This window comes from Prevotella sp. SGI.167 (assembly GCF_050313615.1).
Lineage (GTDB): Bacteria > Bacteroidota > Bacteroidia > Bacteroidales > Bacteroidaceae > Prevotella.
In genome coordinates this window covers 1-57,671 of sequence record NZ_JBNPLT010000018.1, presented here as the reverse complement: position 1 = coordinate 57,671, position 57,671 = coordinate 1, and the positions used below count along the sequence as shown (strand labels likewise).

The window sequence follows — 57,671 nt, the reverse complement described above, 5'->3', positions numbered from 1 at the left end:
TACAAGATTGCTGGTGAGTTGCTCCCTTGCGTGTTCAACGTATCAGCTCGTACATTGGCTTCTCACTCACTTTGTATCTTCGGTGACCACCAGGACGTAATGGCTTGCCGCCAGACAGGCTTCGCTATGTTCTGCTCAGGTTCCGTTCAGGAGGTTATGGACCTCTCTGCAGTTCCTCACTTGGCTACATTGGAGACAAAGGTTCCTTTCGTTAACTTCTTCGACGGTTTCCGTACTTCTCACGAGTACCACAAGATCGAGGAGATGGATATGGAAGACATCCGTCCATTGGTTAAGGAAGAGTTCATCGAGGACTTCCGTAACCGTGCTTTGACTCCTGAGCGTCCTGTTACTCGCGGTACCGCTGAGAACCCAGAGACATTCTTCACTCACCGTGAGGCTTGCAACCCTTACTACGATGCAATCCCTGAGGTTGTAGAGAAGTACTGCCAGGAGATGACTAAGATCACTGGTCGTGAGTATCACCTCTTCAACTACTACGGTGCTGAGGATGCAGAGAACATCATCATCCTGATGGGTTCTGCTACAGAGCCAGCTCGCGAGGCTATCGACTACTTGAACAAGCAGGGCAAGAAGGTTGGTATGGTTGCAGTTCACCTCTTCCGTCCATTCTCTGTTGACTTCTTGAAGAAGACTATCCCAGCAACCGTTAAGCGTATCGCTGTTCTCGACCGTACTAAGGAGCCAGGTGCAGAGGGTGAGCCATTGTACCTCGACGTTAAGTCAGCTCTCTACGATGACGAGCGCAAGCCATTGATCGTTGGCGGTCGCTACGGTCTCGGTTCTTCTGATACAACTCCAGCTAAGATTGTTGCTGTATTCAAGAACCTCGAGTTGCCACAGCCAAAGAACCACTTCACTGTAGGTATCGTTGATGACGTTACATTCACTTCTCTCCCAGAAGAGGAGGAGATTCCAATGGGTGGCGACGACTTGTTCGAGGCTAAGTTCTATGGTTTGGGTGCTGACGGTACTGTTGGTGCGAACAAGAACTCAGTTCAGATTATCGGTAACAATACCAACAAGTATTGCCAGGCATACTTCTCTTACGACTCTAAGAAGTCTGGTGGTTTCACCTGCTCTCACTTGCGTTTCGGCGACAGCCCTATCCACAGTGCTTATCAGGTAAATACTCCTAACTTCGTAGCTTGCCACGTACAGGCTTACCTCCACATGTACGATGTAACACGTGGTTTGCGTAAGAACGGTTTCTTCCTGTTGAACACTATCTTCGATGGTGAGGAGTTGGTTAACTTCATCCCTAACAAGGTAAAGCGTTACTTCGCTCAGAACAACATCACTGTTTACTATATCAACGCAACTAAGATTGCTCAGGAGATTGGTCTCGGTAACCGTACCAACACCATCCTCCAGTCTGCATTCTTCCGTATCACAGAGGTTATTCCTTTGGATCTCGCTGTAGAGCAGATGAAGGCATTCATCGTTAAGTCTTACTCTAAGAAGGGTCAGGACGTTGTTGACAAGAACTTCGGCGCTGTCGACCGTGGTGGTGAGTACAAGCAGTTGACAGTAGATCCAGCTTGGGCTAACCTCGCAGACGATGAGGCTAAGGAGGATAACGCTCCAGCATTCGTTAAGGAGCTCGTTCGTCCTATCAACGGCCAGGCAGGTGACCTCTTGAAGGTTTCTGACTTCGTTAAGCACAACACAGTTGACGGTACATGGCAGAACGGTACTGCAGCATTCGAGAAGCGTGGTGTTGAGGCATTCGTACCAGTATGGAACGTAGAGAACTGTATCCAGTGTAACAAGTGTTCATTCGTTTGTCCTCACGCAGCTATCCGTCCATTCGTATTGACCGACGAGGAGCTCGCAGGCATCGAGGGTCTCGCAACTCAGGATGTTAAGGCACCTAAGGCTTTGGCTGGAATGCACTTCCGCATCGAGGCTTCAGTACTCGACTGTCTTGGTTGTGGTAACTGTGCTGACGTCTGCCCAGGTAAGAAGGGTGAGAAGGCGTTGACAATGGTTCCATTCAACGTAGACGCAGAGGATATGGTCAAGGAAGCAGCTAACTGGGAGTACCTCGTACACAAGGTAGCTTCTAAGCAGGATCTCGTAGACATCAAGCAGAGCCCTAAGAACTCTCAGTTCGCTCAGCCATTGTTCGAGTTCTCTGGTGCTTGCTCTGGTTGTGGTGAGACTCCATACGTTAAGTTGATTTCTCAGCTCTTCGGTGACCGTCAGATGATTGCTAACGCTACTGGTTGTTCTTCTATCTACTCAGCTTCTATCCCATCTACTCCATATACAAAGAACGCTAAGGGTCAGGGTCCTGCATTCGACAACTCATTGTTCGAGGACTTCTGCGAGTTCGGTCTCGGTATGGTAATGGGTAACAAGAAGATGAAGGAGCGCATCGCTCACTTGCTCGAGGAGGCTAAGGCTCAGGAGCATGTTCCTGCTGAGTTCGTAGCAGCTGCTGACAAGTGGGTTGCTAACATGAACGATTCTGAGGGTTCTAAGGAGGCTGCTGCAGAGTTGAAGCCTCTCATCGCTGCCGGCGCTGAGAAGGGTTGCCCTATCTGCAAGGAGCTCAAGACTTTGGATCACTACCTCGTTAAGCGTTCACAGTGGATCATCGGTGGTGATGGTGCTTCTTATGATATCGGTTACGGTGGTCTCGACCACGTATTGGCTTCTGGTGAGGATGTTAACATCTTGGTACTCGATACTGAGGTTTACTCTAACACTGGTGGTCAGTCTTCTAAGTCAACACCTCTCGGTGCTATCGCACAGTTCGCTGCTCAGGGTAAGCGTATCCGTAAGAAGGATCTCGGTTTGATGCAGACTACATACGGTTACATCTACGTAGCTCAGGTAGCTATGGGTGCTGACAATGCTCAGACATTGAAGGCTATCCGCGAGGCTGAGGCTTATCCAGGCCCATCACTCATCATCGCTTACGCACCATGTATCAACCACGGTTTGAAGCGTAAGGGCGGTATGGGTCGTTCACAGCACGAGGAAGAGTTGGCTGTTGAGTGCGGTTACTGGCACTTGTGGCGTTACAACCCACTGTTGGCTGATGAGGGTAAGAATCCATTCACACTCGACTCTAAGGCTCCAAACTGGGAGAACTTCCGCGACTTCTTGCTCGGTGAGGTTCGTTACCTCTCTGTACAGAAGGCATTCCCTAAGGAGGCTGATGAGCTCTTCTCTCAGGCAGAGAAGATGGCTAAGCTCCGTTACCAGACTTACGTTCGTAAGAGCCAGGAGGACTGGAGCGAGCAGATCTAGTATTATCAAAAAAAACTTTAAGTTCTAAACATACGGGCCTTGGTTGCATTTTTGCAACCAAGGCTTTTTTAATAATATTATGCACAATCGAAGCAATATAACCACCCTATCCTAAAAAATGAAATAAATAGTTGCTTATTTCATAAAAATAATGTATCTTTGCAAGAAAAATAGAAACGACAATGGAAAATAATAAAATAAATGTAGAAGAAATCATCAAGAATGATCTTTATCAATATCTTACTAGTAAAGACCTTGTAGACCAGCATCTGCCAGAAGCTCCTGACTTGGAACAACTCTGGGCAAAGGTTGGAGAAAGCTATCTTCCTGATGCACTGCGGGAGTTTAACAAATATCCTACCGTCAGCCTGGGCTGGATCATGTTCGTAGGAATGGCTCTGGCGAAGTATTGGGATGAAGATTGGGAACTCTACGGCAAGGTAGAAGACCACTACAAATATCTCAGAGACCGTATCGACTTCGACCACATGGACGACTATATCTGCGAGAAAGTACTCCTTCTAGATGAAACCAGACACAAGGAACTTTCTGCGATAGTAGCCGAATGCGCAGCACGCACCTTCCACCTGCTGATTCATCAGAATCTCCAGCCAGGGACCGAGGAAGCATTCAGAGGCTTTATTGCTGCCCTTCACCAAATGTATCTCATTGGTATTGCCATGGAGCTGAAGGACCTGGGTTATCACATGACCCAACTGGCATAATCCTAATCAAAGGAGAATCATAAACACTGATAATAAATTGAGAATGAAGAAATATATCATCCTGGCACTTTTGCTAGCTTTTTCTGCAAATACAATACACGCCCAATCATCGTCTATGACTGATGATCAGGTGATGAAATATGTTGTAAAGGAACATGAGCGCGGAACATCCAATGCCCAAATCGTAACCAAGCTGATGCAGCAAGGCGTTGACATTTCGCAAATCCGACGCGTTCGCAATAAGTATGAACGACAGATGAAACAAGGCGGTATTGCCGGAGCCTCTGAAGAGATTGCCGGCAAGGACGCAACACGCCTTCGTACGAACAACGGAAAAAGGAGAGAAGATTACAATAATGTCAACAAAAAGGCAGAAAACTACAGCAATTATCGCATAAAGGCAAAAGAGGATGAAAATTTCAAGCGTTCTTACGATGAAAATGATGCGGAATTCATGGATTTTCAGAATGAGATGGATTTCATCATCCCTGATTCTACCCTGATGCTCAAGCGCCTTCTTGCTGAAAAGGAAAAGAACCGCAAGAAGGTTTTCGGTCGTGACATCTTCAACAACAAGGAATTGAGTTTCGAACCGAATATGAACATCGCTACCCCACAGAACTATCGTCTGGGACCAGGTGATGCAGTCATCATTGACATCTATGGAGCTTCACAGAAAACCATTCAGAGCACCGTTTCTCCTGATGGAGAAGTAACTATCGAGGGTTATGGACCAGTAAACGTAAGTGGTCTTACCGTAGCCCAGGCTAATGCCCGACTCCGCAACACTCTGGGAAGCCGCTACCGTTCAAGCCGGGTGAAACTGACAGTTGGGCAAACCAAGACCATCATGGTTAACGTGATGGGCGAGGTAAAGGCACCGGGAACCTACACCCTCTCAGCCTTTGCCACCGTGTTCCATGCACTCTATATGGCAGGAGGAACAAACGACCTGGGAACCTTGCGCAACATCAAGGTTTATCGTAACAACCGCCTTGTAACGGTTGTAGACATCTATGATTACATCCTCAATGGCAAGCTTACGGGCAATGTAAGACTGGCAGATAATGACGTCATCGTCGTTGGTCCATACGATTGTCTCGTAACCATTACGGGTAAGGTAAAGCGCCCGATGATTTATGAGATGAAGAAGAATGAGAGCGTCAACTCCCTTCTAAAATATTCCGGAGGCTTTGCTGGAGATGCTTACAGAAAATCTGTCCGCGTGAACCGCAAGACCGGAAGGGAAAAATCCGTATATAACGTAGAAGAGTTTGATTTTGCCAACTTCCGCATTGATGATGGCGACTCAGTAAGCGTAGATTCCATTCTGCCTCGTTATGCCAACACCGTAGAGGTAAAGGGTGCCGTGTTCCGCCCTGGAATGTACAACCTTGGAGAACAGGTAAACAGCGTCCGTTCACTGATAGAGCATGCAGAAGGACTCACAGAAGATGCATTCACCAACAGAGCCATAATGCATCGCATGAAGGCAGACCGCAACCTGGAAGTAATCAGCGTGGATTTAGCCGGAATCATGGCAGGCAACACTCCGGACATTCCATTGAAGGAAAACGATGTACTCTTCATCCCTACCCGACAGGACAAGACCACAGAGCGCACCCTGACCATACGTGGCGAAGTGCAGTATCCTGGTGTCTACAAATATGCTGAGAATGAAACAGTTGAAGACTTCGTACTCCAGGCTGGAGGCTTGACTGACAAGGCTTCAACGGTTAACGTGATGGTAAGCAGACGAGTAAGCGATGCTAAGGCAACAGCGCCCGACAGCATCATTGCGCAGACCTATATTCTGTCTTTGAAGGACGGTTTTGTCATTGACGGAACTCCGGGCTTCAAGCTGATGCCTTTTGACGAGGTAAGCATTCGCAAGAGTCCTGCCTATGCAGAACAGCAGAACGTAAAGATTGAGGGTGAGGTGATGTTTGGTGGCACTTATACTTTGAGCCGTCGCAATGTGCGCCTCAGTGATCTCTTCCATAGAGCTGGTGGCGCAACCGAGCAAGCCTATATCAAGGGTGCCCGCCTGATGCGTAAGGCAAACGAAGCCGAAAAAGCTCGTATGGAAGCCGTCCTGAAAATGCAACGTGAACAGCAGCAGAAAAATCTTCTGCAACTGGCTGCCAGCAGCAACAATGCTAGCGCCATCACGCAGACAGCAAAGGAAGCCAAGGACGCGGATCTTCTGAAGTTCAATGTGCCGGAAGAATATCCTGTTGGTATTGATTTGGAAGAAGCGTTGAACAAGCCTGGCTCAGATGCAGACATCATCCTCAGGGAAGGTGACCGTCTGGTTGTGCCTCAATATAACGGTACGGTCAAGATCAACGGCGCTGTGATGTACGCCAATACGGTTGCCTACGAGAAGGGCAAGAGCGTATCCAAGTACATTGCCGAAGCTGGTGGCTATGCATCAGACGCCTACAAGAGCAAATCCTACATCATCTACATGAACGGCAAGGTAGCCAAGGTGGGACATGGTACCAAGGTTCAGCCAGGCTGCGAGATAGTAGTACCTGCCAAGATGAAGCGCAAGATGAGCGTTGCAGAAACCATGAGTCTGGGTACAAGCATGAGTAGCATTGCAGCCATGATTGCGACGATAGCTAATCTGAGCAAGTAATGACGATTAACATAAACGAAAAATGGAAGCAAAAAAGATAGATTATAAAAAGGTATTTCAAGAAATAAAGCTGAGACGTAAGCTATATGCAATAATCATACCCATCGTATTTGTATTGTCATGTCTCTATATCGTTTGCGTACCTAGGGTCTATGCTGCTGAAGCAGTAGTAGTACCAGAAGTGGAAAGTGCCGGTTCCGGTAGCGGTTCTGCCTTGAGTTCGCTGGCCTCTACTTTTGGACTGGATCTGTCGTCCATGCAGTCCACAGACGCTATCACTCCGCTGCTCTATCCGGAACTGATGGATGATAATGGTTTCGTATCAAAATTGTTTCATATCAAGGTCACGAATAAGGATCATTCCATCTCCACCGATTACTATACTTACTTGAAGAAACACCAGGAAGTAGCCTGGTGGACTGCATGTATGGGTTGGATTAAGGGGAAACTGACTTCAAAGAAACAGGACTTGGCAACGGATGGCAAATTCAATCCTTATAATTTGTCAAAAGACGATTCAAATATCGTAGAACAAATCAAGGAGAGCATCAAATTTACAACAGACAAGAAAACTGGTGCCATCACCATTAGTGCCAAAGCACAGGATCCATATATCTGTAAGATTCTGGTAGATTCTGTAAGACAACATCTCCAGGTATTTATAACCAATTATCGAACCAATAAGGCGAGAAATGATGTGAAGTATTACCAGAAACTTACAGCAGAAGCCAAAGCTGCATACGAAAAATCCCGCCAGCTCTACGGAAGCTATTCGGATGCAAACATGGACGTTATTTTGGAAAGTATTCATGCAAAACAGAATGACCTGGAGAATGACATGCAGCTAAAGTACAATAGTTATTCCTCTCTCAGCACACAATTGCAACTGGCAAAAGCCAAGGTTCAGGAACGTACACCTGCCTTTTCCTTGATAAAAGGTGCTGTTGTGCCTCTCAGACCTGAATCACCAAAGCGCATGATATTCGTTCTGATGATGACTTTCCTTGCTTTTGCAGGAACAACCATTTATGTGTTAAGGGATATAGTTTTAGATTAAAAAGCTTATGAACACCAATAGTAAAGTTGACAACACACAATCCACCAAACGCATTGCAAGCAACACCATCGTGTTGTTTGCAAGAATGGTGGTATTGATGTTTGTCAACTTATATACTGTAAGGTTGATCATCAAAGCTTTAGGGCTTGTAGACTATGGATTGTTCAATACGATAGCGGGCGTAATCACTACTTCCGCTTTCATCTCCGGAGTACTGACACTTTCCATCCAGCGCTTCTACTCCGTAGCTTTAGGCAAGCAAGATAAGGGAGAGTTGAAAAAAGTATATTCTGCGAGTATAAACATTGAATTAATCTTATGCATCATCATTATAACCATTTTTGAGACTGTAGGTTTATGGTTTGTCAATACTCAGCTTAACATACCTGCAGATAGAATGGAGGCTGTACTATGGGTTTATCAATTTTCTTTGATTACCTTTCTGTGTTCTTTCATACAAATACCATTCCTCTCTCTCATCTTTGCATACGAAAAGATAGGAGTATATGCACTGGTTTCAACCTTGGAAAGTCTTGGAAAGCTGGTATTAACCTATGTAACCATCCTAATAGGTATGGACCATTTGTGCTTCTATAGCGGCTCGTTACTCTTCGTTGCACTTTTTGTCTTAACCACCTATGTCGTCCTAAGCCATTTACTCTTTAAAGATTTAAAATACACGAAAATAAAGGACAAGAGTATCTATAAAAACTTATTGTCTTTTTCCGGCTGGACAATATTGGGTTCAATAGCCAACACAAGCATGTTTCAAGGAGGTATTATTCTGATAAATATTTTCTTTGGTCCAATCATCAATGCAGCTTTTGGCGTTGCACTCCAGATAAACAATGCTGTTACCGCCTTGGTCAATAGTATGATTGTTCCATTCCGTCCTGCCATGCAAAAAAAATACGCAGAAGGCAATCTGGAATATGTCTGCCAACTGTTTACGATGTCCAATAAATTCATTTATTATGTATTGACAGCGGTATCCATCCCACTGTTCATCAAAATGAAATGGATTCTGACCTGCTGGCTTGGCTTTGCCAATGATATAACGGTTCTGTTCTGTCAATTGATGCTAGTCTATCTCATAGTAATATCCATGCATAATCCTATCACTATCATCATTCATGCAACGGGAAAAATCCGCAACTATCATCTGCTGACAGAAAGTTTCACAGGATTAAGCCTTCCTATAACATGGGTATTCTACAAGATGGGGCTACCATCCGAATCATTATTAATATCTATGTTAATGGTATGCATACTTGCACATATCGTAAGGATTTATTGTATCCGGAAAGTATTCGAATATTTTTCACTTAGACAATATATGTGGGGATTTCTAATCCCTGCACTCATAGTTTCAATAGTAAGCTTCGCAATATTTGCTTTCCTGAATGGATTCATTTCCAATCAGTGGATCAACTTAGCCAGTGTACTCTTGGGAGCTCCCTTATGCATGGCTATACTAGGTTATATGTGGGGCTTATCTTCAAATGAACGGCAACTTATCAAAAAGTTTTTAACATCAACAGTATTCAAACATGTCAGAAATCATATCTAATAATATATTATGCATATCCTACCTATTCGTTTGGGTATTGACGTTTATCTGGTACCACTATAAAAATATGGTATTAGACACAGGAAGCGTCATTATGTTTATGTATATAGTATATGCTTTCTTTTCGGTTTTAACTATCAATGATCCGCTTTTTTCAGAGGCATACAAGCCTTTGAAGATTTTTCCTTATATATATCTATATACAATGTTGATGATAGCATTATCTCCTATTATCATATATCATAGTCATCCAGCTAAAACTATCGAAAATCCCCATACCAGAGTATTAGTAATAATAGGTTGGATTATCGTCATCTCTGCAATCATGATGATTCCGGGAATCATAGCTCAGGCGAATAAAGGAATTATAAATTTATTTGTCGATGACTCTGCTGCTAAAGAAGTGTATACTGACCAGGTAGAAGAAATAGGAAATTCCGGTAAAGCCATCCGTAATCTGCCTGCAGTAATCTACAATTCGCTATCGGATATTACAGTATTTCTGTTATTCTATTTCTTGTCTTTAAAAGATTTTAAACATAAGCTGGTGATTTATGGCTTGGCATTTACCACAATCTTAGGCGTTATCATACCAATAACGCACGGACAGCGTAGCGGTGTTGTTTCTTGTACACTAACTGTTGTTGTTGGCTATTTTCTGTTTAAGCCCTATCTATCTAGAAGAATCAACAAAGCTGTAAAGAAGATTGGCATCATTTCCATAATACTCATTTCGCTACCAATCCTTGCTATAACCATGAGTAGATTCGGAAAAGAGCAAGCTGGTGTTGGCGGTTTCATCAATTGGTATGTGGGACAAGGAAGCTTATATTTCAACAATAATGGGTTAGATGCAGGTGGCATCCGATATGGCGATAGAACCATCAATCTGTTCAAGCGTATCATAGATCCAGACACGCCTAAAAATTTTGTTGAACGCAGAGACAAATACCATAATTTAGAATTGGACGACTATTTTTTCTACACTTTTGTTGGTGATTTCACAATAGATTTTGGTCCTATAATAGCTTTTATCTTATTTGTCTGCGTTTTCTACATGCTGTGTAGAAAAACAAGGACGCATGATCCAACTATTAAATTATATCAATTGCTATTGATATACTTTACTGCATGCATTAGTATTCAAGGAGGAATGACACTATTTTCGTATGCAGATACTGGCAATTTACGAATCATAACCCTCTTAGGGCTATATGCATACTTGAGATATCACGAAATACTGCTAATAAAATATCCGAAGGAATGACAATAAAACTGGAAAATAGATAAATGCAGAAAATAATGACTGTAGTTGATGGCTATGTCATTTATTTTATATATCTTTGCAATATGGTTGCCCAAGGGCAAGATTATGTTCAACACAATAAGAATCGACTAGAAGATAAAAACAGAAATAAAGATGGAAGCAAGAATCATAGCAAATTATTTGCCACAATTTCACCCTATTCCCGAGAATGATAAGTTCTGGGGAAAGGGGTTTACTGAATGGACAAATGTAGCCAAGGCAAAACCATTCTTCAAGGGACATTATCAGCCTAGAATACCTGCAGATCTTGGCTTTTATGATTTAAGACTGCCAGAAATAAGAGAACAGCAGGCACAATTGGCGCGTGAAGCAGGGGTTGAAGGCTTCTGCTATTGGCATTATTGGTTTGGAAACGGCAAGCAATTGCTGGAAAGACCATTTCAGGAAGTAGTTGCTTCTGGCAAACCGGATTTCCCGTTCTGCCTCTGCTGGGCTAATCATGATTGGTCAAACAAATCATGGAAGAAGGACAGTAAGTTGGATGCTATGATTGCGAAGCAGGAATATTTGGGTGAGAAGGATCATACGGAACATTTCTATTCTCTCCTGCCGGCATTCAAAGACCACAGATACATTACGGTAGATGGCAAAATCTTATTCGTAATATATGACCCATATAGATTCCAAGGTATAGAAGAGTTCATACAATTGTGGCGTAAACTGGCTATGAATAATGGGTTGAAAGATTTCTATTTCGTCGCTATGTGTAACAATACAACTACTATACAGCGAACGGAAGATGGAACACTTAAGAGAGTATTGCCCAATCTGAAAAGCAGTAAAGAGGTTTATGAAAATCTCCTGAAACTCGGATTTGACGGGCTGAACTCGTACGGAAAGTCAAGAGCAGAAATGCTAAGTCAAGGAAAATGGAGAAGAATCATAAGTCTTTATCTACACCAGAAATTCCCTTGGCTCCCTGTACAGAAGTATAACTATCCCAAAGTGGTAAAGTACTTTTTCTCTCCAGAAGACCGATGGGAGAATATTTACCCAACCATTCTTCCACAATGGGACAGAACAGCCAGAGTAGGAAGAAAAGAGGGAGTTTACTATAACTCAACACCAGAAAATTTCAAGAAACATCTTAAAGATGCTTTGAAAATTGTTGAAGGAAGACCTCTTGAACACAAAATACTTTTCCTCCGTTCATGGAATGAATGGGGAGAAGGCAATTACGTAGAACCAGACTTGAAATATGGTCATGGATTTCTTGATGCCATAAAAGAATGTATATTGAAATGAAGCAAAAACTCTGTTTTATAACAAACATCGGGCCACATTATCGATTGCCTATATTCCAGAAGATTTCAGAAACATTCTCCTGCGATTTCTATCTAGGTGACCACATCAACACCAAGATTAAGGCTTTTGATTATAACAAGTTGAAAGGCTATAAAGAAACCCTGCACAATCGTTTCTTTCATAACTTTTATTGGCAAAGTGGCTCTATACAATTAGTCAATAGAGACTATACTCACTATATCCTTGATGGCGAACCATATTGTTTATCATCGTGGATAATATTGTTGTGGGCTTTAATAAGGCATAAGGAAACTATAGCATGGACACATGGCTTTTATGGAAATGAATCCTTTGTTAAGAACATTATCAAAAAAACTTACTATAAATTATTCACGAAGTTAATGGTTTACAGTGAATATTCCATAAACGTCATGAAATCCAAAGGTTTCAATCCGGAGAATATGTATTGCATTGCCAATTCCCTGGACTCTGCACATTTATTGGATATCAGGAAAAGACTTTGCAAATCTGATGTATACTCTAAGCATTTTCACAACAATTACCCAGTTGTGATTTATTGCGGAAGAATACAGAAGAGAAAGCAATTGAACCAGATAATAGATAGTGCAAAAATGCTCTACGAGGAAAACTGCCCTATCAATATTATATTTGTAGGAAAAGATGTAGACGGAGTAGACATTCCAAGCTATGCTAAAGAAAAGGGAATAGAACAAAGCGTATGGATGTATGGTCCTTGTTATGAAGACTCTACCCTAGCTGAACTGTTCTACAATGCTTCCGTATGCGTTTCACCTGGTAATATTGGCTTAACTGCCATCCATGCTCTCTCATTTGGTTGCCCGATTATTACTCATGACAACTTTGCAGAACAAATGCCTGAGTTTGAAGCCATAAAGCCATCAAAGACCGGATACTTTTACCTGCAGGGAGATGTAGCTGATTTGAAAGATAAAATCAGAAAAGTTATATCAGCTGAAGAAAAGACCTGGGAAGAAACCCGAAAAGAAGCATTCAAGGAAATAGACAGAAAATGGAATGTTGATTATCAAATTAATGTACTCAAAAAAGTTTTAGAAAATGAATAATCTGAAAATGTATTTTCGAACACAAGCAAGAAATTGCTTTCTTCATATCATGGGACTCTTCAAAGAGCCTCAGCCAGGAATTCATATTCTTAACGGACACCGTATAGCAAAGGAGAACGAACCATCTACATTCAGAAAAATGCTGGAAGAGCTTTCTCAAAAGGTTGAGTTCATTAGATTTGAAGATGCTGTCGAGAAGATTCATCATCATGAAATGCCTTCAAAGCCACTTGTTGCATTCAGCTTTGATGATGGTTTTCTGGAAGACTACGAGATATTTGCCCCTATATTAGAGGAATATGGTACGAATGCAGCTTTCTTCATCAATCCGAATTATGCTGAAGGTTCACAGGAATATATCAATCATTTTAATGATTGCATCGTGATGACTCCAAACAAGAAACCTATGAGATGGGAGCAGATTATTGACCTGCACAAACGTGGACATATTGTTGGTGCTCATACGATGGATCATTACATGATCAATAGTACAGATAAAAAAGAACTAGAGTACCAGATTGTAGAGTGTAAAAAGATAATAGAAGACAAATTGGGATGCACCTGCAAATATTTTGCCTTCCCATACGGTAAGCTCTCACAGGCAAACAATCTATCTATTGATATTGCCTGTAAAACATACCAGTATGTGTTTGCACAGTCTGTTTATAAAAAATATTTTTCATTCAACGGAAAAGTAATCAACAGACGTCACTTTGAACCTTTCTGGCCAATCAGACACATGTACTATTTCCTGGGATGTAATAAGAAGTATGAAGAATAAAAAAATGTTTGAATGAAACTACTGCAGATTAACATAACAGCCAATTGGGGTTCGCACGGAAAAATTGCCGAAGGAATCGGCCAACTTGCCATAAAGGAAGGATGGGAAAGCTATATCGCCTATGGGCGCTGGAGTAATCCCAGCCAATCTCATCTCTATCAGATTGGCTGCATGATGGATGAAAGAATACATGGAATCGCTTCACGTATTCTGGACAATCATGGACTGATGTCAAAACATCCAACCCGACGATTAATCAGCTATATAGAAGAAATCAACCCCGATATTATCCACCTGCATAATATACACGGATACTATCTGAACTATCCACTATTGATGGAGTTTCTTGCCAAATATAACAAACCAGTGGTATGGACGCTACATGACTGTTGGGCTTTTACCGGACACTGTGCCCACTACATGTTTGTAAAATGCAATAAATGGCAAACACATTGTGAGAAATGTCCTCAGAAAAAAGCTTATCCCAGCTCGTTATTGCTTGATAATGCCTACCGTAATTTTGAACTGAAAAAGAAATACTTCAATTCCATTCCCAATCTGACAATCGTTCCTGTCAGTAAATGGCTGGAAGGTGAAGTCAGGAAATCTTTTCTTTGTAATATTCCTCTCCAACAAATATATAACGGCATTGATTTGGAGACTTTCAAGCCTAGCCTTGAAATAGACATTAGAACAAAATATCAGCTTGCCAAGAATACAAAAATCATTTTGGGAGTGGCTTCTAATTGGTACAGAAAAGGATTAGATGACTTCATTTCCTTGAGCAAGATCTTGCCTGAGGGATATAAGATAATCCTGGTTGGAATCAACGAAAAAGATGCACAAAACCTACCGGATGAAATCACAGCTATAAGAAGAACAGAAAACATCAATGAGATGAGATGTCTCTATTCGCAGGCTAATGTTTTCTTCAACCCAACCATCGAAGACAACTTCCCGACTACCAATATAGAATCATTGGCATGCGGCACTCCAATTGTTACCTATAAGACTGGTGGTTGTGAAGAAGCCATTTCTGCAGAAACGGGCTATGCTGTGGAACCAAAGAATTTAGAAGAGGCAAAAGGCTATATTCTGGAAATATGTGAGAAAGATAAAAAAGCCTACCAGCTTTCCTGCAGACAAAGAGCAATGAAACTTTTTGATAAAAATGAAAGACTCATAGAATATATAAACCTTTACAAACAACTGATATAGGTTCATTGAGTTTAGAGCATTCACTTAGAATACTCTAAACTCAAAAATCTTATACAGGAATTTCAGAGAGACAAGAAATGAATTGGTATAAATGCCATTATCGCGGCAAGCTTTAACATCTTCGCGGATAAGCGTGAGGCGATTTCTGAAATAACGATTGCTGGCTCCCCCCGTTCGCATGGTTACAAAATCCTTAGATATGTAGCGACTTGAAATGCCATATTTTCTGAATAAGCGAACCATCATCTCATAATCAGCTCCAATCTTGTAATCCAAACTATATAACCCCGCCTTGTCGAAAACCTCACGTTTGCAATAAAAGGAAGGATGAGCGGGCATGAAACCGAAACGTAGCCAAAATGGAGAAAATAATCTTGAAGAATAATACCTCACACATTTGCCTAAATCAGCATCATGAACAAAATGAATATCACCATAAACTGCATCAACAGAATAATTCATGAAATTATCAGCTACTGTCTGCAATACATTTTCATCCGTATAGAAATCATCAGAATTCAAAATTCCCACAACATCACCGGTTGCCATTCTGATTCCTTTATTCATCGCATCATAAATTCCCTTGTCTCTTTCTGAAATCCACTTCAATCTACCCTTGAAAGCGACTTGATATTCCTTCAGAATATCAATAGAATTATCTGTAGAACCTCCATCGACAACAATATATTCAAAATCTGGATATGTTTGACGAAGTACAGATTCTACAGTATGCCTGATTGTCTTACCTCTATTATAAGAAGCTGTAATTATACTAATTTTCATTTCATCTCTTTAATTATTATTTGAATAGATTCATCTCACTAAGCAAAAGTGCAAGACTATCTTTCTGCAAATTTACATCTTTTGTATGAAACTGCCAAACTTTTATGATTATTTTATGCCTGCAGATAAAAAAATTGGTTGTTGATGCAATAAATAACTACATTTAAGGTTATTAATAAAAAAGAGAAAAATTAAAATACTAAATAATGACACAAATATTGTTACCCATTATAGGGTCTTTCCTGCTCAGCGCTTGCTGCGGATTCCTGTTTATCCCTGCATTATTGCGTTTCTGCAAGCAAAAGAATCTATACGATTTGCCCAACCTTAGAAAGGTGCACCATACAATGATTCCGCGACTTGGAGGTATTGCATTCATACCCAGCATGATCATTGCAGCAGTCATCGTCATGTATACTATGACTTCCAACACAATGAATGGCAAAATCCAAATCAGCCTATGGAGCATGGGCTTTCTACTCAGCTTACTCCTGGTTTATGCTGCAGGAATAGTGGATGACATCATAGGGCTGAATGCCAATATCAAGTTTTTCATCCAGATTGTTGCAGCTTCCATATTACCGCTGTGTGGACTATGCATCAATAATCTGTATGGTCTTCTGGGAATATACGAAGTGCCTGCATGTATAGGAATACCGCTAACCGTATTTGTCATCGTCTTTATTGACAATGCAATAAACCTGATTGATGGCATTGACGGTTTGGCAGCCAGCTTGTCATTGATAGCATTATGCGGCTTTGTATATTGCTTCATGCAGTATAGTCTTACAGCTTACGAAGTAATGATTTCAGGATTAATAGGTGTATTGGTTACTTACCTCTACTTCAATGTTTGGGGAGATCCGGCAAAGGGCACGAAAATATTCATGGGTGATTCAGGCAGTCTTACCCTGGGTTTTATCCTGGCTTTCCTGTTCGTAAAATCAATAGCCGTAAGCCCTAACTTAATGCCTGTTTCCATGGAAAGAGTTTTCCTGGCTTACAGTCTACTGATAGTCCCAACATTTGATGTCGTGAGAGTAGTATTACATCGTATACGCAAGAAGAAACCGATTTTCAGTCCTGATAGAAGCCATATACATCATAAACTGATGCAACTGGGCATGAGCCAGCATCTTGCGCTGATAAGTATTATCCTACTAGCCTTGCTTTATATCATCATCAATCTGTTGATGTATAACTGGGGCTGTAATTTGACCATTACAATGGTTGCAGATATAGTAATCTATGTCCTACTCCATTTGCTCATTAATAAAGGTATCAGGAACAAAGCTATCATTTCATGAAAGAAAAAGAAAAGACATACATAGATAAGAGTAGTTTTATCGAACGGTTTGTAAAGCGTTCGATAGACTTCTTCTTGTCTGGAGGATGTTTAATAATCTTCTCTCCTCTTTTCGCTATTATTGCCTTAGCTATCAGACGGGAGGATGGATTACCTGTCATTTATAGCCAGGAACGAATCGGGCGGTACGGAAAGCCCTTTCATATATATAAATTCCGCTCAATGAAAATAGATGCAGAAAAAGACGGACCCAACCTATTGGAAACTAGCGGAGACCCCAGACTGACAAAGGTGGGAAGATTCTTGAGAACACATCATTTGGACGAACTACCTCAGCTCTGGAATGTCCTGAAGGGAGATATGGCTTTTATCGGTCCGCGTCCGGAACGTAAGTATTACATAGACCAAATCATTGAGCAAGATCCTAGATATAAATACTTGTATCAGATAAGACCGGGAGTAACTTCCTATGCAACCCTATACAATGGATATACTGATACAATGGAAAAGATGTTGAGGCGATTAGAGCTAGACCTTTACTATCTGGAGCATCGCTCATGGTGGTTTGATACAAAAATTCTGGTTAAGACCTTTATCAACATCATTTTCGGCAAAAAGTTCTAGTTTTAAAAGGAAACTAGAACTTTTTAAAATTCAATCTTAATTCTTTCGTACGAAGAATCATCTTATCGCCATTCATTTTCTCTTTATAATATGACTCAACCAGGTGGTTAATTCCACACTGGCGAAGTGTATCATTGATTTCTGTCAGGGGAATATCTCCACCATTCTCTACATCCTGATGCCAATTATTCTTATAGGGGGATGAAAGAATGAGACTATCAGAAGTCTGACGGAATCGGAAATAAAATCTCCCTCCTTCGTAATTATTCACTGACAGCAGCTTGTATTGTACTCCCCAGAAAACCCGTTGCTTGCTATAGTCGCTTCTGCCACCAGTGGCAAGCGTATCAATACTCTCCAAATGCCAGAATCCATCAAGACTGCCATTGCCACTACTCTCTATTTCACAGGAGTTCAACAATACACTGCCCAGCACTAGCATCAGCAGAACAAAAACAGATGCAATATTCTTATTCATATTTTTATTCATCTTTGGTTAAACGAATCATTTTAGCAATCCCTTCTTGGAAATGGTAAATTGGAATCCAGCATTATGTCCCAACATCTGATTACTTCCAAAATCCATTGCATAACCAGCCTTGACACTCCAGCCATGATTAAAATCATACTGCGACTCTAACAGAAAACTCATATTGTGATGCTCCTTCGTAAAAGGCTCGTCATAAGTACCCCAGCCTTTCTGATACGTAGCCATAGCCCGATATCCCAGTCGTTTTGTAGGCTGTCCGTCAAATCCTAAATGGTAAGCTATGAAACGGTTATTCTGCACCATTATTTTCCCATCTGTATTATAAATAGGTGAACGGAAAAGAGGGTTTCCGATTACTTGCCCCCAATGCTGCCAGCCGGTATAAATATTGTGATTATAATAATCGTCCATTCCGGCTACATGATCAGGAATATTCAACGTATGGTCGTGATTATACGGACCGCTTTGATACTTGGTGTAGATATATTCGAATACAACATTTCTCAACCATCTGGAGGTCTTTAAGTTCAACTCCATTCCCCAGAGCATATCCTTCAGTGCATAACGGAAGAAACGGGACTTCTTCTTCTGATTCCATTCATCACCTTCACCATATCCGTTATAGTCCAGCAGGAACATCTGGCTATGATCCTCAAAAAAATGGTCTAAATATGCATGAAGCGCCCAACTATCTGCCTGATAATTCACACGCATCAGCCAGGAACCCATCTGATTACCTGCAGCATTCGTATATTCACCATCCGTCGCATCAGAACCACCTGGAACAAAAGCGTGCCAAAAGCCTTTCAAACCTTTCTCGGTAGGCATCTGCACCATTTGTTCATCATACATCTGATAGGGATTTCCTCCAAACTCAGCGCCCATTTCCAAACCTAGTTCTACGCTCCAAGGACTGTTCTTCCTCTGATTTTCTATCTTAAGATAACCCGCCTTGCTATGAAAAAGGACATGATCGGCATATTTTGATTGACGTGAAGTGAATTCGTGCTGCCAACGGTCATCAGTCATCATTCCATAAGCAATATGACCTTTCAGCTGCAACCAACCATTCAGAATAGGTAGCGTTATGTATTCAGGCAAAGCCAAACGAACTTGAGGTATTGGACGAGCATTAATACCCAACGTCTGACTACCGCTTGACAAAGTCTGATTCTTGAGTTCCATAGGATATTCCTTAGATCCTATGGTCATAGTTCCATGAAGCCAGCGAACCTCAGCAAAAGCCTGCTGTACAATAAAACTGCTGGTATAATTTTCTGGTACAGCAATATCCAAGCCATAGCCAACTGCCCAACGACGAGCTGAATCTGATTCCAAAGGACGAACCAGACTACCGCGTAAATAACCATTGCAGTCATCTAATGAACTGAGACCATGCTTATTGGCATTAAGCCATAAAGGCGTTTTTCCCTTGGAAAAAGAACCCTGCATTTCGGCTTTCCATTCAATATTGCTGCAAAGATTTATCTTACTTTTCCCCTCTCCTTCGTAATCTGCATTCTGCGCATGTACAATAGGAGATAGAAAGGATAAAACCGCAAGAAAAGGTTTAATATTCTTCATTTTTGATTACTATTTATATAATAAACGATTTCTATCCACATTTATTATATCTGTTTAATGAACGATTTCTTTTTTCTTTTATTATATCAGTTTATCAGACAGTAGAAGTCGTTGGAAAAGACAGTAGAAGTTGTTGGAAAAGATAGTATATGTTTTCAGAAAAGTAAGCTTCTTAGGCCGCACAACAGCTGTTGTGCGCTTGCATAACAACTGATGTGCGCTCGTAAATCAGCTGGTATGCGTCCGTCGCACAACTGTTATGCAGCAACAGAAATCATACCAGACTTTCCTAAAAAAATCGCCTTACCGATTATTCGGCAAGGCGATTATAATTTCATATCATCCTATGTGATTACTTGCTCTCTTCCTCAGCCTTCTTGGTCTCAGGTGCATTAGGACCATAGTAACCATAGTAAGCCTGGTAACGGGTGTAACCCCAGTTAGCCTGTGCCTTCTCTGGATCGAGTTCCTTAGCCTTATCAAGAATCTTGATTGCCTCCTGGAAAACTACCTTACGGCCCTGAACAGCCTGGATGTCACCAGCCTTGCTGTTGTAGCAAGCACCAAGATATGTCATCACTACAACATTGTCTGGCTTTGCTTCGAGAGCCTGCTTGAGGCACTTGATTGCATTGTCAGCATCGTTCTTCTGAATGTACATCATACCCTTGTTGGCAAGAGCTACGAAGTTCTTAGGATCCTTAGCGATAGCTGCATCCAAAAGCTCAGTCTGCTCTTTCTCCATCTTCAAGGCAGAATACATAGAGTTCAAGCCATCGAGCATTACCTCATTAGATGGATCCTTAGCATAGAGATCCTTCAGCTTGTTAACGTAGTTCAAAGAGTCTTCCTTAGTCTTCAAACCATCCTTCATTACATAGAGCTTGAGGTTAAGAGCATCCTTAGCCTCCTTCTCGCTTGTCATGGCAATGTCGCAATACTTCTCGCAACGAGCAGCATCCTTGGCCTGATAAGCATAACGAGCTGCGAAGAGAGCAACCTGACCGATATACTCCTTCTCACCTTCCTTCTGCTTAGCATCAATAGATGCGAAGAGAGGCTCAGCATCAGTATCCAAGAATGCACCCCAATACTTCAAAACATCATCAGCCTTATTGTTCTGAGCTGCAGTCTGACCTGCATTTACAAGCTGCTGGCGAGCACCCCAAGCGCGGGAAGCATTGCCATTGAACTTAGGAGACACCTTACCCTTTGCATTAGGAAGCTGATCGTACTTGTAGCACTCGATAGCGTTCATCAAAGCATTGTAAGCGCCCTCGTTCATTACATTCTCATCAACAGGATCATTCTTCTTCATGAGCTGATTGGTCTGCTGAATAGACTGCTGATCGTTAAAATCCTTCATACTAAGGTCTACCAACTTGTTGTAAGCCTTAGCCTTCTCTGCATCATTAGCAAACTGACCCAAGTTCTGCTTTACCAAAGCCTCAGCCTCAGCATAAGTCTTTGCCTTCATGACAGCCTTGAGTGCATCACTGTCACCTGCGAATGCTGATGTGGCACCTAGTACCAACATAGCAGCTACGATTAACTTTTTCATTTTGTTTAAAGTTTAAAAAGTTGAAATTTATAATTTGTTACGCTTCGACAATATGATATGAACGAGTGTTCAGGGGATTACTCCTGAACATTCTCGTCATCTTGATTCTCCAACTGAGCTTCTGCCTCAGCTGCTTCTTCAGCAGTCTTGGCACCAACAGTATCGTTTTCTATTTCCTCGCTCTTCTTTGCCCAAGCTGAACGGCTCTCCTCTTCTACAGAAGCTTCGAGTTCTGAACTCATCACCTTACATACGCTGGCAATGACATCATTCTTCTTAGCCAGATTGATGAGGCGGACTCCCTGAGTAGCACGACCCATGATACGGCAATCGGCAACAGCAAGACGAATCACGATTCCACTCTGATTGATAATCATGAGGTCGTTATCATCGGTTACGTTCTTGATAGCTACCAGACGACCGGTCTTTTCTGTAATGTTAAGAGTCTTCACACCCTTACCGCCACGGTTGGTTACACGGTAATCTACTACGTCAGAACGCTTACCATAACCCTGCTCGCTGACAACCATCACGGTTTCCTTCTCAGGATCATTGACTACAATCATACCAATCAAGGCATCATCGCCCTCATCAAGACGCATACCGCGGACACCGGTAGAAGTACGTCCCATAGTACGGATCTGATTCTCATCAAAACGAACGGCACGACCGTTTCTGTTGGCAAGAATCAACTCGTTATGACCATTTGTCAAACGAACATCTACCACCTCATCACCCTCTACGATGTTGATGGCAATCACACCGTTGGTACGTGGACGTGAATATGCCTCGAGACATGTCTTCTTCACTGTACCGTTCTTGGTAGCAAAGACTACATAGTGATTATTGATAAATTCGGCATCATTCAAGCCTCTCAGGCGGAGGAATGCATTTACCTGATCATCATTCTCGATATTGAGGAGGTTCTGGATAGCACGACCCTTTGAATTGCGGTCGCCCTCAGGAATCTCATAGCACTTGAGCCAGTAGCAACGTCCCTTTTTGGTAAAGAACAGCATGGTCTGGTGCATAGTTGCAGGATAGATATACTCAGTGAAGTCCTTATCACGAGTACGTGCACCCTTAGAACCTACACCTCCACGAGCCTGTTCACGGAACTCTGACAATGGAGTACGCTTGATATAACCAAGGTGACTCACGGTAATAACCACAGGATCATTTGGATAGAAATCCTCTGGATTGAACTCATGATCATCTGGCTTAATCATGGTACGGCGAGCGTCACCATACTTTTCCTTCACCTCATTGAGTTCATCCTTCATTACCTTCTTGCAAAGCTCAGGGTCATTCAAGATCTGATTCAAGTAGTCGATGGTCTTCATCAACTCATTGAACTCGTTATGCAACTGCTCCAGACGCAAGCCTGTCAACTGACTGAGTCGCATGTCTACGATTGCCTTACTCTGCAGTTCATCCAGTTCAAAACGCTTCTCCAAGTTGCGCTGAGCATCAGATGGAGTCTTGCTGGCACGAATGATATGTACTACCTCATCAATATTATCACAAGCGATAATCAGACCTTCAAGAATGTGAGCACGCTCCTGTGCCTTCTTCAACTCGAACTGAGTACGACGGATTGTTACATCATGACGATGGTCAACGAAGTACTTCACGCATTCCTTCAAGCTCAAAAGGCGCGGACGACCATTGACCAAAGCAATGCAATTCACTGAGAATGAACTCTGAAGAGCTGTCAACTTGAAGAGTTTGTTCAAGAGAACATTGGCATTGGAATCACGCTTTACATCGACAACGATACGCATACCCTGACGACCGGACTCATCGTTCACGTTAGCAATTCCATCAACCTTACCTTCCTTGGCAAGATCGGCAATTGCCATTACGAGCTGCTCCTTGTTAACTCCGTAAGGAATCTCAGTGATTACAATCTTATCATGGCTTTCACCGCTTTCTATTTCGGCAGTAGCACGAACCACGATTCTACCCTTACCTGTCTCGTAGGCATCCTTCACTCCCTGGATACCATAGATAGTAGCACCTGTAGGGAAGTCAGGAGCAGGAATATACTGCATCAAGCCATCAGTATCGATATCAGGATTATCGATATAAGCACAGCAACCATCAATCACCTCGCCCAAGTTATGGGTAGGGATATTTGTAGCCATACCTACAGCAATACCATTACCGCCATTCACAAGGAGATTAGGAATCTTTGTTGGCATGACGGTAGGCTCCTGGAGCGTATCATCAAAGTTGTTCATCATGTCAACGGTCTCCTTATCGAGGTCGTCCATGATGTGTTCACCCATCTTTGAAAGACGGCACTCTGTATAACGCATAGCAGCAGGAGAGTCGCCATCCACAGAACCGAAGTTACCCTGTCCGTCGATGAGAGTATATCGCATATTCCATTCCTGACCCATACGAACCAAGGCACCATATACGGAAGAGTCACCGTGTGGGTGGTACTTACCGAGCACCTCACCTACAACACGCGCACATTTCTTATATGGTTTGTCACTGGTGTTTCCAATTCCCAGCATACCGTAAAGAATACGGCGGTGCACAGGCTTGAAACCATCACGTACATCAGGAAGGGCACGAGCCACAATCACTGACATCGAATAGTCGATGTAGCTAGACTTCATCTCCTCCTCAATGTTGATTTTCATGATTCTATCATGATCCATTGTCTGATTTTCGTCCATTTCTTATATTTATGTTTATGTATTTTTATTACCATGATTTTAATGGAAAATCGCTCAGAAGGGCATTTATTTGCGTTCTAAGCCGTTTTGCCTCTCCAAAAATCTCGACAAAGATACAAAAAAATATCCATACTCAAACGCTTTACAGGCAAAAAAAATGAATCTTTTAGCATTATTTGTCTTTTGAGAAAGAAAAAAAGTTGGCTGGAGGTTTGCAAATACCAAAATTATTTGTAACTTTGCACTACTTTATTAAGAAAGGAATATAGAATATGCAAAATCCATTTGAACATATACAGAAGATTCTAGCACAGTGTGGTGAGAATGTAGCTCGCCGCCATGGCAACAAGATTACGATAGAACATCTAATCTTGGAATTCGTGCGAAAGAATAAAGAGATAAACTACATATTGGAGACAGGATTCAGGGTCGACATCAACGTTCTTGAAAATTCACTCAATCAAGAAATTGCGAAAGAACCAAATTGCGACTCAGAAGAATCTGAACAGGGAACTCCTTCTTTGGACGCAACAGCTTCCGAGCTGATGCGTAATGCAATTAAGGAGGCTTATATCTGCGACAATTCACCTTATGTGGAGCCTAAGCATGTACTTCTGGCTCTGCTGAAACAGAACAATAATCCTATTTCCAATTTGCTTTCCGGCAACGGAATCACCTACGATAGTCTCAGAGATTATCTGAAAAACCAAAACAGGAATGCGGATGATGAAGCAAAACATCAGGCAGAAGAGATTGCAGAGGCTGAAGATTCAGAAATGGAACATGGAGAGATTACAGAAACAGACATAGAGGATACTCATGCAGAAAGTGAGTTGGCTGTAGATGAAAACAACGAGAATGACGAAGTTGAAACAGAAGAAGATATGGAACAGAAAAGTAAACGTCCGAAAGCTAACCTCCTGGATTCAGACGATGAGCCTCTGGACCTCAACAGCAATCCTGAAGACAATAAGAAAACGGCTAAGAAAGAGGAGAAAAAGACTAAGACAAACACTCCTTTCATAGACAAATATGGTCACGATTTAACTCAGGATGCAGCTAAGGGAATTCTCGACCCTATGGTTGGAAGAGAAAACGAGGTACAGAGAGTGATGGAGATTCTGGGACGCCGCAAGAAGAACAATCCTGTTCTCATTGGTGAACCAGGCGTGGGTAAGAGTGCTATCGTTGAAGGGTTAGCCCAACTCATCAAGAACCACCAGTCTGCCCCACTCCTCTTTGATAAGCGTGTCATCAGTCTCGATCTTACGAGTCTTGTCGCAGGCACTAAATATCGCGGTTCCTTCGAAGAGCGTATCAAGGGAATCGTGAACGAACTGGAGACGCACCCGGAAATAATCCTCTTCATCGATGAGATTCATACGCTCATCGGTGCAGGAGGAGCTGAAGGTGCCATGGACGCAGCCAACATCCTGAAACCGGCTCTGGCTCGTGGAGTAATACAATGCATCGGTGCAACAACACTGGATGAATATCGCAAGAGTATTGAGAAAGACGGTGCACTGGAAAGACGATTTCAAAAGATAATCATCAATCCGACAACGCCAGAGGAGACACTGCGGATACTTCATAACATCAAGAACACCTATGAGAAATTCCATGAGGTTACCTATAGTGATGAAGCATTGGAAGCATGTGTGAAACTGACTGACAGATATGTTACTGACCGTTTCTTCCCAGACAAGGCCATAGATATTCTTGACGAGGTCGGCTCGCGCGTACATCTTAAGAATGCAAGCATTCCTGATGACATTCTGGAATTGGAGCATAATATAGAAGTATTGATTACAAATAAGCAAAATGCTGTAGCGAATCAAAACTATGAATTGGCCGCTGCTTATCGTGACCAGCAAGCCCAAATGGAGAAGATGCTGACACGTGCCAGAGAAAAATGGCAAAACGGAGAAAGCGACAGTCATCGCACACCAGTAGAAGTAGATGACATTACTGCCGTGGTGAGCAAAATGACTGGTGTTCCGGTACAACGTATGGCTGAGGCTGAGAATAGCAGACTCTTGAAGATGGCAGAAAAATTGAAGAGTAAGGTCATCGCACAAGATAATGCCGTAGACAAGATTGTAAAAGCTATACAGCGCAATCGTATCGGCTTGCGAGATCCAAATCATCCAATAGGAGTATTCATGTTCCTGGGTCCTACAGGTGTTGGAAAGACATATCTGGCAAAAAAACTTGCTGAAGAAGTTTACGGAGATTCCAGTGCACTGATCCGCATAGACATGAGCGAATACGCTGATGAGTTCAACTCATCCAGACTGGTTGGTGCACCTCCGGGATACGTAGGATATAATGAAGGTGGTCAACTTACCGAGAAGGTTAGACGCAAGCCTTACAGCATCGTCTTACTCGATGAGATAGAGAAAGCTAGCGGCAAGATTTTCAACATGCTTCTGCAAGTACTTGACGAAGGTAGACTCACAGATGGCAATGGACGTCTCATCGACTTCCGCAATACCATCATCATTATGACTTCAAATGCCGGAACCCGTCAGCTAAAAGAGTTCGGTAAAGGCGTCGGCTTCAAGTCTGGCAGTATAGGTAATGTTGCCACCATGTCGGATACGGACAAGGAATACGCCCGCAATGTGATACAGAAGAGTCTGAGCAAGCAGTTTGCACCGGAATTTCTGAATCGCCTTGACGAGATTATCACCTTCGACCAGCTCGACATCAATGCCATCAAGCGAATCATCGACCTGGAACTCAGTTCGCTCATCAAGCGCATCAACGATATGGGTTATGGCTTCCAGATAACAGAAAAGGCAAAGCAGCTGGTTGCCGAGAAGGGATATGATGTACAATTTGGTGCTCGTCCATTGAAGCGCGCCATCCAAACCTATATAGAAGATGGAGTCTGCGAGTTGCTGATGCAGGGTAAATTGGAAAAAGGAAGCATCATCAATGTCGGGAAATGCCCTGGTAAGGATGAGTTGACTTTCAAATAAAAAAGGAAGAATCAATAACACTTCATTAAAAACATAAAGCGAAGCCCCTGTGCCTAAAAAAAAAGAGCACAGGGGCTTTACTTTTTAAAGTATCATTCTACAAGCTATTATTAAGCGCCATCAAGGCAAGTACAGCCTCATTGTATTCATTGATAACATCAGCTTGTTTCATTCTCATATCGATTGCCTCGTTCAAGGCATTCACATATTCCACATAATTGATTTCACCATTCTCATATTCCGTGGTACTCAGACGAACTATCTCATTGGCTTTATCAATATTCTCTCCGTTGTAATATTGCAACTTCTTCGTAGCATTCTGCAAACGGTTATACCACAACCGGTAATCACGTTCTTTCTCGCGGCGTTCCTGCTGCATATTCAGCTCTGCCAGCTCCCGGTCTTTCCTTGCAGCCTTCACCTTGGCCTTGGTTGCCCCATAAAAAAGAGGTACACCCACACCAATTTCAAAACCGAAGAAATTACCCTCTGTAAAACGCTGACGGTCGATATGATATGGATCCCAACTGGAAATCAGCAACTGCGAACGCAAAGCCAGAGAAAGCGAAGGCGCATAACCGGTCTTTGCACTTTTTATCTCCTGATCGAGTACCTTCAGGCGGTCCTGCTGATACTGGGCATCAGCCGTCTGCAGGTAATTAAACGAACTACTGATTGATGAATCCAATATGATAAGATGAGACTCTGACGGCAATATAGGCTGGTCTGAATTCAGCAGATTCATCAAAATCATCTGTTGATTCTCTGCCTCCGACTTCACATTTCTCATCTCCACCTGATTCTCATCACGCAGACGCTCTGAGGTAAGTACTTCCAACTGGCGGGTTTCTCCCGCCTTGTATCGTTTGCCGGCAATATCACAATAACGATTCAGTATAGAATCAAGACGTTGAAGAATACTCAGACGATAGGTCTGATACAGCATCGCATAATAAGTAGAAGCGATTTCCTGCTTCAACTGTTGCCTGGATACATTCAATCTGCTCTTTTCAGCCTGCGTCTCTGCTTTCAACTGTTTCTTCCTAGCTGCATAGACAGTAGGAAAATCGATGCTCTGAGAGAAGGTAAGTCCATTATCTGTATCACCGCTCGAAGCAGGATTCTGAGAGAAAGCCACCTCGGTTTTATCTACATCCCAAGCTGTACCTTCCATTACCTTGGCACGTTCTATCGTTTTTCTCCCTGCCTGAAGCGAGAGATTCTGCTGTTCAGCCAGATCAAAACACTGCTGCAAAGTCATTTTCTTCCCCGGCAGACTCGCATCAAAAAACTGGGCATGGACTGTTCCTGGCTGCAACAATATCATGACCGAGAATGTTACCTTTCTAAATGTTCCTATATACTTCTTCATGATAAGTTATTTTTTAGTAAAAGTCTTGTAGATGGCTGGCAACACAAGCAATGTGAGCAACGTACTTGTTATCAAACCACCTATCACTACAGTAGCCAACGGGCGCTGCACCTCTGCACCATCGCCCTGCGAAAGTGCCATTGGCAAGAAACCCATAGAAGCAACAAGAGCTGTCATTAAGACAGGGCGCAAACGAACCATACAACTCTCGATGATGCGATGATGAATCACTTCTGAGAGATTGGCAGAAGTGTTATCAGGCGAAGCCTTCTCTTCACGCTGCATCTGATTCATCTGTCCGATGAGTACAATGCCATTGAGAACTGCCACACCAAAAAGAGCAATGAACCCAACACCAGCCGAAATACTAAACGGCATTCCCCTGAACCATAAAGCCCAAACACCACCGATTGCTGCCAAAGGAATGGCAGAGAACACGAAGAGCGACTCTCGAACATTCTTGACCGTAGCATAAAGCAGCAGCAAGATGATGACAAGCGCTATCGGTATTACCACCATCAAACGCTGCGTTGCACTCTGCAGGTTTTCAAACTCGCCACCATAATTATAATAGTAGCCCTCCGGCAGCTTCAACTTTTCATCGAGAATTTCCTGAATATCCTCTACAGTACTCAGCACGTCTCTCCCCTTTACATTGAATCCCACATAGATGCGACGGGCACCATTTTCATGAGACACCTGTGCCGGAGCTGGCTCATAGACGATATCCGTAATCTGAGAAAGAGGAATCTTAGAACCATCAGCCAATGGAATACTCAATTCCTGTAGGGACTCTGCATTACGCTGAGAAGGATCCATACGAAGCACAACATCAAACTTCTTATCACCTTCATAAAGTGCACCAGCTACTGCACCAGCAAAGGTGGTTTCCAAGACCTGATTGATTTCATCTACGCTCACTCCATAAGAAGCCATGCGTTCATGATTGTATTTCACCTGAATCTGAGGCAAACCCGATACTTCCTCTACAAAAATGCCACTCACACCCGGTACACGCTCTATCAACTTCTTTACCTTTCCGGCTTCAGAAGTCAAGACATCAAGGTCTTCACCGAAGATTTTGATAGCCACGTCCTGTTTGATACCCGTCAGCAACTCATTGTTACGCATCTGTATAGGTTGCGAAATCTCAGCTTCCAAACCAGGAATCGCCTTCAAGGTCTCCTCCATCTTCTCCATCAACTCCGGAGTAGTTTCTGCAGACGTCCATTCTGCCTTCGGTTTGAGGGCAATCATGATGTCAGCACGTTCTATAGGCATCGGGTCTGTAGGAATCTCTGCACTACCAATGCGGCTCACCACCTGTTTGACTTCCGGATACTGCGCCTTCAGCAGCTTTTCTGCCTTGGTACAACATTCCACCATCTGAGAGAGCGAAGTACCTTGTGCCATACTCATCTCTACAGCGAAATCACCTTCTTCCAAACTAGGAATAAACTCGCCGCCAAGGAACTTGAAGCCCATGATACTGACACAGAACAATCCGATAGCGGCAGTAATGACATCTTTATTGCGCGCCAACACCCAGTCAAGGACAGGTCGATACCAACCTTGGAGTTTCTCTATCATCTTATCAGAAAATGTCTTTCGGTTATGTACCTTGCGACTCAACAACAGTGAGCTGACCATTGGCACATAGGTAAGCGAAAGAATGAAAGCGCCAAGGATGGCGAAGAAAACAGTCAGCGCCATCGGACGGAACATCTTCCCTTCAATCCCAACCAAGGTCATCAGCGGAATATAAACTATCATGATCATAATTTCACCGAACGCAGCACTCTGTCGGATGCGTGAAGCTGAAAAATGCACCTCTTCATCCATCTGCTTCTGTGTAAGAGCAAATGGAATATTCTGTCCGCCATTCTGACTTTGAGCCAGATAAGCAGCCCTCAGTTCTGGCTGCGAAAAATGCCCCGTATTAATATGTGTTACTACCGCCTCAACCATAATAACGGCAGAATCCACTATCATTCCAAAGTCGATAGCTCCGAGCGACATCAGGTTGCCATCAATACCGAAAGTCTTCATCATACCGAATGCAAAGAGCATACTGAGCGGAATCACACTGGCTACCACCAAACCCGCACGCCAATTACCTAAGAAGATAACCAGCACAAAGATAACAATGAGTCCACCTTCTATCAGGTTTCGGGCAATGGTACCCTCTACTCTATCCACCAGGTTGGTACGGTCAATGAACGGCTCTATCACAACGCCTTCTGGCAGCAATTTCTGAATCTGCTGAATACGCTCCTTCACATTGTGGCTTACTTCCTGAAAGTTTTCGCCTTTCAACATGATGGCGATACCTGCCACAACCTCACCTTCTCCATTGCGGGTTACAGCACCAAATCTCGTCGCATGTCCTAACTGAACCTTAGCTACATCGCTCACCTTAACCGGTGTACCGCCAGCTGTCTTCACCGTGATATTGGCAATATCCTCCAAACTCTTGACGGTTCCGATACCACGGATATAATATTGGTTGGCATTTTCTTCTATATAACTGCCACCGGTATTGGCATTGTTCTTTTCCAGCGCATCAAAAACTTCGCTAACGGTAATATTGTTGGCATTCAGCTGGTCAGTATTCACTGCCACTTCATATTGCTTCACGTAACCGCCCCAACCGCTCACTTCTGCAACACCGGGAGTTCCTGAAAGTTGCTTTCTTACTATCCAGTCCTGCAAAGTTCGCAATTGGGTAAGAGAGTATTTATGCTCATATCCTTCCTTGGCCCTTACCGTATAATGGTAGATTTCACCCAATCCGGTAGCAATGGGTCCCATTTCAGTATCAGTATTCTTTGGCAACTCTTTCTCTACCTGAGTCAGTACTTGGCTCACCTGCGAGCGAGCCCAATAGATATCTGCATGATCATCAAACACCAAGGTGATGACGGAGAGACCGCTACGGGAAATACTTCTACGTTCCTGAAGCCTAGGAATATTGGCGAGCGCCATTTCCACAGGAGTGGTAACATATTGTTCCACTTCTTGCGCTCCAAGAGAAGGGGCTTGGGTTATCACCTGAACCTGATTATCAGTAATATCAGGAGTAGAATCAAATGGAAGATGAACAAGCGACCAGATGCCCCATACCATTAGGGCTATAGAGAGAACTCCAATCACCAGCTTATGGCGAATGGAATAAGTAATCAATTTCTGAAACATAAGCTTTAATCTAAAATCTTTTACTGTCTATTGATAAATAATCAACTAAAGCTTAGTGAGCATGTTCACCATGTTCGCCTGTAAGCGATGCGAGATAGAACGCATTGTCGGTAACTATCTTCTTGCCTGCCTTCAGATGGTCGCAAAGCTTCACTTCTGTAAATCCACCGCCTGTAACGCCAGTGCTAACCTCATGTCGGGAGAAACTATACTCACCCTTCTTTGGTTCTCCATTGAGAGCAAAGACATACTGCTTACCATCGGTAGAAACAATTGCTTCAGAAGGCAAGGCAAGACATCTCTGTGAACCAGTAGCAATCTGTCCACTCACATACATACCATCAAAGAGTTTGATATGATTGATACGACTTGTTTTCAATGAAGAATCATCCATTTTTATATGAACAGCAACAGATTTCGAACCGTCGTTAAAGTATTGGTTCATACCATAAACTGTACCAGACAGCTTGACACCAGGCTGATTGGTCAAAGAGAGAGTTACACGATTACCCACCTTCACCTTGGCCAAATCTTTCTCAAAAACATTCAGATCGCATTCCACTGCCTGAGTATTTCGAATTTTCATCAGTGGAGTCTGCATATCTGCATAACTACCCAGACTTGCCGTCAACTGACTGACAACACCGGAGATAGGTGCACGAAGAGGAAAAGCCGTAGTAAACTTACCTTTGGCAACAGCCGAAGTAGAAATGCCCATCTGAGCGAGCTGTCTGCCAATACCCAAAAGATTGGCATGAGCCACTTGGTAATCTTTCCGGGTCTGCTGTAAGGTGCGCTTCACACCCGCTCCCTGCTTACTGAGCAGAAGTTGGCGCTCCAAATCAGCCTTGGCAAGTTCACACTCCTTGGCAGCAGAGTAATACTCACGCTGAAGACTTACCACATCTGTATTTTCAACAGAAGCAACAATCTGTCCTCTATGAACAAGCTGCCCTTCTTTTACAAAAATAGATTTCACGATACCGCCCATCAAGGAGGCAACATCACCCATCGCCTGTGCACGCAGTACAAGCGATCCTTTTGCTTCTATAGTGGCATCCATCTCGCGCTCCACAGCCTCACCCATCTTCAAATCTACGGTGCTGACCTGCTTGGCTGTCAACGGAATATGATCAAAATCCACTTCTTCATGCTCATGCTCCTCGTGTGCATGAGCCTCTGAGCCGGTCTGTTTCGCCAAGAAAGCGAATCCAGCCCAGGCTATCGCCGTAACGGCGACAATCAAAATTACTTTTTTCATGTTTGTCTTTTCTTCTATTTTATAATTCTACACAACAATTTCACACAACGAATCTTATCAAAAAGCCGTTGGCAAAAGTATACAAAAAATCTTGCAACTCAGTTGCATTCGAATCTTCAAACCGATTTCTGCAACCAAGTGGCAAACTTGTAAAATCATAAAATAGAAGGAGGTCCCCGTCTGCTATAGCCTGCCGCCAGTTCCTCAGCAAGATGAGAAGCAGCCACATGCTGCCATCTCACTGAAATGAGTGAGAGACGAGGGAGGGTTAAAAGGGAAGAACAAGACAAGACCACAAACTGATGGTTCTCATCTACCAGCAACTTGCGGATATTCTTCACCGCCTTGGAATTGACTACAAACTGATGCATTTGACGAACGCTACAGTTCTCACGATCACCTTCGCTCTCCTGATCATGATGCTCAGTATGCTCATCATTGATATTGCCGTCCTGCTCACATTGTTCTTCTACCATACAGATACGCCCTTTGTGGTGATGATGTGTCATCACCGTAGATAGCATGATACTCATGGTGGCTATCCAAAGACAGAATATGTACAGTATTCTTTTCTGCATACTAAATTTTTGCGCAAAATTACAGAAAAAAAGGCTAACCACCAAGAATAACAGATGTTTTTATAGCATTTTTTCTTAAAAAAACAAAAAGACCTATACCCGAATCAAAATTATAGGCGTATTTATAAGTATTAATTCGTAACTTTGCATTCAAAATTAATACAAATATAGAAATGAAAAAAATTTTTGCAGTTTTACAATTACTCCTAGTAGTAATGTTGGCGCAGGCGCAGATGGTGAACCCAGTCAAGTTCTCTACTTCGCTCAAGACCAATGGTACCGCAATAGCGGAAATCGTATTTAATGGTAAAATCCAATCGGGATGGCATGTCTATTCTACAGGATTGGGAGCAGACGGACCTATCTCAGCTACTTTCAATGTCAACAAGATGGATGGTGTAGAGTTGGTTGGCAAACTTCAAGCTCGTGGTAACGAGATTAGTAAGTTTGACCCACTCTTCGAGATGAAGCTACGTTATTTTGAAGGCAGCGTTACCTTCGTTCAGAAAGTGAAGTTTGTCAAGCCAAACTACCATATCGATGCATACGTTGAATACGGTGCGTGCAGCGACCAGAATTGCCTTCCTCCTAGCGAGGCAAGTTTCAAGAAGAGTGGAAAATCTCCAGCAGTAGATGGCAAGGCTGAGACTGACAGTAAGGACGCAGCCAAGGCTAACGGTCCTGAAGTCATTGATGCCGTCAAGGCCAACACCGACTCTTCTTCACTTCAGGGAGTAGCTGAAAAGATGGACAGTACAGCCAATATCGATGCTGCATTATCTGTAGATAGTGATGACGCAAAGGCCTGGTGGGCTCCAGTAGTAAAAGAGCTTCAGAATTTCGGTGGCAATAACGACATTGCAAACCACTCACTCTTCTATATCTTTATCATTGGCTTTGTAGGCGGACTTCTAGCACTTGTCATGCCATGTATCTGGCCTATCATCCCTATGACTGTAAGCTTCTTCCTCAAACGAGCTAAGAACGATAAGAAAAAGGGTATTCGCGATGCTTGTACATACGGATTGAGCATTGTTGTCATCTATTTGGTTCTCGGTCTTGCCGTTACAGCCATTGCAGGTCCTAGCACCTTGAATGCACTCAGCACCAGTGCTGTGTTCAATATCATCCTCTTCCTGCTCTTGGCAGTTTTCGCCTTCTCATTCTTCGGATGGTTTGAAATCAAATTGCCAGACAGTTGGGGAAATGCCGTAGACAGCAAGGCTTCCAGCACTACAGGTATGATCAGCATTTTCCTGATGGCTTTCACACTCGTGCTCGTAAGTTTCTCTTGTACCGCTCCTATCATCGGATTGCTTTTAGTACAGACTGTTACTTCTGGCGATTGGCTGGCTCCTACCATCGGTATGTTTGGTTTTGCCCTTGCTTTGGCACTTCCATTTACCCTCTTCGCCTTGTTCCCATCATGGTTGAAGTCTGCTCCTAAGTCAGGTTCATGGATGGAAACTGTAAAGATTGTACTGGGCTTTATCGAGTTGGCATTCTCATTGAAGTTCCTTTCTGTTGCAGATTTGGCATACGGCTGGCACATTCTTGACCGTGAGGTATTCCTCTCTCTCTGGATTGTCATCTTCGGTCTCTTGGGGCTCTATCTCATCGGCAAGTTGAAATTCCAGGTTGATGCCATTGGTGGCGACATCCAGAAGCCTATGCCTGTACCTTGCATCATGCTCGGTCTCTGCTCTTTGGCTTTCTCTGTATATATGATTCCTGGACTTTGGGGTGCACCTTGCAAGGCTGTCAGCGCTTTCGCTCCACCTATCAATACACAGGATTTCAATCTCAATACCAAGACTGTAGAACCTGCTTACAAGGACTACGAAACCGGTATGGCAGCAGCTAAGGCAGCAGGTAAGCCAGTACTCATAGACTTCACAGGTTTTGGCTGCGTAAACTGCCGTAAAATGGAAGCATCAGTATGGACAGATCCTACTGTAGCAGACATTTTGACAAAGGATTACGTCCTCATCTCTCTTTATGTAGATGACAAGACTCCGTTGCCTCAGCCAATGGAAGTAGAATTCAATGGCGAGAAGCGTACACTCCGCACCATCGGAGACAAGTGGAGCTATCTGCAGGCAAGTAAATTTGGTGCCAATGCCCAGCCTTTCTACGTACCAGTAGACAACGATGGCAAGCCTTTGAATGCAGCATTCAGCTTCAAGGAGGACGTCAGTGCCTATCTCGATTTCCTGCACAAGGGACTTGAGAATTACAGAAAATAATCTGGAATTATAGATTACCAGCAAATAATCTATATATATATATATTGAATTTAATTGATTACAATGATGAACAACAAGGAAGTTCCGGTACTCCTACTCACAGGTTACCTTGGCAGTGGTAAGACCACACTGCTAAACAAAATTTTGGCAAATAAGAAAGGTATCAAATTCGCAGTTATTGTGAATGACATTGGGGAGGTCAACATTGATGCAGCACTCATAGAGAAAGGTGGCGTAGTGGGTCAGAAAGATGACTCGCTCGTTTCATTGCAGAACGGTTGCATCTGCTGCACGCTCAAAATGGACTTGGTTGAACAGTTGAAGGAAATCGTAGACATGAAGCGCTTTGACTATATTGTAATCGAAGCTAGCGGCATCTGCGAGCCAGCTCCTATTGCCCAGACCATCTGCTCTATCCCATCATTGGGACCTCAGTATATCAAGAATGGTATCTTGCGTCTCGACAGCATTGTAACCGTCGTAGATGCTCTCCGTATGAAGGATGAGTTTGCAAACGGTTCTGATTTGATGAAGTCAAATCTTGACGAGGAAGATCTTGCATCGCTTGTTATCCAGCAGATAGAGTTCTGTAATATCATCCTCTTGAACAAGGCTGCAGAGGTAGAGCCTAAGGAGCTGGAACATCTCAAGCAGATTATCCGTGCCATACAGCCTAAGGCAGAGATCTTTGAATGCAACTATGGTGATATTGATCTCGATTTAATCGTGAATACCCATAAGTTTGATTGGGAGACTGTAGCTACATCTGCTGGTTGGATTCAGGAGATAGAGGCTGAAAGAAATGGCGAGGAAGATGAACATGAGGAACATGAACATCATCACGAACATGAGGAACATGAACATCATCATCACGATGATGAACATGAACATCATCACGAACATGAGGAACATGAACATCATCATCACGATGATGAACATGAGCACCATCATCACGATGACCATGACCACGATCATGACCATTGCCACCACCACGATCACGACCATGACCATGAAGGTGGTGAGGTAGAAGAATACGGAATCGGAACCTTTGTATATTATAGACGTAAGGCATTCGATCTAGCTCTCTTTGATGAATTCGTAGCCAGAAAATGGCCTCGTGACGTAGTACGTGCCAAGGGTATCTGCTATTTTGCTGACGAACCTGACATGTGCTATGTATTCGAACAGGCAGGACAGCAGAAAACTGTAAAGCAGGCAGGACAATGGCTCGCAACGATGCCAGCTGACCAATTAGCTGAGCTTCGCAGAAACAACCCTCAACTGGAGAAGGAATGGGATGACAAGTATGGTGACCGAATGATAAAAATCGTATTTATCGGCCAGCACATCAAAGAGCAGAAGGATGCCATCATCAAGGAGCTCGATAAATGTTTGAGCTTGTAGCAACATGCTAGGGCATCTTATGAAGACTATAGTTTCAGAATTTGAAGCTATAATAGCCTCAAAATAGAGAAAAAAGGAGAAAAATCGACACATTGGTTTAGTTTTTTCTCCTTTTTCGCTTTTATTTCGTTTTTTTTTGTTAAATTTGCAGCGGATTTAATATAATAAAGGAAAAGATAATATGAAGACTGACTTCAGACCTGCATACAAAAAAGATTTTGAAGCTTGCTGGAATGTCATAGATCAGGCAAGAAAACTCATGATTGCTTCTGGAAGACACCAGTGGACTAACGATTATCCGTCTGTTAAAGACATTCAAAACGACATAGACAATGGTAATGCTTTTGTCATCACGGTTGATGATCAAGTAGCTGTCTATGGTGCCGTCATGCTGAACGGAGAACCACAATATGACTTTCTTAAAGGAGAATGGCTAACGAATGGAGATTACTATGTAATTCATCGTTTCGCTACTTTGCCGATGTTCCAGAGAGAAGGATTGGCTCGAATCTTTATCGATAAGGTTAACAGCCTTTGCGAAGTAGAAAAAGTACCAAGTATCAAGGTTGATACCAATCACGACAACTTACCTATGATAAATCTTCTCTCTTCAATGGGATTCTGCATCTGCGGACAAGTAAACTACGGAACGAGAGGTATGAGATTTGCATTTGAAAAAACGACTATGGAAATTGAAAAATAATGAACGATAAAATATCACTTATGAGAAGCTTGGTTGAACGACTCAATCAAGCTTCTCTTGCTTATTATAATGGTGAAGGCGAACGGATGACCGACTACGAGTGGGACGCCATGTTCGACCAACTGAAAAAACTGGAAGAGGAAACTGGTGAAATACTACCCAACTCCCCTACCAATAAAGTTTCTGAAGACCAGATTGCCGGTCAGAAAGAAGAGCATGAATTTTCAGCACTATCCCTTGCAAAGACAAAAAAGGTGAGCGATCTCGTCAAGTGGGCTGAAGACCGCCCGATATGGATTTCCTGGAAGCTGGACGGTCTGACTTTGGTGGTAACTTACGATAACGGTAGTCTCAGCAAGGTGGTAACACGTGGTAATGGACATATCGGCACCAACATCACCCACCTGGCTCCAGCTATCAGTGGTATTCCAGCAACAATCAAGGAGAAGGGTCATCTTGTTGTACGTGGTGAGGCAGTCATCTCCTATGCCGATTTCGAACAGTTCATCATTGAGAGTGAAGGCGACTATGCCAATCCTAGAAACCTGGCATCAGGCTCCCTCTCACTGAAAGATGTAGAAGTGGTTAAGCAGCGCCATATACAATGGATTCCATTTACACTGGTATATACCGAACATGAAATCACATCGTGGGGAAAACGTATGCAGTTACTGGAAGACCTGGGACTACATCCTGTGGAACGACAGTTGATAGAGCATCCTACGGAAGACCACATCCTACAGGAAATTGATGTCTTTACCAAAAAGGTAACCAACAAGAAAAATCCATTTCCTGTCGATGGTCTGGTTATCTGCTACGATGATACCGTGTATGGTGCCACAGGTTCTGTTACGGGCCATCATGCAACCAGAGCTGGCTTTGCCTTTAAATGGCAAGACGAACATGCAGATACAGAATTAGACCATATCGAATGGTCGTGTGCTGCAAATACCATCACGCCTGTTGCCGTTTTCAAGCCAGTAGAGTTGGAAGGAACCACTGTGCAACGTGCATCTCTCTGCAATGTAAGCGAATGTGAACGCTTGGGTATCGGTGGTAAGGGAACGAAATTGCAGGTGATTAAAGCAAATAAGATTATTCCTAAAGTGATTCATGTCACTGAAGCTATAGGAACTTTCGAAATACCAGAGTTCTGTCCGGTTTGCCATGCTGAAGCCAAAGTACAGGAAAGCGAGAGCGGTACAAAAACCCTACATTGTACAAACCCACATTGTGCAGCCAAGCAACTGAAGAAATTTGCCAGATTCGTCAGCAAAGAAGGTCTCAATATCGAAGGTATTTCTGAGCAGACTATCTGGAAATTCGTAAATGAAGGATTAATTAGCGAATATGCTGATTTCTATAAACTCAGAGAACCAGAAAAAGTCTTTAAAATTTCTAACTTTGAAGGCTTTGGCAAGAAAAGCGTCAGCAATTTACTGAACAGTGTAGAAAAAAGCCGTCATACCGATGGGCGTCATCTTCTCTATGCGCTCAACATTCCCCTTTGCGGTGGCGATGTTGCCAAGAAATTGATAGAACGCTACCCGTTAGAGGAATTGATAGATATAGCCCAAAACAGCACCAGCTTGTTTGGTGATGACTTTGCTGACATTGATGGCATTGGACCGGAAAAAAGTGCTAAGTTCATCAACTGGTTCCATGATGCAGACAATAGAGCTCATGTAGCGCACCTCCTTCCACATCTCGTCATCGAGAAGCAGGAGCCTATAGAAAAAGGTACGAAGTGTGATGGTTTGACATTCGTAGTTACGGGAGATGTACATCATTATAAAAATCGCAATGAACTGAAAGCGTACATCGAGAGCCAAGGTGGTAAAGTGACTGGCAGTGTGAGCAAGAGCACCCATTATCTCATCAACAATGATGCAGAATCACAAAGTTCAAAGAATAAGAAAGCGCATGAATTGAATATTCCTATCATAACCGAAGAGCAATTCATTGCACAATTTGGAGAAGAACAAGAAAAGAGCATCTCGTGAAAACGGGTATTCCCTTATTGTTATCAAGACGCCCTGTAAGGACAAAAGCATGAAAATGAAAGCCTTTGCCTTTACAGGGCGTATTATTTCTTCGGATAGTGAATCATACAACTTTCACTCATCCCCCTTCAGCTGGTATAAACACAAATGTTATTTTGCCTTCTTCTTTTTCAATTCCAACTTTGGAATCTTGACCTTCTGTCCACTCTTAATAGTAGAGGTACCATTAAGAGCCTCAATATAACATTCCATACCAGGACCTAAATATCGCTTGCTGAGTGTAGCCATTGTCTGATGCTCGCCAACAGTTACTACCTGGTCTACACCTACGATACGATAGGCACCAGTACGAACCCTTGGGTTACTATCATATTTATCTGACACTACCTTTGCATGTTCAGCTGCCTTATCCCGCTTTTTATCTGTTGCAGACTTCTTTTTAAGTTCTGCAGACTTTTCATCAGCTTTCAAGTTCTTTACAGAGATTTCTTTATCTACAGCAGCCGATTTTAATGAATCGGCTCTTTCTGCAGCCTTAATGGCATCATTTGCCTTTGCCATACGCAAACTGTCCTGTCTTGCTTTTTCCTGAAGAAGTTGCTCTTGACTCTTCACATTAGCAGGCTTCGCTACGACATTCTTATCCGTCTTATATTGCGCCAATTGCAATTCAAGATGATCACGTTGAGCTGCCATCTGCCCGTAATTGAAGGCAAACCATCCCAAGCCTCCTATTAATAATAATAAGGTGAAGCTTGCAATAATCACCACATATTTTGGAATGATGAAATGACGACGACGTATCTCAACTTCATCATCGGCCCCAATTTCAGCATCAGTCTCAGCCTCAATTTCTGCATTAGAATTTTCCTCCCTGCTATCTGCCTGAATATCATCTGATACAGATGAAGGAATCTCCTCCGTTGGCACTTCCTGAGAAACAGTTGTCTGCGGTTCAATCGTCGAGTCTTCACCAATCACCACCACACTACTATCTTCAGATGGATTTTCAGGAACATCCAGAAAATCTATAACTCCACTAGTAGTAGGTTCTGAAGAGGAAACAGCTTCAGCCTGTGTAGTTTCTTCTGAAACAACGTCCGGTAAAGGAGTTTCCGTAGGTTCAACAACCTCTATTATAGGCTTAGGTTTCTCAAGAGATTCCTCTTGCTCCTCATCCTCTAAACTATCCTCATATTTCTTATCTATTGACTCGAAATCAACACCGTCGTTCACAATCACAGTCTCAAACTGAGCAAAAGGCCTATTGACAATTTCCTTGAGAATATTATCAGGAGTAAAGGAAAGCTTATCACGTCCCTCTATAACGATACGCTCACCCGTATTCACATCTACACTCTCACGTTCCTTCACGGAAGTAACCTTGAAAGTACCTAGCCAGCGCATCTTGACTATCTTATCAGCAGCAAGCCCCTGATGACAGACATCAAACATTTTACGAATAAAAAGTTCTGCCTCAATTTGGCTCAGCCCACTCTTCTCGGCCAATTTATCAGCCAATCCATTCAGACTATTCTTACTCATACAGCATCCCCTCCATTTTTAAGTTTCTCCTTGACAGCAGCTACCGGACGAAATCCTAATACGAGCTTCGGTGGCACCAACTGGCGCTTTTTGGTAGTAGGATTAACCACCACACGCTCCATACGCTTCTTTACCTCAAACGTACCAAAATTGGGGATAGCGACAACCTCGCCATCCTCAAACTCAGTTATCATAGCATCGATAACCTTACGTACCAACTTCTGAGTGTCATCTTGTGAATAACCAGTTTGCTGAGCCAACTCAGCGACAAATTCCTTATTATTCATAAGCCATTTATTATTTCACCACTTCACCATAGAGATCAAACTCTTCGCTTGCAGTAATCTTAACATTATAGAAACAACCCACACGCAGGCGCTTCTCCGTAGCACGAATCAATACTTCTGGATCTACTTCCGGCGAACAGAATTCTGTACGACCTATATAATAATCACCTTCCTTACGGTCGATGATAACCTTTAAGACCTTGCCTACCTTTTCTGCCTCTATATCAGCACTGATGTCCTGCTGAAGAATCATCAGTTCATCAAGCCGGCGCTGCTTCACATCTGCAGGCACATCATCCTCATAGTGAGTAGCACTATAGGTTCCCTCTTCTTCAGAATAAGCAAAGGCTCCCATACGCTCAAAACGCTGCTCACGTACAAAATCCATCAATTCGTCAAAGTCTTCCTTAGTCTCACCAGGGAAACCAACCATCAGTGTAGTACGGATATGAATTCCTGGCACACGCTCACGGATAGCCTTCAAGAGATCTATTGTCTCCTGCTTGGACACATGACGGTGCATACGGGAAAGCATGTGATCACTGATATGCTGCAACGCTATATCAAGATACTTGCAGACATTTGGTTTCTCGCGCATCACATCGAGCAGATCCATAGGGAACTGATTAGGATAAGCATAATGCAATCTAATCCATTTCACGCCTGGAATATCAGCCATTTCGCTGATAAGCTCTGTGATATGATGCTTGCCATCAAGGTCAACACCATAATAGGTTAATTCCTGAGCAATAATCTGAAATTCCTTAACTCCTTCTGCCACTAACTCCCTAACCTCATTCAAAATCTCCTCCTTAGGGCGAGAAACATGTTTTCCTGTAATGATTGGGATGGCACAATAGGCACAATGACGGTTACAGCCCTCTGCTATCTTGACATAAGCATAATGACGAGGAGTAGTAAGATGACGGTGTCCATCGCAGGAAGGAACGTCAGCCTTACCTAATTCGTGAAGTAACTGCTTATAATTGAATTTGCCGTAAAACTTATCAACCTCAGGCATTTCAGCTTCCAATTCCTTCTGATAACGCTGTGAAAGACAACCCATTACATAAAGTTTCTTCAGTTTTCCTTCTTCCTTAGCCTGGATAAACTCCAGAATGGTATCAATACTCTCTTGCTTGGCATCTTCTATAAAACCGCAGGTATTGATAACGGCTATTTCCCCCTGAGGACGCTTTGGGTCATGAGTACAATGATAACCGTTGGCCTCAAACTGCTTCATGAGCAATTCGCTGTCAACCAGGTTCTTCGAACAACCCAAAGTTATAATATCTATCTGATTTTTCTTCATCTATTTTTTCACTACTATTTCTTAAAAAGAGAGTCAACGAACTCACGCTTATTGAAAAGCTGGAGATCTTCCATACCCTCACCAAGTCCAATGTACTTAACAGGTACCTTCAACTGATCAGAGATACCGATAACAACACCACCCTTTGCTGTACCATCCAGCTTGGTGATGGCAAGCGAAGTGATATTGGTAACAGCCGAAAATTGCTTAGCCTGTTCAAAGGCATTCTGACCAGTACTGCCATCAAGAACCAGCATTACCTCATCAGGTGCATCAGGAAGCACCTTCTTCATCACTTCCTTAATCTTCTTCAACTCGTTCATCAGGTTCACCTTATTATGAAGACGACCGGCTGTATCAATCAGAACTACGTCAGCACCGTTAGCCTTAGCACTCTGCAGAGCATCAAAAGCCACACTGGCAGGGTCACTGCCCATCTGCTGTTTTACAACAGGCACCCCGACACGTTCGCCCCATATACAGATTTGCTCTACAGCAGCTGCGCGGAATGTATCGGCAGCACCGAGATAAACCTTCTTGCCAGCCTTCTTAAACTGGTAAGCCAATTTGCCAATGGTGGTAGTCTTACCTACACCATTCACGCCAACCACGAGAATAACGTATGGTTTATGGTCGCTAGGCAAATCCCAATCATCATTATCATCAGAATGATTCTCAGACAAGAGATTGGCGATTTCTTCACGCAAGATCTGATTGAGCTCTGAAGTTGAAACATATTTATCACGTGCTACACGCTCTTCGATGCGACGAATGATTTTCACGGTAGTCTCTACACCTACATCAGAAGTGATGAGAACTTCCTCCAAATCATCAAGCACATCGTCATCTACGGTCGACTTACCAGCCACCGCACGAGCTAATTTTCCGAAAACACTCTCTTTGGTTTTTTCCAAACCCTTATCGAGAGTTTCTTTTTTCTTATTACTGAAAAATCCGAATAATCCCATTATTTATTTTTTATAGCTATAATTTTCTGCAAAGATACGAAAAAAAATGTATACATCTGCCATTTGAGGCGAAACTTTTCAATTAATTTTTATTTATATTGAAACCTTTAGCCAGTCCTCCCTCACTCGTTTCCTTATAAAGAGAAGGCAAATCATGTCCTGTCTGGCGCATCACCTCCACCACTCTATCAAATGAAACACTATGATGACCATCAGAGAAGGAAGCATAGAGATCTGCATCCAAAGCACGGGCTGCCGCAAAGGCATTACGCTCAATACAAGGAATCTGAACCAAGCCACAAACAGGATCGCAGGTCATGCCCAAGTGATGTTCCAAACCCATCTCGGCAGCATATTCTACCTGTGCAGGACTTCCACCAAAGAGCTGACAGGCTGCAGCCGAAGCCATTGCACAAGCCACACCTACTTCACCCTGGCAACCAACATCTGCACCACTGATAGAAGCATTATGCTTCACGATATTACCCACCAATCCGGCAGTAGCCAAAGCACGAAGGATGCGCTGTTCACTCATATCATGAGCCGTGTGCATATGATAAAGCACAGCAGGCAACACACCACAAGCACCGCAAGTTGGAGCTGTCACGATGGTACCACCAGAAGCGTTTTCTTCACTTACAGCCAAAGCATAGGAATAAACCAATCCTCTGCTCTGCAAAGAGGCACGATAGCCCCTTGCCTTGATAAAATAAGTAGCAGCCTTGCGCTGAAGCTTGAGAGGACCAGGCAATACGCCTTCATGATCCAATCCATTACGGATGGACTGTTTCATTGTTTGCCAGACAGTACCGAGGAAATCCCAAATATCACTACCCTCACACTTTTCTACATACTCCCAGAATGATCGGCCGTTATCATAACACCATTGCTGAATCTCGTGCATGGTATTCAAATCATATATATCTTTAGCCCCCAACTCATCATGGCCATCTGTGCCATCAGAAAGAGCACCACCACCAATACTGTAAACCGTCCACTCTTCAATAATATCACCATTCAGATCTTTACCCACAAACTTCATCCCGTTTGGGTGGAAAGGCAGGAAGGTCTGTGGCTCCCAAATGATGTGAACTAACTTATGCGGCCTGAAGACCTCCTCAATAGCAACATCAGTCATGTGCCCCTTACCAGTAGCCGCAAGACTTCCATAGAGGGTAACTTCGTAAGTAGAGGCATTTGCACAACGTTCCATAAACAGCTTTGCTGCACGCTGAGGTCCCATGGTATGACTACTGGATGGTCCCTTACCAATTCTGTACAATTCCTTTAAAGATTTCATCGTAATAATGTTTTTTTCAGTTATTTATAGATTTTATTTCACTTGAATAGCCTTGAGGATTACTACATCCTCTAAAGGTCGGTCATTATTTTCTTTGTTAGTGGCTACATTCTGAATTTTGTCTACCACTTCCAAACCTTCCAGCACCTCTCCAAAGACGGTATAGCCGTTATCGAGATGTGGAACTCCTCCATGCTTCATATATCCTTGCTGAATCTGCTCAGAAGGAATGGCATAGTTCTTACCCTCGTTCTTCATTTTGTTGACGGTATACTCCATTTGGCGTGGAGAGAAATTGCGACCCCAAGTGATATAAAAATCAGTAGAAGCCGAAGCCTTGGTTGGGTTTTCATCATCTCCTTCACGGGCAGCACAAAGCTGACCGCGTTTGTGATAGTATTTAGGATAAATGATTTCTGCTGGCACGGTATAATCAACATCAAACTTTTCAACCTTTCCTGGAGTCACCTTTCGGGTAGAATAGTCACCTCCCTGTATCATAAAGTTCTTGATAACACGCTGAAAGATGCAGCCATTGTAAAATCCGGAATTCACAAGTTTCAGAAAGTTATCTCTATGCTTCGGTGTATCATTATATAACGCCACAAGAATATTGCCCATATTGGTTTCGATCATCACCTGATGACAGGTTGGATCATGAGGAGTTTCCCAAGGCAAGAGTTGCATGGTACTATCCAGAGCTGCCTTGTCCATCAAATTTCCTTTTGAACCCATATTTGCATTTTGAGCATGAACGGCTGTTGCAGTCATCATGAACAAAATAGTGAATAAAGAGAATACTTTTTTCATTTTTTCTTCAATTTTTACCCTTATTTATGTTATCGAGTGCAAAGATAACGATTTTATTCTAAAAAGATGAGTGTTTCTCAAACTTTCTTTATAACTTTGCGTCTGAAATACAACTTTACGTCTTATTTCTTGCTTTTCAGTAGAATTACATGACGGTCGTGGCATTCTGAATCTGGGATTTCAGGAATCTGAGTAAAGAATTTATAAAAAACAATATACAATGAATAAGAAAAGACTATATATCCTCTTCATGTCGGCCTGTCTGATGATGACCCATGCATACGCCCAACAAATCAGTTTCGGGCCTTTGCATAGTCTTGACAGTCCTCGTGAAGATTGGATTTTGCCAGGCGATACCATTCTACAGGATGGCAAAAAGATGATTTATAGCGGAAAGCCTATGCAGAACTCCTATGTTCCGTTACGACATATCAATGAATCCGCATCTAATGGACTTGCTCCAACGGCAGTATACAGTTCTGCACAAGATAGCCTTCAGACAAGTCTTTGCCTTTCCAATCCTACCCCAACCGATTACGGATATGGATGGGGAAATTACGGTTGGGGACTTCATAAAGGACTCAATATGTCGGTTGATCTTTCTGCCTTTGCCACCTTCGGCAAACATGCGCCTCATCGTGGCGGGTTTACCCAGACGATAGATGCCACCTATCTTACACCACTCAGTAAGGACGAAAAGTTATGGATGGCATTGGGTGTTTATCTTACAAATACCAATTATGGTGGCGACAGTTATCATGACGGTGGTCTCTATGGCATTCTAGGATATAAAATCAACAAGAATTGGGAGGCTTACGTATATGGTCAGCTGAGCGTTGCCAATAATTACAACTCAATCTATGGCAGATATGCCGGTTACGGTCCATACGGATATGGTGCCTACGGTTACGGTCCTTATGGTTTTGGAATGCATCCAGGTTATTGGAGCCACGGCATTATGCCAGGAGGTTATGGAATGGGAGTACCGGGAGCCAACGTGTTAGGCGGTGGCATCAGATACACCAATGACAAGAAAACATTCTCCATCGGTCTGAATGTAGAAGGTATCTGGTATGACAATAAAACTCCTTCTTATTTCAAGAAATACGATTATCCTACGCAAAATAATACAGCAAAATAAAAAAAGCGCCCTGAAAAAGCAAGAGCATTTCACATCAATGCTTCTGCCTTTTCAGGGCGCTTTACCATGCTATATGAATCCCCTTTCTTCAAAGGATTATTCAGCAAGAATCTGAACGATGCGTTCTGCAGATCTTCCATCCCATCTGTCAGGAATACCTGCCTTTTTCCATTCACCATTCAATATTTTTTCCATCGCATTCTGCAATTTTTCAGGGTCCTCTGCCACCAGTTCATTGGTACCTACAGTCACAGTCTCCATGTGCTCGGTATAACTGTTGAGCGTAACACAAGGCACGCCATTGAAGGTTGCCTCTTCAGCCACATTCCCGGAATCTGTAATGACGCCCATCGCATGAGCGGTAAGATATAAGAACTCGAGATAACCCTGTGGTTGTACCACCATAATGCCCGACTGATGATCGGCAACATCCTGATAAGCCTTGAATGCCAGAACGAAACCCAATGCCTTACCACGCAATGGAGCCACGACCTTGATGCCAGCCTTCCGAGCCACGGAATCAATAACTGTGATAAGACTCTTCATCTCATCAATGTTATTGACTATCGCCTTGCGGTTCAAGGTCAGCACCATATACTTGCCTTCTTCCAGATGCATCTCATCCATCACCGCAGGACGCTGCATACGCTGCTGCAGGAATCGGATATTATCGATAAGCACATTACCTACCATATACACCTTGGAAAGCTCAGCTCCCTCTTTATTGGCAATACTGTTATTGGAAATACCTGCGGTAAAGAGAATGTCAGAAAGCCCGTCAATCACAAGACGATTGATTTCCTTTGGCATCGTAATATCAAAACTGCGGGTTCCTGCAGCAATATGAGCCAACTGCACGCCCTGCTTCTTGGTTACGATAGCAACAGCCATGGTAGAAGCCAGGTCATCAACAACGATAACGACATCCGTAGGATGATCCTGAAGATAACGCTCGAATTGCGCCATTACCATACCCGTCAGTTCATTCATATTCTCGCAATCCACCTCAAGGAAAACGTCAGGACTCTGAATATCCAAGTCAGAAAAGAGTGAAGATTCCAGTGTTGGATCGTCCTTTCTTCCTGTATAAACCAATTGATATTCTACATCAACGCCCGACTTCTGGGCATTGCGAATGGCTCTGATAACTGGTGCTACCTTAATAAAATTAGGTCTGGCACCAGCTACAATACATATTTTCTTACTCATTTTTTATAATAAAGTACCGTTTATTAAAAATCAACCTTTAAACAAATCTTTGATACCACCAATAGATCCCATCAGATTAGTAGCCTCATAAGGCAGGTAAACCACCTTATTATCCTTACCCTGAGCCACTTCCTGCATCATGGCAATATACTTCTGGGCAAGGAGATAGTTGGCAGGATTTGTACTCTGTCCCACAGCTTCTGTAATCTTCTGAATGGCAATAGCCTCTGCCTCTGCCTTGCGGATACGGGCTGTTGCCTCACCTTCAGCTCTGAGGATAGCCTGCTGTTTGGCTGCCTCTGCCTTGTTGACGATGGCAGCCTTCTCACCCTCAGAAAGCAGACGCTGCTTCTCTTTCTCACCTTCAGAGGTAAGGATGGTAGCACGTTTGTTACGTTCTGCCTGCATCTGCTTCTCCATTGCCTGCAATACACTTTCCGGTGGAGTAATATCCTGCAACTCTACACGGTTCACCTTGATACCCCACTTATTAGTAGCATCATCCAGTACCGCACGAAGTTTAGTATTGATGGTATCACGAGAGGTCAGGGTCTGGTCCAATTCCATCTCACCTATGATATTACGAAGAGTAGTCTGAGTCAACTTCTCGATAGCATTTGGCAAATTGTTGATTTCATATACACTCTTGAAAGGGTCTACAATCTGGAAATACAGCAAGGCATTAATCTGCATCTGGATATTATCCTTGGTAATCACATTCTGTCGGTCGAAATCATATACCTGTTCACGGAGATCAATGCTGTTGGTATAAGTATATCTTCCATTTCTCATAGCCACGATGTCCTTGGCATGATCGATAAAAGGAATGATGATATTGATACCTGGCTTCAAGGTGGCGTAATAACGTCCCAGACGCTCAATGATTTTCGTTTCACTCTGAGGAATGATAACGATGGTTTTCTTAACCACGACAAGTGCGAGCAATACGAGAGCCGCAAGTACATAAATTCCTATGCTCATGATGTTTATGATATTAAGTGAATAATGATTATTTCTACCTTTATAATTAATTCTTCCCAGGAAACAAGAATTAAACTTTTTCTACTTTCAGAATGATAGACTCATGTCCCAGCACCCTTACTCGCTGACCCACCTGCAAGTCTTCAGTACTATCAGGAGCCTGTGCCTTCCAGTCATCGCCATCAAGTTTCACGCGTCCGAAACCGCCAGCCACGATGGTCTCACTCACTTCACCAATCTGTCCTGCCAAAGCATCATAATTGCTCTTTCTGTTATCTGCCCCATGTCTTATTGCCTTTACAAGATGTGGTCTAATCAAGAGAATGCTCAATACCGAGCAAACGGCCCATACCACTACTTGAACCCAGAAGGGAGCATCCATCACAGCCACAGGAATACTGACCAAAGCACCGATGGCAAAGCACGTAACATAGAAGTCACCCGAAGACAACTCCAGGATAAGGCAGATGAACATGATAACTGTCCAGAACAGCCAAAGATTTTGTGAGATATAATCCATCATAGTTGTTAATATTTAGTGAATACTACTTTCTTCTTTTAGTTGTTTTCTTGGTTGACACCTTCGTAGTCTTCACTGTCTTGGAGGTAGAAGTAGCCGGCTTGTAATACTTCAAAGCCTCTGGCATTTCCTTCTGAAGAGCAGCAATACGCTTGGCGTCCGAAGGATGATCACTGAAGATATCACTCTGGTTGGCGCTCTTACCTTGCGACATACGCTGCCAGAATGGAATTGCCTGCCGAGGGTCGTAACCTGCCATGGCAGCAAAGATAAGTCCCATGTAATCAGCCTCAGTCTCGTTGTCACGGGAATATTTCAAGTTGCGGAAAGAGAAATACTGTCCGGCTACGGCACTAGCCACATCGCCAACGCCATTACCTACAGCCTGATTCAACACACTACCCACAATGGCTGTACCTACCTGCTGGTTCTGCTGCTTACTCAACTGCTCGGCACTATGCTTAGCCACGGCATGAGCAATTTCATGACCTAACACAATAGCCAGACAAGTCTCATTCTGAGTATAAGGTAACAAACCTTCGAAAACAACGATCTTGCCGCCAGGCATACAAAATGCATTGACGTTTTTATCTTGTACGAGATTAAACTCCCATGCATAATTCTTCACATCATTGGCAAAGCCATTATTCTTCAGGTAAGTTTCTACAGCATTAGCCAACTTTTTACCAACACGCTGCACCATGGCAGTATTGGCAGCGTTTGTCGACTTTTTAGCCGATGCCATATATTTGGTGTATTCCTGATTAGACAAGCTCAAGACCTGCTCATCGGATACAGAGATACGATGAGTTCTACCAGTAAGAGGCACCTGCTGAGTGGTACCACAAGATGACAGCGCAAGAATTGTGACTGCTGTCAAAGCCATCATTTTAATACTTTTCATTTTTACCTATAACATTTTAAAATATTTACACTGCAAATTTAATATATCTTACCGAAACCACCAAATAATTCAACAAAAAACTAAACAAAAATTCTCATTTATTTCAAAAGGTATGACCTTTTATCCTTCTACCGTTAATATTACCTAAAAATCAACCACCTTTTTTGCTCTTTTCCAAGAATATCATTACTTTTGCGAACGATTATCACGGGGTGCTGAAAATTCGGCTGAGATTATACCCATTGAACCTGACACAGATAATGCTGTCGCAGGGATTCGATATAAGCTTATCATGATAGAGCCCCTATTCTGTGCAACTTCTGCTAGGATTAGGGGCTTTATTCATACCGGACTTTCTCAAGAACAGTTCTCCGTGTTGATTACATATTATTATAGGAGTAAACAACGATGATTATCATTGATGGCAAAAGAAAAACATCTTTCTTTTCCCATGATGAATATCATCATAAAAACGAACTGTTATGAAAGTAACTATCAACAACAAAGAGACAGAAACTCAGGCAAAGAACGTAAAGGAACTTGCCCAGGAACTCGACCTTCCTGCTACAGGTTGCGCTGTAGCCATCAGTAACGAAATGGTGCCACGTGATGAATGGGAAAACCATCTCATCCAGGAGGGCACAGACATCGTGATTGTCAAGGCATTCTGCGGAGGATAATCTATAGTTAATAGTTTATACAGAAAAGTTTATAGGACTATGGCAAAAATACCTCTAGACAGTTTTCAACTGCAGTTCATCTCTCACCAGAATGAGAAGATGACTTACCTGGATGGCATCCACGAGGCGATAACAGGACTCTGCAGATGGGTTCAGCTCCGCATGAAGGATGCCTCTGACAATGAGGTGCGCCCCATCGCCTACAAGGTGAAGGAATGGTGCAAGATCATGAATGTTACCTTCATCATCGACGACCGTGTGGAACTGGTGAAAGAGGTGGGTGCCGATGGCGTGCATCTGGGCAAGAACGATATGCCGATTGCCGAGGCCCGCAAGATTCTAGGCGACGACTTCATCATCGGCGGAACGGCAAACACCTTCGAGGATGTGAAGGCTCACTATGAGGCTGGAGCCGATTATGTCGGTTGCGGTCCGTTCCGCTTCACCACCACCAAGGAGAAGCTCTCGCCTATACTCGGTCTTGAAGGATATCACGAGATCATCCAGAAGATGAAGGCAGAAAATATCGATATCCCTATCGTTGCCATCGGTGGCATCACCAGGGAGGATATTCCCGACATCATGAAGACGGGAGTTAACGGCATCGCACTCAGCGGCTGCATCCTCAATGCCAAGGACCCGGCATCAGAAACCCATGATATCATGGAAATGATGGAGGAATTCAGATAAGTAACGCTAGGCATCCAAAAAAATAAAGCCCGCTAGGCGTCCAGAAAAAATAAAGCCCGCTAGGCGTCCAGAAAAAATAAAGCCCGCTAGGCGTCCCGCCGGATTTGAAATCCGGCGTAAAAAAAAGGTCCCAACCTATTTAAGATCTGCGGATTTGAAATCCGCAGCAAACTAGGTTGATAAGGGGATTACAAATCCCCAGGTTTAAGTGGTCGAACATTTTTTAATGACGGATTGCAAATCCGTCGGAACGCCTGGCGGATAAAGTGATGCCGTCCCGCCGGATTTGAAATCCGGCGTAAAAAAAGGTCCCAACCTATTTAAGATCTGCGGATTTGAAATCCGCAGCAAACTAGGTTGATAAGGGGATTACAAATCCCCAGGTTTAAGTGGTCGAACATTTTTTAATGACGGATTGCAAATCCGTCGGAACGCCTGGCGGATGAAGGACCGTCGGAACGCCTGGCGGATAAAGGGATTCAAATAGCAAACATTTAAAAATAACAATACAAAAAAAATGGAAAAATTAGTAATTGCAGGACGAGAGTTCAACTCCCGCCTCTTCCTCGGAACAGGAAAGTTCAACAACAACCAGCTCATGGCTGAAGCCATCAAGGCTTCTGAAACAGAAATGGTGACCGTTGCCATGAAGCGTATCGAACTCGAAGACAAGCAGGACGACCTGCTCTCTCATATCGTGCAGAACCCAAATATCCAGCTCCTTCCTAACACCAGTGGCGTGCGCAACGCTGAGGAAGCTGTATTCGCAGCACAGATGGCTCGCGAGGCTTTCGGAACCAACTGGCTCAAGCTCGAAATCCACCCAGACCCTCGCTATCTTCTTCCAGACTCTATCGAGACTCTGAAGGCTACCGAGAAACTGGTAAAACTCGGTTTCGTGGTATTGCCATATTGCCAGGCAGACCCAACCCTCTGCAAGCACCTCGAAGAGGCTGGTGCTGCTACCGTGATGCCACTCGCTGCACCTATCGGTACCAATAAGGGATTGAGAATGAAGGACTTCCTGCAGATCATCATCGAACAGGCTACTGTTCCAGTAGTAGTAGATGCAGGTATCGGTGCGCCTAGCCACGCAGCTGAAGCCATGGAGATGGGTGCCAGCGCTTGCTTGGTCAACACAGCCATCGCCGTTGCCGGTGACCCTGTAGAGATGGCCAAGGCATTCAAGGAGGCAGTCATCTGCGGTCGCCGTGCTTACGAGGCAGGTCTCGGAGCCATCAGCGATTGTGCCGAGGCAAGTTCTCCTCTCACCGCATTCCTCAACGAATAATTATAATATAATAATATATATATGATAATATAAAGGCATGAAGGATGAAGGCAAAGAAGCAGAATGTTCTTTTTACCTTTTTACCCTTTTACCGTTTTACCTTTAATATAATAAAAGGCATGAAGGATGAAGGCAAAGAAGCAGAATGTTCTTTTTACCTTTTTACCCTTTTACCTTTTTACCTTTAAAAAAATTATGCCAAACGATAAGAAAGCTTACGCCCAGAGAGAAAAGGCGTATATGCAGGGAAAACTTTTCCCACAGATCAAGGTTGGAATGACCAAGGTAAACCTCACTCCTACTGTTGTGAAGGATGAGCGCGGCATTCCACATACAGAGCCAAACGCTCCGGTTTACATCTACGATACCAGCGGTCCTTACAGCGACCCTAACTATCAGGTAGATTTGAAGAAGGGCTTGCCAAGAATGCGCGAGCAGTGGATTCTCGACCGCAACGATACCGAGCAGCTCAAGGAGGTTACCAGCGAGTATGGCAAGCAGCGCCTTGCTGACCATAGCCTCGACCATCTCCGCTTCGAGCACATCCAGTTGCCTCGCCGTGCACAGGCTGGCAAGCACATCACCCAGATGGCTTATGCCAAGGCTGGCATCATCACTCCAGAGATGGAGTACGTGGCTATCCGCGAGAACATGAACTGCCAGGAGTTGGGCATCGATACCCATATCACCCCTGAGTATGTTCGTGATGAGATTGCACGCGGACGTGCCGTTCTTCCAGCCAACATCAATCACCCGGAGAGCGAACCGATGATCATCGGCCGCAACTTCCTCGTGAAGATCAATACCAACATCGGTAACTCTGCCACTACTTCCAGCATCGAGGAAGAGGTGGATAAGGCTGTATGGTCCTGCAAGTGGGGAGGCGATACTTTAATGGACCTCTCTACCGGCGACAACATCCACGAAACCCGTGAATGGATTGTGCGCAACTGTCCTGTACCAGTAGGAACCGTGCCTATCTACCAGGCTTTGGAGAAGGTAAACGGCAAGGTAGAGGACCTGAACTGGGAAGTATTCCGTGATACCCTCATCGAGCAGTGTGAGCAGGGTGTTGACTATTTCACCATCCATGCCGGCATCCGTCGCCACAACGTGCATCTTGCTGATAGCCGTCTTTGCGGCATCGTGAGCCGTGGCGGTAGTATCATGAGCAAGTGGTGTCTCTATCACGACCAGGAGAGCTTCCTCTATGAGCACTTCGACGACATCTGCGACATCGTGGCACAGTACGACGTAGCCCTTTCTTTGGGCGATGGTCTGCGCCCTGGCTGTATTGCCGATGCCAACGATGCTGCCCAGTTTGCCGAGTTGGATACCATGGGCGAACTCGTTACCCGTGCCTGGGACAAGAACGTGCAGGCATTCATCGAGGGTCCTGGTCACGTGCCATTGCAGAAGATCAAGGAGAACATGGAGCGCCAGCTCGACCACTGTCACGAGGCACCATTCTACACCCTCGGCCCATTGGTTACCGATATCGCTCCAGGTTACGACCACATCACTTCAGCCATCGGTGGCGCCCAGATTGCATGGCTCGGCACCGCTATGCTCTGCTATGTAACACCAAAGGAGCACCTCGCCTTGCCTAACAAGGAAGATGTGCGCACAGGTGTGGTAACCTATAAGATTGCCGCTCATGCAGCCGATTTGGCTAAGGGTCATCCAGGTGCAACCATCCGCGACAACGCCCTCTCCAAGGCACGTTTCGAGTTCCGCTGGAGAGACCAGTTCCACCTCTCTCTCGACCCAGAGCTTGCCTTGAAGTATTTCGAGGAGGCTGGTCATACCGAGGGTGAATACTGCACCATGTGTGGTCCAAACTTCTGCGCAGCCAAGTTGACACACGATTTGAGAAAGTTTAAAAAGTAAGAAAATGTTTTCAGACGAATTAAAGAATATCAGTTGGGAGGAGACCACGGAGCGCATTGCTCGAATGACCGATAACGATGTGCGCCGTGCCCTTGCCAAGGACCATTGCGATGTGAACGACTTCATGGCGCTGATTTCACCGGCAGCCGAACCATACCTGGAGGTGATGGCGCGTCTTTCCCGCAAATATACCGAGGAACGCTTCGGCAAGACCATGTCGATGTTCATTCCTCTCTACATCACCAATTCATGCTCCAACTCCTGCGTGTATTGCGGTTTCCATCGTGAGAATCCGATGGCTCGTACCATCCTCACCCCAGAGCAGATTGAGAACGAGTACAAGGCTATCAAGCAGTTGGCTCCATTCGAGAACATCCTTCTCGTTACGGGCGAGAACCCAGCCAAGGCTGGCACCCCTTATCTTGCCAAGGCAATCGACATCGCCAAGAAGTATTTCTCTAACGTGAAGATTGAGGTGATGCCGCTCTCTACTGAGGATTACAAGACCCTCGCCGACCATGGTATGAACGGCGTCATCTGTTTCCAGGAAACCTACAACCACGAGCACTACAAGCTCTACCACCCACGTGGCATGAAGAGCAAGTTTGAGTGGCGCTGCGATGGTTTCGACCGCATGGGTATGGCAGGCGTTCACTCCATCGGTATGGGTGTGCTCATCGGACTGGAGAAGGAGTGGCGTACGGATGTAGTGATGATGGCTCATCACCTTCGCTACCTGCAGAAGCATTACTGGAAGACCAAGTACAGCGTAAACTTCCCTCGTATGCGCCCTGCACAGAACGAAGGTTTCCAGCCAAACTGCTTCATGACCGATAAGCAGTTGGCCCAGGCAACTTTCGCCATGCGTATCTTCGACCACGATGTAGATATCTCCTACTCTACCCGTGAGCCAGCCTACATCCGTGACAACATGGCAACACTGGGTGTCACCACCATGTCGGCAGAATCAAAGGTAAATCCTGGTGGTTACCATACCTATCCTCAGGCATTGGAGCAGTTCACCGTAAGCGATGAGCGTACCGCCAAGGTAATCAATGCGAGATTGAAGGAATTGGGCAGAGAACCAGTTTGGAAGGATTGGGATGCCTCATTCGATTTGTTCGGAAATATCGCAAACGGATAAAGAAGATGTAATTAAACAGAATAAAAAAAAGAGTGTGCCATGAATTTATGACACACTCTTTTTTGTTAATATTCTCAGGCTTTCAGATGGATGGTCTGTGTTTTCCCCGTGATATCAGTTACCACGGCGATCCCTCCATCACGAATCTCGACCTTCTCATATTTGGCATCAACTATCACCTTGCCTTTTAAGGTCATAATACCCCAATATCTTGGAATCTCTTCAAAGGCACAATAGGCACCAACAGGTTGCGCTATGCTGCGATAAAGGGGTGGCACGACAACTCTGCCATCCACTTTTATGCCCCATTTCTTTCCAGCCTGATATAATTCCACATGTCCTGCTACAGACTTTTCATGCAAAAGAATCATCTCGCTTGCTTCCTTTTTCTTCTCCTGTAACATCATCTCATCATAGTATTTCTTGCCAAGGCGAGGCATTACAATATGAAGATCTTCATTTTCATTCTTTGGGTTATTGCATCCAATATAGGTCTTCTTCAAATATGAATCCACCAGGTAGTAGTCCTGCTTGCTGTCCATAACCACGATACAACCACAACGAAGAGTGGCACACATCCAATACACATGTTCATAATCACCACGCAAGAAACATACTCGATTACTATCTATAGTAGCCTTCATCATCAAGCCATTGCCTCCTTCATAATAGTACCATTCCTGGCAACCACTATCTACTAAATAATTATAACGATATATCAGGTAATCCCCAAAATTGAACAGGTCATATTTGGAAGGGCAATATGGCCAAGAGAAATGTTCGTAGGTGCGAGACATATAAACATCTCCATATTTGATGAACTCCCAACCTTCTAGCGTAACCACCTTTGGAACATCGTAAACATTGGGACCATCGTCAATAATAGCTCCAGACAACAGGTCATAATAGCAGACCTCCTTTCTGCGATGTCGGTAGAACAGGATGTTGCCATCCAACAGCTTCATGTCACGGTAATCGCCTGGCTCCAAGACTTGTTCTCCCTGCCGGTTCACTACCGTCATCTTCCCATCAGGAAGCTTGATGATGCCAAACTCCCCTTTGCTATCTACAAACTCACGATACTGTATCGTTTGGAGCAACTCCTCATGGCTCATCACCATCATCATTTCTGAGTCTGGATGAATCAGAATATCGTCTTGCTTCTCGTTCATCAGGAAAAACTCTCTATCCTTCGGAGTCTCCTTTCTCTTGCCAACTTTCAGCTTTCCCTCGAACATAGCATTCCAGTTCCATACTTGC

The 57,671-nt window shown here is 43.6% G+C and carries 43 protein-coding genes and 1 riboswitch (1 of these 44 running past the window's edge); of the genes, 23 read left to right on the top strand and 20 right to left on the bottom strand.

Translation table 11 applies throughout. The annotated features are described in order from the left end of the window. The 10 genes from nifJ to ACQRBJ_RS10355 all read left to right on the top strand — a co-directional run. Nucleotides 1-3,282, top strand: partial view of a pyruvate:ferredoxin (flavodoxin) oxidoreductase gene (nifJ, locus tag ACQRBJ_RS10400; protein WP_441937400.1) — the 3' portion only. Its footprint begins 297 nt before the window's first position; 3,282 of the gene's 3,579 nt are visible here — the last part of the coding sequence; the start codon falls outside the window, past its left edge; the stop codon is at nt 3,280-3,282. Nucleotides 3,283-3,464: 182 nt separating this feature from the next. Beyond that, on the top strand, nt 3,465-4,007 hold the full coding sequence (locus ACQRBJ_RS10395; protein ID WP_445303564.1) for a hypothetical protein: 543 nt from the start codon (nt 3,465-3,467) through the stop codon (nt 4,005-4,007). Between the two features lie 43 nt (nt 4,008-4,050). Continuing rightward, nucleotides 4,051-6,651, top strand: a complete 2,601-nt coding sequence (locus tag ACQRBJ_RS10390) for an SLBB domain-containing protein (RefSeq protein ID WP_445303563.1) — start codon at nt 4,051-4,053, stop codon at nt 6,649-6,651. 22 nt (nt 6,652-6,673) lie between these two features. Then, the gene (locus ACQRBJ_RS10385; protein WP_441937396.1) at nt 6,674-7,708 is read left to right on the top strand and encodes a chain-length determining protein; all 1,035 of its coding nucleotides are present in this window, start codon (nt 6,674-6,676) and stop codon (nt 7,706-7,708) included. Between the two features lie 7 nt (nt 7,709-7,715). Then, entirely contained in the window at nt 7,716-9,278 is a 1,563-nt protein-coding gene (locus ACQRBJ_RS10380; protein WP_445303562.1) for a polysaccharide biosynthesis protein, read from the top strand. A gap of 67 nt (nt 9,279-9,345) precedes the next feature. Next, a complete protein-coding gene (locus ACQRBJ_RS10375; RefSeq protein WP_445303561.1) occupies nt 9,346-10,545 on the top strand; it encodes an O-antigen polymerase in 1,200 nt (399 codons plus the stop codon). A gap of 153 nt (nt 10,546-10,698) precedes the next feature. Further along, the gene (locus ACQRBJ_RS10370; protein WP_445303560.1) at nt 10,699-11,850 is read left to right on the top strand and encodes a glycosyltransferase WbsX family protein; all 1,152 of its coding nucleotides are present in this window, start codon (nt 10,699-10,701) and stop codon (nt 11,848-11,850) included. Further along, nucleotides 11,835-12,956, top strand: a complete 1,122-nt coding sequence (locus ACQRBJ_RS10365; protein WP_445303559.1) for a glycosyltransferase — start codon at nt 11,835-11,837, stop codon at nt 12,954-12,956. The genes ACQRBJ_RS10370 and ACQRBJ_RS10365 overlap by 16 nt, the downstream gene beginning before the upstream one ends. Then, nucleotides 12,949-13,737: a polysaccharide deacetylase family protein gene (locus ACQRBJ_RS10360; protein ID WP_445303558.1), complete on the top strand. Its 789-nt coding sequence runs from the start codon at nt 12,949-12,951 to the stop codon at nt 13,735-13,737. The genes ACQRBJ_RS10365 and ACQRBJ_RS10360 overlap by 8 nt, the downstream gene beginning before the upstream one ends. A 12-nt stretch (nt 13,738-13,749) precedes the next feature. Further along, a complete protein-coding gene (locus ACQRBJ_RS10355) occupies nt 13,750-14,955 on the top strand; it encodes a glycosyltransferase (RefSeq protein ID WP_445303557.1) in 1,206 nt (401 codons plus the stop codon). Between the two features lie 24 nt (nt 14,956-14,979). Here the strand turns inward: ACQRBJ_RS10355 and ACQRBJ_RS10350 are convergent, their stop codons facing one another. Continuing rightward, nucleotides 14,980-15,738: a glycosyltransferase family 2 protein gene (locus tag ACQRBJ_RS10350; RefSeq protein WP_445303556.1), complete on the bottom strand. Its 759-nt coding sequence runs from the start codon at nt 15,736-15,738 to the stop codon at nt 14,980-14,982. A gap of 206 nt (nt 15,739-15,944) precedes the next feature. On the opposite strand from ACQRBJ_RS10350, the gene ACQRBJ_RS10345 reads away from it, so the two are divergent. Together ACQRBJ_RS10345 and ACQRBJ_RS10340 are read left to right on the top strand one after the other, a co-directional pair. Then, nucleotides 15,945-17,045 carry an MraY family glycosyltransferase gene (locus ACQRBJ_RS10345; RefSeq protein ID WP_445303555.1) on the top strand — a complete coding sequence of 367 codons (1,101 nt, stop codon included), beginning with the start codon at nt 15,945-15,947 and terminating at the stop codon, nt 17,043-17,045. Continuing rightward, nucleotides 17,042-17,668 (top strand): sugar transferase, encoded by a 627-nt coding sequence (locus tag ACQRBJ_RS10340; protein ID WP_153125973.1) that lies wholly within the window; start codon nt 17,042-17,044, stop codon nt 17,666-17,668. Before ACQRBJ_RS10345 ends, ACQRBJ_RS10340 begins: the two co-directional genes overlap by 4 nt. Before the next feature lie 13 nt (nt 17,669-17,681). On the opposite strand, the gene ACQRBJ_RS10335 is transcribed toward ACQRBJ_RS10340, so the two are convergent. The 4 genes from ACQRBJ_RS10335 to gyrA all read right to left on the bottom strand — a co-directional run bounded on the left by ACQRBJ_RS10335 (nt 17,682) and on the right by gyrA (nt 23,993). Continuing rightward, nucleotides 17,682-18,146 carry a lipocalin-like domain-containing protein gene (locus ACQRBJ_RS10335; RefSeq protein WP_445303554.1) on the bottom strand — a complete coding sequence of 155 codons (465 nt, stop codon included), beginning with the start codon at nt 18,144-18,146 and terminating at the stop codon, nt 17,682-17,684. A 27-nt stretch (nt 18,147-18,173) separates the two neighbouring features. Beyond that, nucleotides 18,174-19,742: a capsule assembly Wzi family protein gene (locus tag ACQRBJ_RS10330; protein ID WP_445303553.1), complete on the bottom strand. Its 1,569-nt coding sequence runs from the start codon at nt 19,740-19,742 to the stop codon at nt 18,174-18,176. Nucleotides 19,743-20,094: 352 nt separating this feature from the next. After that, on the bottom strand, nt 20,095-21,303 hold the full coding sequence (locus ACQRBJ_RS10325; RefSeq protein ID WP_445303552.1) for a hypothetical protein: 1,209 nt from the start codon (nt 21,301-21,303) through the stop codon (nt 20,095-20,097). Nucleotides 21,304-21,380: 77 nt separating this feature from the next. Beyond that, nucleotides 21,381-23,993, bottom strand: a complete 2,613-nt coding sequence (gene gyrA / locus ACQRBJ_RS10320) for a DNA gyrase subunit A (RefSeq protein WP_294970734.1) — start codon at nt 23,991-23,993, stop codon at nt 21,381-21,383. Between the two features lie 545 nt (nt 23,994-24,538). Between gyrA and ACQRBJ_RS10315 the strand changes: the two genes are divergently transcribed. Next, a complete protein-coding gene (locus ACQRBJ_RS10315; RefSeq protein ID WP_295346565.1) occupies nt 24,539-26,977 on the top strand; it encodes an ATP-dependent Clp protease ATP-binding subunit in 2,439 nt (812 codons plus the stop codon). Between the two features lie 97 nt (nt 26,978-27,074). On the opposite strand, the gene ACQRBJ_RS10310 is transcribed toward ACQRBJ_RS10315, so the two are convergent. The 4 genes from ACQRBJ_RS10310 to ACQRBJ_RS10295 all read right to left on the bottom strand — a co-directional run bounded on the left by ACQRBJ_RS10310 (nt 27,075) and on the right by ACQRBJ_RS10295 (nt 33,383). After that, a complete protein-coding gene (locus ACQRBJ_RS10310) occupies nt 27,075-28,349 on the bottom strand; it encodes a TolC family protein (protein ID WP_445303551.1) in 1,275 nt (424 codons plus the stop codon). 6 nt (nt 28,350-28,355) lie between these two features. Next, a complete protein-coding gene (locus tag ACQRBJ_RS10305) occupies nt 28,356-31,544 on the bottom strand; it encodes an efflux RND transporter permease subunit (RefSeq protein ID WP_445303550.1) in 3,189 nt (1,062 codons plus the stop codon). A gap of 52 nt (nt 31,545-31,596) precedes the next feature. Further along, on the bottom strand, nt 31,597-32,805 hold the full coding sequence (locus ACQRBJ_RS10300; RefSeq protein ID WP_445303549.1) for an efflux RND transporter periplasmic adaptor subunit: 1,209 nt from the start codon (nt 32,803-32,805) through the stop codon (nt 31,597-31,599). Between the two features lie 155 nt (nt 32,806-32,960). After that, nucleotides 32,961-33,383, bottom strand: a complete 423-nt coding sequence (locus ACQRBJ_RS10295) for a hypothetical protein (RefSeq protein ID WP_295346553.1) — start codon at nt 33,381-33,383, stop codon at nt 32,961-32,963. A gap of 173 nt (nt 33,384-33,556) precedes the next feature. Between ACQRBJ_RS10295 and ACQRBJ_RS10290 the strand changes: the two genes are divergently transcribed. The 4 genes from ACQRBJ_RS10290 to ligA all read left to right on the top strand — a co-directional run bounded on the left by ACQRBJ_RS10290 (nt 33,557) and on the right by ligA (nt 39,739). Continuing rightward, nucleotides 33,557-35,629 (top strand): cytochrome c biogenesis protein CcdA, encoded by a 2,073-nt coding sequence (locus ACQRBJ_RS10290; protein WP_295346555.1) that lies wholly within the window; start codon nt 33,557-33,559, stop codon nt 35,627-35,629. Nucleotides 35,630-35,695: 66 nt separating this feature from the next. Continuing rightward, on the top strand, nt 35,696-37,033 hold the full coding sequence (locus tag ACQRBJ_RS10285) for a CobW family GTP-binding protein (RefSeq protein ID WP_445303573.1): 1,338 nt from the start codon (nt 35,696-35,698) through the stop codon (nt 37,031-37,033). A gap of 181 nt (nt 37,034-37,214) precedes the next feature. Continuing rightward, the gene (locus ACQRBJ_RS10280) at nt 37,215-37,736 is read left to right on the top strand and encodes a GNAT family N-acetyltransferase (protein ID WP_153125955.1); all 522 of its coding nucleotides are present in this window, start codon (nt 37,215-37,217) and stop codon (nt 37,734-37,736) included. Then, on the top strand, nt 37,736-39,739 hold the full coding sequence (gene ligA / locus ACQRBJ_RS10275; protein ID WP_445303548.1) for an NAD-dependent DNA ligase LigA: 2,004 nt from the start codon (nt 37,736-37,738) through the stop codon (nt 39,737-39,739). The genes ACQRBJ_RS10280 and ligA overlap by 1 nt, the downstream gene beginning before the upstream one ends. A gap of 150 nt (nt 39,740-39,889) precedes the next feature. Here ligA and ACQRBJ_RS10270 read toward each other — a convergent pair whose 3' ends face one another. From ACQRBJ_RS10270 to ACQRBJ_RS10245, 6 genes are all read right to left on the bottom strand, one after another. Next, nucleotides 39,890-41,284 (bottom strand): HU family DNA-binding protein, encoded by a 1,395-nt coding sequence (locus tag ACQRBJ_RS10270; protein WP_445303547.1) that lies wholly within the window; start codon nt 41,282-41,284, stop codon nt 39,890-39,892. Then, complete coding sequence (locus tag ACQRBJ_RS10265; RefSeq protein ID WP_217760689.1) at nt 41,281-41,571, bottom strand: HU family DNA-binding protein; 291 nt, start codon at nt 41,569-41,571, stop codon at nt 41,281-41,283. Before ACQRBJ_RS10265 ends, ACQRBJ_RS10270 begins: the two co-directional genes overlap by 4 nt. 10 nt (nt 41,572-41,581) lie before the next feature. Then, complete coding sequence (rimO, locus tag ACQRBJ_RS10260; RefSeq protein WP_294970754.1) at nt 41,582-42,883, bottom strand: 30S ribosomal protein S12 methylthiotransferase RimO; 1,302 nt, start codon at nt 42,881-42,883, stop codon at nt 41,582-41,584. A 14-nt stretch (nt 42,884-42,897) separates the two neighbouring features. After that, the gene (ftsY, locus tag ACQRBJ_RS10255; protein WP_295346561.1) at nt 42,898-43,851 is read right to left on the bottom strand and encodes a signal recognition particle-docking protein FtsY; all 954 of its coding nucleotides are present in this window, start codon (nt 43,849-43,851) and stop codon (nt 42,898-42,900) included. Nucleotides 43,852-43,933: 82 nt separating this feature from the next. Continuing rightward, a complete protein-coding gene (locus tag ACQRBJ_RS10250; RefSeq protein ID WP_294970756.1) occupies nt 43,934-45,151 on the bottom strand; it encodes an L-serine ammonia-lyase in 1,218 nt (405 codons plus the stop codon). 33 nt (nt 45,152-45,184) lie between these two features. Then, nucleotides 45,185-45,961, bottom strand: a complete 777-nt coding sequence (locus ACQRBJ_RS10245; protein WP_295346563.1) for a peptidylprolyl isomerase — start codon at nt 45,959-45,961, stop codon at nt 45,185-45,187. Nucleotides 45,962-46,181: 220 nt separating this feature from the next. Between ACQRBJ_RS10245 and ACQRBJ_RS10240 the strand changes: the two genes are divergently transcribed. Further along, nucleotides 46,182-47,102 (top strand): hypothetical protein, encoded by a 921-nt coding sequence (locus tag ACQRBJ_RS10240; protein WP_445303546.1) that lies wholly within the window; start codon nt 46,182-46,184, stop codon nt 47,100-47,102. Between the two features lie 96 nt (nt 47,103-47,198). On the opposite strand, the gene ACQRBJ_RS10235 is transcribed toward ACQRBJ_RS10240, so the two are convergent. The 4 genes from ACQRBJ_RS10235 to ACQRBJ_RS10220 form a co-directional block, all read right to left on the bottom strand. Then, nucleotides 47,199-48,311 carry a UDP-N-acetyl glucosamine 2-epimerase gene (locus ACQRBJ_RS10235; RefSeq protein ID WP_445303545.1) on the bottom strand — a complete coding sequence of 371 codons (1,113 nt, stop codon included), beginning with the start codon at nt 48,309-48,311 and terminating at the stop codon, nt 47,199-47,201. 30 nt (nt 48,312-48,341) lie between these two features. Then, nucleotides 48,342-49,292, bottom strand: coding sequence for an SPFH domain-containing protein (locus tag ACQRBJ_RS10230; protein WP_294970765.1), 951 nt, complete (start codon nt 49,290-49,292; stop codon nt 48,342-48,344). A gap of 70 nt (nt 49,293-49,362) precedes the next feature. After that, nucleotides 49,363-49,815, bottom strand: a complete 453-nt coding sequence (locus ACQRBJ_RS10225) for an NfeD family protein (RefSeq protein ID WP_294970767.1) — start codon at nt 49,813-49,815, stop codon at nt 49,363-49,365. 22 nt (nt 49,816-49,837) lie between these two features. Continuing rightward, nucleotides 49,838-50,716: a M48 family metallopeptidase gene (locus ACQRBJ_RS10220; RefSeq protein WP_294970770.1), complete on the bottom strand. Its 879-nt coding sequence runs from the start codon at nt 50,714-50,716 to the stop codon at nt 49,838-49,840. Nucleotides 50,717-50,914: 198 nt separating this feature from the next. Next, nucleotides 50,915-51,010: riboswitch (TPP riboswitch) on the top strand. A gap of 188 nt (nt 51,011-51,198) precedes the next feature. Between ACQRBJ_RS10220 and thiS the strand changes: the two genes are divergently transcribed. The 5 genes from thiS to thiH all read left to right on the top strand — a co-directional run bounded on the left by thiS (nt 51,199) and on the right by thiH (nt 56,411). Further along, nucleotides 51,199-51,396, top strand: a complete 198-nt coding sequence (gene thiS / locus ACQRBJ_RS10215; RefSeq protein ID WP_445303544.1) for a sulfur carrier protein ThiS — start codon at nt 51,199-51,201, stop codon at nt 51,394-51,396. 39 nt (nt 51,397-51,435) lie between these two features. Next, nucleotides 51,436-52,086 (top strand): thiamine phosphate synthase, encoded by a 651-nt coding sequence (locus ACQRBJ_RS10210; protein ID WP_445303543.1) that lies wholly within the window; start codon nt 51,436-51,438, stop codon nt 52,084-52,086. Between the two features lie 517 nt (nt 52,087-52,603). Next, nucleotides 52,604-53,377 carry a thiazole synthase gene (locus tag ACQRBJ_RS10205; RefSeq protein WP_297210899.1) on the top strand — a complete coding sequence of 258 codons (774 nt, stop codon included), beginning with the start codon at nt 52,604-52,606 and terminating at the stop codon, nt 53,375-53,377. A gap of 195 nt (nt 53,378-53,572) precedes the next feature. Next, nucleotides 53,573-55,267, top strand: coding sequence for a phosphomethylpyrimidine synthase ThiC (gene thiC, locus ACQRBJ_RS10200; protein WP_287594985.1), 1,695 nt, complete (start codon nt 53,573-53,575; stop codon nt 55,265-55,267). A 4-nt stretch (nt 55,268-55,271) separates the two neighbouring features. After that, nucleotides 55,272-56,411 (top strand): 2-iminoacetate synthase ThiH, encoded by a 1,140-nt coding sequence (gene thiH / locus ACQRBJ_RS10195; RefSeq protein WP_119248892.1) that lies wholly within the window; start codon nt 55,272-55,274, stop codon nt 56,409-56,411. Between the two features lie 74 nt (nt 56,412-56,485). On the opposite strand, the gene ACQRBJ_RS10190 is transcribed toward thiH, so the two are convergent. Further along, a partial coding sequence (locus ACQRBJ_RS10190) for a WG repeat-containing protein (RefSeq protein WP_445303542.1) occupies nt 56,486-57,671 on the bottom strand: 1,186 nt, incomplete at its 5' end.

Bases quoted from the DNA above. Each gene is read 5' to 3' on its own strand.
- ACQRBJ_RS10395 (WP_445303564.1), top strand. From the start codon at position 3,465: ATGGAAAATAATAAAATAAATGTAGAAGAAATCATCAAGAATGATCTT.
- ACQRBJ_RS10390 (WP_445303563.1), top strand. From the start codon at position 4,051: ATGAAGAAATATATCATCCTGGCACTTTTGCTAGCTTTTTCTGCAAAT.
- ACQRBJ_RS10385 (WP_441937396.1), top strand. From the start codon at position 6,674: ATGGAAGCAAAAAAGATAGATTATAAAAAGGTATTTCAAGAAATAAAG.
- ACQRBJ_RS10380 (WP_445303562.1), top strand. From the start codon at position 7,716: ATGAACACCAATAGTAAAGTTGACAACACACAATCCACCAAACGCATT.
- ACQRBJ_RS10375 (WP_445303561.1), top strand. From the start codon at position 9,346: ATGGTATTAGACACAGGAAGCGTCATTATGTTTATGTATATAGTATAT.
- ACQRBJ_RS10370 (WP_445303560.1), top strand. From the start codon at position 10,699: ATGGAAGCAAGAATCATAGCAAATTATTTGCCACAATTTCACCCTATT.
- ACQRBJ_RS10365 (WP_445303559.1), top strand. From the start codon at position 11,835: ATGTATATTGAAATGAAGCAAAAACTCTGTTTTATAACAAACATCGGG.
- ACQRBJ_RS10360 (WP_445303558.1), top strand. From the start codon at position 12,949: ATGAATAATCTGAAAATGTATTTTCGAACACAAGCAAGAAATTGCTTT.
- ACQRBJ_RS10355 (WP_445303557.1), top strand. From the start codon at position 13,750: ATGAAACTACTGCAGATTAACATAACAGCCAATTGGGGTTCGCACGGA.
- ACQRBJ_RS10350 (WP_445303556.1), bottom strand. From the start codon at position 15,738: ATGAAAATTAGTATAATTACAGCTTCTTATAATAGAGGTAAGACAATC.
- ACQRBJ_RS10345 (WP_445303555.1), top strand. From the start codon at position 15,945: ATGACACAAATATTGTTACCCATTATAGGGTCTTTCCTGCTCAGCGCT.
- ACQRBJ_RS10340 (WP_153125973.1), top strand. From the start codon at position 17,042: ATGAAAGAAAAAGAAAAGACATACATAGATAAGAGTAGTTTTATCGAA.
- ACQRBJ_RS10335 (WP_445303554.1), bottom strand. From the start codon at position 18,146: ATGAATAAGAATATTGCATCTGTTTTTGTTCTGCTGATGCTAGTGCTG.
- ACQRBJ_RS10330 (WP_445303553.1), bottom strand. From the start codon at position 19,742: ATGAAGAATATTAAACCTTTTCTTGCGGTTTTATCCTTTCTATCTCCT.
- ACQRBJ_RS10325 (WP_445303552.1), bottom strand. From the start codon at position 21,303: ATGAAAAAGTTAATCGTAGCTGCTATGTTGGTACTAGGTGCCACATCA.
- gyrA (WP_294970734.1), bottom strand. From the start codon at position 23,993: ATGGACGAAAATCAGACAATGGATCATGATAGAATCATGAAAATCAAC.
- ACQRBJ_RS10315 (WP_295346565.1), top strand. From the start codon at position 24,539: ATGCGTAATGCAATTAAGGAGGCTTATATCTGCGACAATTCACCTTAT.
- ACQRBJ_RS10310 (WP_445303551.1), bottom strand. From the start codon at position 28,349: ATGAAGAAGTATATAGGAACATTTAGAAAGGTAACATTCTCGGTCATG.
- ACQRBJ_RS10305 (WP_445303550.1), bottom strand. From the start codon at position 31,544: ATGTTTCAGAAATTGATTACTTATTCCATTCGCCATAAGCTGGTGATT.
- ACQRBJ_RS10300 (WP_445303549.1), bottom strand. From the start codon at position 32,805: ATGAAAAAAGTAATTTTGATTGTCGCCGTTACGGCGATAGCCTGGGCT.
- ACQRBJ_RS10295 (WP_295346553.1), bottom strand. From the start codon at position 33,383: ATGCAGAAAAGAATACTGTACATATTCTGTCTTTGGATAGCCACCATG.
- ACQRBJ_RS10290 (WP_295346555.1), top strand. From the start codon at position 33,557: ATGAAAAAAATTTTTGCAGTTTTACAATTACTCCTAGTAGTAATGTTG.
- ACQRBJ_RS10285 (WP_445303573.1), top strand. From the start codon at position 35,696: ATGAACAACAAGGAAGTTCCGGTACTCCTACTCACAGGTTACCTTGGC.
- ACQRBJ_RS10280 (WP_153125955.1), top strand. From the start codon at position 37,215: ATGAAGACTGACTTCAGACCTGCATACAAAAAAGATTTTGAAGCTTGC.
- ligA (WP_445303548.1), top strand. From the start codon at position 37,736: ATGAACGATAAAATATCACTTATGAGAAGCTTGGTTGAACGACTCAAT.
- ACQRBJ_RS10270 (WP_445303547.1), bottom strand. From the start codon at position 41,284: ATGAGTAAGAATAGTCTGAATGGATTGGCTGATAAATTGGCCGAGAAG.
- ACQRBJ_RS10265 (WP_217760689.1), bottom strand. From the start codon at position 41,571: ATGAATAATAAGGAATTTGTCGCTGAGTTGGCTCAGCAAACTGGTTAT.
- rimO (WP_294970754.1), bottom strand. From the start codon at position 42,883: ATGAAGAAAAATCAGATAGATATTATAACTTTGGGTTGTTCGAAGAAC.
- ftsY (WP_295346561.1), bottom strand. From the start codon at position 43,851: ATGGGATTATTCGGATTTTTCAGTAATAAGAAAAAAGAAACTCTCGAT.
- ACQRBJ_RS10250 (WP_294970756.1), bottom strand. From the start codon at position 45,151: ATGAAATCTTTAAAGGAATTGTACAGAATTGGTAAGGGACCATCCAGT.
- ACQRBJ_RS10245 (WP_295346563.1), bottom strand. From the start codon at position 45,961: ATGAAAAAAGTATTCTCTTTATTCACTATTTTGTTCATGATGACTGCA.
- ACQRBJ_RS10240 (WP_445303546.1), top strand. From the start codon at position 46,182: ATGAATAAGAAAAGACTATATATCCTCTTCATGTCGGCCTGTCTGATG.
- ACQRBJ_RS10235 (WP_445303545.1), bottom strand. From the start codon at position 48,311: ATGAGTAAGAAAATATGTATTGTAGCTGGTGCCAGACCTAATTTTATT.
- ACQRBJ_RS10230 (WP_294970765.1), bottom strand. From the start codon at position 49,292: ATGAGCATAGGAATTTATGTACTTGCGGCTCTCGTATTGCTCGCACTT.
- ACQRBJ_RS10225 (WP_294970767.1), bottom strand. From the start codon at position 49,815: ATGATGGATTATATCTCACAAAATCTTTGGCTGTTCTGGACAGTTATC.
- ACQRBJ_RS10220 (WP_294970770.1), bottom strand. From the start codon at position 50,716: ATGAAAAGTATTAAAATGATGGCTTTGACAGCAGTCACAATTCTTGCG.
- thiS (WP_445303544.1), top strand. From the start codon at position 51,199: ATGAAAGTAACTATCAACAACAAAGAGACAGAAACTCAGGCAAAGAAC.
- ACQRBJ_RS10210 (WP_445303543.1), top strand. From the start codon at position 51,436: ATGGCAAAAATACCTCTAGACAGTTTTCAACTGCAGTTCATCTCTCAC.
- ACQRBJ_RS10205 (WP_297210899.1), top strand. From the start codon at position 52,604: ATGGAAAAATTAGTAATTGCAGGACGAGAGTTCAACTCCCGCCTCTTC.
- thiC (WP_287594985.1), top strand. From the start codon at position 53,573: ATGCCAAACGATAAGAAAGCTTACGCCCAGAGAGAAAAGGCGTATATG.
- thiH (WP_119248892.1), top strand. From the start codon at position 55,272: ATGTTTTCAGACGAATTAAAGAATATCAGTTGGGAGGAGACCACGGAG.